Raw genomic sequence first — 56661 nt, forward strand, 5'->3', positions numbered from 1 at the left:
AACCTGGCTCGACCACTACAACCTGGACAGAGCCCACCTCGGCATCGGAGGCCAAACCCCCATCGACCGAATCAACAACGGTCGAGGTCAGTACAACTAGCCCCCCCCGTTCCTTCCCTTCCACTTCCGAGTCGTCCCCGTCAGCGCACCCTATGGCGTGCGCTGACAGGGACGACTCGGAAGTGGAGTGCTCCGCCGTGGGAGCGAGGCGGACGCATGGATCCTGAAACACGCTTGCAGCCGAATACTTTAGCGTGGCAGGTTTTTACCTGCGGACCCCGATCTCCTCACAGAGCCGTGAGGAGCATCCCGCAGATGGAGAGAAGCAATCATGAGAAGAAGCGTCATCCGCATCGCCGCGGTCACCGCGGCCGTCATCGCGGCGACCACCCTCACCGCGATGTCAGCCACCGCAGCCTCGACGAGTGTCGTCGCCAGCGCGAGGACCGACAAGTCCGACAAGAAGGCGGTCGTCATCTATCTGACCCGTCACGGACGCACCATCCTGAATCAGACCGACACCGTGCAGGGCTGGGCGGACTCCCCTCTGCTCGTCGGCACCCGGCCGGTGGCGACCGCTCCCGTCGCGAAGGTCGACGAGGGCCGCCCGCTGGCGGCCGCGGTCGGCGCGCGCCTCACTGCCGCGATCGGGCCGTTCGACGTCGCGTACTCCGCGGACGGCAAGCGTCATTTCGAGACCGCGACCTACCTCCTGCAGGGCGCCGGCCAGACACGACTCGCGGTCACCCAGGACTGGCGCCTTCGCGAGATGAACTTCGGCCGCTACGAGGGCAAGGAGAACAAGGAGATGTGGTCGGCGGCGGTCGAACACCTCGGCTACACGATCGATCACGACGCGGCACCGACGGCCCCGGCGGATGCGTCGGGGCAGAACGGCGGCTGGCAGACGATGCAGGGCATCGCGATCGCCCAGCAGGGCCTGTACGGCATGATGGCTGCGATCAAGGCCGTGGCCGATGCCCCGCAGCTGGGCCTGCCCGCCGAGGACTGCACGGACGTGAACTCGCGGATGACCGCGGCGCTCACCGAGATCGCCGCGAAGGCCAAGAAGAAGGACAGCGCGATCCTCGTCGTCTCCAGCGGCATCTCGATCATGTGCTTCGCCAACGGACCCGACATGCGCACGGTCGATGGAGGAGCCCCCGGGATGCCTCCGGCGGGCGTCCCGAACCTCGGTGTGACCAAAGTCGTCTACAAGGACGGCGTCTTCAGGATCGACGGCCCCGTCGGAAGCAAGGACTACTACCCGCAGCCCTGACCTTGCGCGTCGGACGCCGATACCCGAGCCGTCGGTCCTCCGGACACGATGAAAGGCCTGGATCTGCAGGAGCAGATCCAGGCCTTTCATCCGCCCTGACGGGCTTCGAGTGTGATCAGCGACTCAGAAGTCCCAGTCCTCGTCCTCGGTGGCCTCGGCCTTGCCGATGACGTAGGAGGATCCGGATCCCGAGAAGAAGTCGTGGTTCTCGTCGGCGTTCGGCGAGAGCGCCGACAGGATCGCCGGGTTCACGTTCGTCACCGTCGCGGGGAACATCGCCTCGTAGCCGAGGTTCATGAGCGCCTTGTTCGCGTTGTAGTGCAGGAAGCGCTTGACGTCCTCGGTGAGGCCGACGCCGTCGTACAGATCCTGGGTGTACTGCACCTCGTTGTCGTAGAGCTCGTACAGCAGCGAGAAGGTGTAGTCCTTCAGCTCGTCGCGCTTGGCCTGGTCGAGGGTCTCGAGACCGCGCTGGAACTTGTAGCCGATGTAGTACCCGTGCACGGCCTCATCGCGGATGATGAGGCGGATGAGGTCTGCCGTGTTGGTGAGCTTCGCCCGCGACGACCAGTGCATCGGCAGGTAGAAGCCCGAGTAGAACAGGAAGCTCTCGAGCAGGGTCGAGGCGACCTTGCGCTTGAGCGGCTCGTCCCCGCGGTAGTAGTCCATGACGATCTGAGCCTTCTTCTGAAGGTTCGGGTTCTCCACGGACCAGCGGAACGCCTCGTCGATCTCCTTCGTCGAGCACAGCGTCGAGAAGATCGAGGAGTAGCTCTTCGCGTGCACCGACTCCATGAACGCGATGTTCGTGTAGACGGCCTCCTCATGCGGGGTGATCGCATCGGGGATGAGCGACACCGCGCCGACCGTGCCCTGGATCGTGTCCAGGAGCGTCAGGCCGGTGAAGACGCGCATGGTGAGCGTCTGCTCCTCGGGGGTGAGCGTGTTCCACGACTGGATGTCGTTCGACAGCGGCACCTTCTCGGGCAGCCAGAAGTTGTTCACCAGACGGTTCCAGACCTCGAGGTCCTTGTCATCCTGGATGCGGTTCCAGTTGATCGCCTGCACACGGTCGACCAGCTTGAGCGGTTCGGGGGTCATTTCTTTCCTACTTCGGTCGTTGAGCGAGACGAAACGCGGGTTCTCACAGCATGCAGCTGACGCACTCGGTCATGTCGGTCCCCTCGAGGGCCATCTGACGCAGACGGATGTAGTAGATCGTCTTGATGCCCTTGCGCCAGGCGTAGATCTGCGCCTTGTTGATGTCGCGCGTGGTAGCGGTGTCCTTGAAGAACAGCGTGAGGGACAGGCCCTGGTCCACGTGCTGCGTCGCCGCGGCGTACGTGTCGATGACCTTCTCGTAGCCGATCTCGTACGCGTCCTGGTAGTACTCCAGGTTGTCGTTCGTCATGAACGCCGCCGGGTAGTAGACGCGACCGAGCTTGCCTTCCTTGCGGATCTCGATCTTCGACGCGATCGGGTGGATCGAGCTCGTCGAGTTGTTGATGTACGAGATGGATCCGGTCGGCGGGACGGCCTGCAGGTTCTGGTTGTAGATGCCGTGCTCCTGGATGGAGGCCTTCAGCTCGCGCCAGTCGTCCTGCGTCGGGATGTGCTGGCCGGCGAACAGCTCGACGACCTTCTCCGTCGCGGGCACCCACTCCTGGTCGATGTACTTGTCGAAGAACGTGCCGGACGCGTAGGTCGAGTCGGCGAAGCCGTCGAAGGCGACGCCGCGCTCGATCGCGAGCTTGTTCGACGCGCGCAGCGCGTGGAACAGCACCGTGTAGAAGTAGATGTTCGTGAAGTCGATGCCCTCTTCGGAGCCGTAGAAGACGCGCTCACGAGCGAGGTAGCCGTGCAGGTTCATCTGCCCCAGGCCGATCGCGTGCGAGCGGTCGTTGCCGTCCTCGATCGAGCGCACCGAACCGATGTGGCTCTGGTTGCTCACCGCGGTGAGCGCGCGGATCGCCGTCTCCACCGTCTGCCCGAGGTCGTCGGCGTCCATCGACAGCGCGATGTTCATCGAGCCCAGGTTGCAGGAGATGTCCTTGCCGATCTGGCCGTACGAGAGGTCCTCGTTGTAGGTCGTCGGGGTGTTCACCTGCAGGATCTCGCTGCACAGGTTGGACATGTTGATCCGGCCCTTGATCGGGTTGGCCTTGTTCACCGTGTCCTCGAACATGATGTACGGGTAGCCCGACTCGAACTGGATCTCGGCGAGGGTCTGGAAGAACTCGCGCGCGTTGATCTTGGTCTTCTTGATGCGCGGGTCGTCGACCATCTCGCGGTACTTCTCGGTGACCGAGACGTCGCCGAACGGCACGCCGTAGACGCGCTCGACGTCGTACGGGGAGAACAGGTACATGTCCTCGCCGTTCCGTGCGAGCTCGAACGTGATGTCCGGCACGACGACGCCCAGCGACAGCGTCTTGATGCGGATCTTCTCGTCGGCGTTCTCCCGCTTGGTGTCGAGGAACCGCATGATGTCGGGGTGGTGCGCGTTCAGATACACCGCACCGGCGCCCTGGCGCGCACCGAGCTGGTTCGCGTAGGAGAAGGAGTCCTCCAGGAGCTTCATCACGGGGATGATGCCCGAGGACTGGTTCTCGATCTGCTTGATCGGAGCACCCGACTCGCGGATGTTCGAGAGCAGCAGCGCCACGCCGCCACCGCGCTTGGACAGCTGCAGGGCGGAGTTGATGCCGCGGGCGATCGACTCCATGTTGTCCTCGATGCGCAGCAGGAAGCAGCTGACGAGCTCGCCGCGCTGCGCCTTGCCGGCGTTGAGGAAGGTCGGGGTGGCGGGCTGGAAGCGGCCCGAGATGATCTCCTCGACGAGGTTCACGGCGAGATCCTCATCGCCGTCGGCCAGGGCGAGGGCGGTCATCACGACGCGGTCCTCGAAGCGCTCCAGGTAGCGCTTGCCGTCGAAGGTCTTCAGCGTGTAGCTCGTGTAGTACTTGAACGCGCCGAGGAAGGTCTCGAAGCGGAACTTCTTCGAGTAGGCGAGGTCGTTGAGCTTCTGGATGAACTCGAAGGAGTACGCCTCGAGCACCGCGCCCTCGTAGTACTCCTTCTCCACGAGGTAGTCCAGGCGCTCCTTGAGCGAGTGGAAGAACACCGTGTTCTGGTTCACGTGCTGCAGGAAGTACTCCCGCGCCGCGCGCTTGTCCGCGTCGAACTGGATCTTGCCGTCCGCGTCGTACAGGTTCAGCATCGCGTTGAGGGCGTGATAGTCGAGCCCCTCGTACGCCGCGTTGACCTTGAACGCGATCTCGCTCTTCACCGGCGCTGTGTCCTTCAGTGCTGCTTCCACCATCGTTCCAATCCGTCGGTCACCCGATCGACGTCGTCCTGTGTGCCGTAGATCTCGAGCCGGTACAAGTGGGGCACGTGGCACTTGCGGCTGATGATGTCACCGGCGGCGCAGAACGCGTCGCCGAAGTTGGTGTTGCCTGCGGAGATCACTCCGCGGATGTGACGCCGGTTGCGCTCGTCGTTGAGGAACCGGATGACCTGCTTGGGCACGGCGCCCTTCTCGACGCCTCGGCCCTGCCCGCCGCCGTAGGTCGGCGTGACCAGCACGAACGGCTCGTCGATGACGAGCGGCTCCTCCGTGCTGTGCAGCGGGATCCGCCGCGCCGGAAGGCCCAGCTTCTCGATGAATCGAGCGGTGTTGCCCGAGATGCTCGAGAAGTAGACCAGCAGCGGCGCGGCGGTCGCGGTGGCGGCGTTCATGAGATCGCCCCCTCGGGAGTCAGGCCAGGCGAGCGGCGAGCTCGTCGATCTTGTCGGGACGGAAGCCCGACCAGTGGTCCTCGTCGGTGACGACGACAGGAGCCTGCAGGTAGCCGAGCGACTTCACGTGCTCGAGCGCCGCAGCGTCTTCGGAGACGTCGTGGACCTCGTACTCGATGCCCTTCGCGTCGAGTGCGCGGTAGGTCGCGTTGCACTGCACGCAGGAGGGCTTGGTGTAGACCGTGATGGACATGTATTGCGCCTCTTCTTCCCCTCAGAACCCGGCTTCGGGCAGGTAGGCCCCGCCGGGAGTTCAATACTACATATAGGTGCGGACATTCGGGTCGACCACAAGGGCTAGTAGTTACAACTGTGTAGTTTTCCACCGTATTCCACCGATTCACCACAGGTTCTCCACGCCTTTGTCCACAGCCGGCGGCGACCGCGGAGCACCCCCGAACCGCGATTTCCCGCGGCTCCGGGAGACCCCGCCCGGATCCCTCCACAGATCCGACGCTAGGAGGGGTCGCCGACATTCCTCAGCCTGTGGAATTCGCCCTCCGGCGTGTCGTCGGCGTGTCGCGGGCGCACCCCCGCACCGCCCGGCCGGAGACCGCGCGAGACCCTGCTCCGGACCCCGTGCGACCTGTAGCGTTGATCCGTGGCCGGATCGGGATACAGGGAGCTTCTGCGCGTACCGGGCGTCGGACGGATCATCACCGCGCAACTGACGGCGCGGTTCCCGAACGGCATGGCGAGCCTCGCGATCCTGCTGCACGTGCAGCACGCGACCGGCTCCTATGGCGCGGCGGGTCTCGTGCTGGCCGCGTCCTCGATCGGGCAGGCCGTCTCCGGTCCCGTCACCAGCCGCTGGATGGGCCGCTGGGGCATGCGCCCGGTACTGACGCTGACGCTCTCGGTCTGCGTGCTGTCGTTCCTGGGGCTCGCCTTCTTCTCCTTCCTGCCCCTCGCCGGCTACGTGGTGCTCGGCCTGATCGCAGGCCTCTCCACGCCGCCGATCCAGTCGGCCGCGCGCACGATCTATCCCAAGCTCGTGAACTCCTCGCAGCTCACGCCGCTGTTCTCACTGGACGCCTCGCTGCAGGAGATCATCTGGATCGTCGCGCCGGTCGTCATCACGATCGTCTCGACGCAGGTCGGCACCGTCCAGGGCCTGCTGCTCGTGGCCGCGCTGCTCGTGGGCGGCGGCGCGTGGTTCATCCTCTCCCCCGAGGTGGGCCGGGTGCGGATCCCGCGCAGCCGGCGCGGGTTCGGCGCGGTCGTGCTGAAGCCTCCGGTGATGCTCGCCACGGTCATCGGCTTCCTGCTCATCGGCGCCTGCGCGGCCGTCGAGGTGGGCGTGGTGAAGACCTTCGACCACGGAGGGCTGGAGGCCGGGCTGGTGCTCGCCGTGTTCTCCGTGGGAAGCCTCGTCGGAGGCCTGGCATCGGGCCGAGTGCCGATGGGCCCGTGGGCGATGGCCCGCCGGCTCGCCATCGTGACCGTCGGTCTCGCTCTCACGATGGTGTCGCTCAACGTGTTCTGGCTCGGCGGCACGCTGCTCGCCGCCGGCATCGGGATCGCCCCCGCCCTCGCGGTGCTGTTCGCGATCACGTCCGCGAGCGTGAAGTTCTCCGAGACGGCCGAGGCCTTCGGCTGGGCGGGCACGGGGCAGCTGATCGGCGCCGCCGCCGGATCCGCGATCGCCGGCTTCCTGATCGACAGCATGCACAGCCCGACCGGCGCCTACCTCGCCGCCACGTGCTTCGCCGCCGTCGCGCTGATCGTCTCGGTCCTGTTCGTACGGTTCTTCCCCGATCTGCGCGGCCGCGACGCCGCGCCGATGCCGGACACCGAGGTCGTCCCGCTGCCCTGAGCGTTCACCGCCCCAGGTCGACGACCTCGACCGGACACCGGGCGACACCGGCGCTGGCGATCCGTCGGTCACCGGTGAGCAGAACGGCACCGAGACGTTCGCCGAGCGCGACATAGCTCGCGTCGTAGATCGTCAGGTTGGTGCGCAGCTCCCACGCACGCTCCGCGATCGCCTCGCCCGGCCAGAACTCGATCGGCAGCCGGCGGGCGTGCCATCGCGACGCCGCCGCCTGCGGAGTCGAGAGCGTGCGGCCGAGCTCGAGCCCCCGCAGCGCACTGTCGACCTCGGTGAGCAGGAGGGACGGCGCGAAGAGCATCGCGTCACCGATCCGCTCCGACAGCCACCGCGTCTCCCCCGCGTTGGCCGCGACGAGCGCCACGACGGCTGAGGCATCGATGACGAGCAGTTCTCGCTCAGCGCCGGCCATCGCCGACGGCCTCCACGATGTCGCGCATGCTCAACGACGGATAGGTCTGCGTGTTCAATCGTGCCTGTGCGACGGCCTCGAGAGCGCTCGGCGTCGAGGCGAGACGCAGGAGCTCGGCGCTCAGGTACTCCTGAAGCGACCGACCCGATTTCGCAGCCCTGGCTGCGAGCTCGTCCCGCACCTCATCGGGAACGTTGCGGACCGTGATCGTGACGCTCATGCATGCATTCTAGCTGCATCGCCGTCAGATCGCCTGCGCTTCGATTCACGCCCTCGAAGCATCCACGCCGTTCCTTCGATGAGATCCCGCGAGCGTCCAACCTCGGAATCCGCAGGATTCGAGGATCTCAACCTTCGATATCTGTTGTCATTTTGGATTTCGAGTGCCAAGATCGGAGCATGAGCGCCGATCTGCAACAGAAAGCACACGATCACCTCTGGATGCACTTCACCCGCCAGTCCACGATGGACCGCGGCGGAGTGCCGATCATCGTCCGAGGTGAGGGACACCACATCTGGGACGACACCGGCAAGCAGTACATCGACGGGCTCGCCGGCCTCTTCGTCGTCAACGCCGGCCACGGCCGCACCCGCCTCGCCGAGGCCGCCGCGAAGCAGGCCGAGCAGCTGGCGTTCTTCCCGCTGTGGTCGTACGCGCACCCCGCGGCGATCGAGCTCGCGGACCGCCTCGCCGGCTACGCGCCGGGCGACCTGAACCGCGTCTTCTTCACGAGCGGCGGCGGCGAGGCCGTCGAGACCGCCTTCAAGCTCGCCAAGCACTACTGGAAGCTGCGCGGCAAGCCCACCAAGCACAAGGTCATCTCGCGCTCGATCGCGTATCACGGCACGACCCAGGGCGCGCTCGCGATCACCGGCATCCCCGCGATGAAGGCGATGTTCGAGCCGGTCACCCCCGGCGGCTTCCGCGTTCCGAACACGAACATCTACCGCGCCGCCGAGATGGGCGCGCCGACGGATCCCGAGGCGTTCGGCGTCTGGGCGGCCGACCGGATCGAGGAGATGATCCAGTTCGAGGGCCCCGACACAGTCGCCGCGGTCTTCCTCGAGCCGGTGCAGAACTCGGGCGGGTGCTTCCCGCCGCCTCCCGGCTACTTCCAGCGCGTGCGCGAGATCTGCGACCGCTACGACGTGCTGCTCGTCTCCGACGAGGTGATCTGCGCGTTCGGCCGGATCGGGCACATGTTCGCCTGCGACGCCTACGGGTACGTGCCCGACATCATCACCTGCGCCAAGGGCATCACGAGCGGCTATTCCCCTCTGGGCGCCGCGATCGTCAGCGACCGCATCTACGAGCCCTTCGCGCACGGCGACCTGTCTTTCCCGCACGGCTACACGTTCGGCGGGCACCCGGTCTCCGCCGCCGTCGCCCTTGAGAACCTGAACATCTTCGAGGAGGAGAGGCTCAACGAGCGGGTGCGCGAGAACTCGCCGCTGTTCCGCGCCGAGCTGGAGACTCTGCTCGATCTGCCTCTCGTCGGAGATGTGCGCGGCGACGGCTACTTCTTCGGGATCGAGCTGGTCAAGGACAAGGCCACGCGCGAGACGTTCGACGACGACGAGTCGGAGCGCCTGCTGCGCGGCTTCCTCTCCGGCGCGCTCTACGACGCCGGCCTGTACTGCCGCGCGGACGACCGCGGCGATCCCGTGATCCAGCTCGCCCCGCCGCTCACCATCGGTCCGGCGGAGTTCCGCGAGATCACCGGCATCCTCCGCGGCGTGCTCACGGAGGCGGAGTCGGTTCTGTAGTCGCTGGGGACGCGACTCGGGGAGGGCGGATGGGGATCCGCCCTCCCCTTTCTCATGCCGCCTTCCTCCGCACGGCGTCTCGTCTCGCGCCCTTCAGGTGCGGCTCCTGAGCGAGCCGAAGGCGGGACGAAGGGCGCTCACCGGTCTCGGGCCGACGGCGTCGCGATCATCAGGCTCGTCGGGCCCATCTGCTCGACGCTCACGAGATCGAGCGCCGCGCCGTCGGGGAACAGGCGGCGCCCGGCGCCCGTGGCCGTCGGGAACACGCGCAGCCGGTACTCGTCGACCGCGCCCTCCTCGACGAAGCGCTCGACGAGCGAGCCGCTGCCGATGACGATCACGTCGCGCTCTGCGGCCGTCTCCCGCGCCCAGCCCACCGGATCGGCGTCGACCCGCCGGGAGTTCCGCCATCGGGAGAGGTCGACATCCCCCCGGGTGACGACGGCCTTGTCCGCGGCGTTCAGCGCGTGTGCGAAGGGATCCGTCTCGTCACGCGGCGGCCACAGCGCCGAGAAGGCCTCCCAGGTGCGCCGCCCGAACAGGAAGATCCCGGTCTGCAGGATCGATCCGTAGCGGAACTTGTCCCCCGAGATCGCCTCGGGGCCGTGCCGGAAGCACCAGCCTCCGAACGGCGTGCCGCCGGATCCGTCCGGGTCCTCGACGACGCCGTCGAGGGTGATGAACTGCGCCACGATGATGCGTGCCATGTCGTGCTCCTTGCGTCGTGCCCGGATGCGGATCCTCCGCGGAGGGCTTCCTCAGGGTGTACGGACGAGCGGCACCGGATTCATCGGTGCAGGGGGAATCCGCTCTGATCCGTCACGGCGCGACGACGCCGTCCCTCTCGAAGAGCGCGAAGAGCGCCTCGTCCCGGTACACCAGCACGTGGCCGATCCTCTCGCCGGTCGAGTCGGCCTCGAAGAGCTGCACGGTGTGCGGGTGCGCCCCCTCGTCGTCGATGCGCAGGAGAAGGAAGCCGTGCTGCCCGTTGGCCGAGATCGGGGTGGTGCGCCAGCGGGTGCCCTGCCGCTCGAACAGGTGCGCCATGAAAGCGGCGTAGGTCTCGCGCCCGATCGACCAGTACGGCACCGGCGGCATCTCGAACAGCACATCGTCGGCGACGAGTTCGGCCAGAGCGGCCGCGTCGGCCCGCTCGATCGCTCTCGCATAGCGCTCCACGGTCTCCCGCCTCAATGGAGCGGGGCGCGAGGAGCGCTCGGCGACCGCCGCCTTCGCGCGCTGCAGCGCGGAGTTCACCGACGGCACGCTCGTCTCCAGGATCTCGGCCGTCTCGGCCGCGGAGTGACCGAGGACCTCGCGCAGGATGAAGACCCCGCGCTGCCTGGGCGGCAGCGCCTGCAGCACCAGCGTCACCGCGAGCCGCACGCCGGAGGCTTCGGCAGCCGCGCGCTCCGGCTCCGAATCCGCCCACCAGCGGGTCGGCGCCGGTACGAGCCAGGGCACGTCCAGGGCCGGGACGAGGGGCGCGCCGACGTCGATGCCGGGATCCGTCAGGTCTCGCGGCAGCGGACGCCGCGGCGTCTCGCGGAGCCGATCCACGCAAATGTTGCGCGCGATGCGGTACACCCAGGTCGACAGCGCCGCCTTGGCCGGGTCGTACGACGCCCGGCCCCGCCAGGCGCGCTCGAGCGCGTCCTGCACGGCGTCCTCCGCATCGAACGGCGAGCCCAGCATCTGGTAGCAGAAGGAGAGCAGGCCGCCGCGGAGCGCGGCGAGATCGGAGGCGTCCACGAGGCCGAGGCTAGCCGCCCGGATCAGCCTCCCGCCATCGTCCGCGCGATGTCGGCGGCCGAGTCTCCCGCCTTCTTCAGGACGAGCGCCACGAGGGCGAGCGCCCCGAGCGTCAGCACGAGCATGATCGTGGACACCGCGGCGATCTCCGGACGCAGGCCGCTGCGGAGGGCGCTCAGCACGTAGACCGGCCACGGCGTGGTGCCGGAGACCTGCACGAACGCGGAGACGATGGTGTTGTCCAGGCCCAGGGTGAACGAGAGCAGGAAGCCCGCGAGCACGGCCGGCATCGCGAGCGGCAGCGTGACCTTGAAGAACGTCGTGAGCGGCTTCGCGTAGAGGTCGGCGGAGGCCTCCTCGAGCTTCGCGTCGAGCCCGACCAGGCGCGCCCTCACGATGTACGACACGATCGCGATCGAGAACAGCGATTGCCCGATCACGAGGCGCACGGTGCCGTCGTTGAAGATCGACAGCCCCAGATCCTGGCCGAGGAAGACCACCCACGGCAGCAGCGCGACGGCGTCCACGATCTCGGGCGTGACCGAGATCAGCAGCAGCAGGCCGAGGAACCACGGCACCCACTTGCCGGGCGTGCGCGCCATCGCGATGCCGGCGAGCGTTCCGAGCGCCGTCGCGAGCACCGCGGCGATGAGGCCGGTGCGCAGCGAGACCAGCACCGCGTCGCGCACGGCGGGCTTGGTGACGATCGCGGCGAACGAGTCGAAGCCGAAGTGGTCCCAGGAGATCAGCAGCCGGCCGACGTTGAACGAGTACACGATCACGACCGCGATCGGCAGGAACAGGAAGACGAACACGAGCGTCGCCCACAGCGGCAGGAGCCAGCGGCTGACGTTGCGCGGCGCCTTCGCACGGCGACCGGATCCCGCCCGGGTCGTGGACGGTGACGGATCCGCCTGCTCGGCGGGTCGTTCTGCGACGACGGTCATCGTGCCTCCTCGAGCGTGAGCCGGTAGCTGCGGCGGATCGGGATCGTGACGAGCCAGCCGATCGCGGCCGCGATGGCGATCGACAGCCCGATGGTGAGGATCAGCAGCACCGCCATCGCGGATCCCAGCGCCCAGTTCTGCGCGGTCTGGAACTGGCTGGCCACGATCTGCCCGACCATGTTGCCCTTGGCGCCGCCGAGCACGGTGGCCGTGATGTAGTCGCCCATGAGCGGGATGTAGACGAGCAGCACGCCCGCGATGATTCCGGGCTGCGCGAGCGGGATCGTCACCCGGAAGAAGGTCCTCCAGCTGCCCGCGCCCAGGTCCTTGCTCGCCTCCCGCAGCGGGCCGCTCACGCGGTCGAACGCCACGAAGAGGGGCAGGATCATGAGCGGAAGGTAGTTGTAGACGACACCGAGCAGCACCGCGCCGCGGGTGTTCAGGATCCCGAGCGGACCGGGGATGACGCCGAGGAACTGCAGCGCGTGCGACAGCCAGCCCTCGGGGGCGAGGATGATCTGCCAGCCGATCGTGCGCACCAGGAAGTTGGTCCAGAACGGCACCATGACGAGCGCGAGGAACATCCCGCGCCGGCTCGGCGCGCACTTCACGGCGATCCAGTAGGCCACCGGCGCCCCGATCACGAGGCACAGCACGGTGCCGGCGATCCCCACCCACAGCGTGTTCTGGAACGTGGCGAAGAACGTCGGAGAGAGCGCCTCGACGTAGCGGTCGAAGGACAGCTTGTCGTTCGCATTGGTCGCGAAGATGCTCGGCTTGTACCCGAAGCTGTACCAGACGACGACCCCGATCGGGACGACGAAGAAGATGAGCAGCCAGACCCAGGCGGGCAGCGCGAGGCCGAAGCGGATCCTGAGCCTACGCACCGGCGGCCGCCTTCGTCGCGTTCCAGATCGACACGATCCGCTCCTGCGCGCTCGTGAACTTCTGCTCGTGCATGGTCTTCACCTGCGCGTCGTCGAAGTACACCATGTCCAGACGCTCCAATCCGGCCTCGTCGGCCTTCTGCTGGGTGCCCTGCACGCCCGTGTCGTAGCCGATGTAGTCGACCTGGGCGAGCTGCACGTCCGGCGAGATGATGTAGTCGATGAAGGCGTGCGCGGCCTCGGGGTGCGGCGCCCCCTTCGCGATCGCCCAGTTGTCCATCCACAGCTCTGTGGCGGGGGCGCCGAGCACCCACTGCCAGCGCTCCGGATCCTTCGACGCCGCCATGCCGGTGCGGGCGTCGCCGCTGTAGGACTGCACGAGCGCGGCGGACGCCTGCGGGATGATCTGGCCGCCGGGCGCCGAATCGAAGGTGGTGATGTGCGGGGCGAGCTGCTTCGTGAGGAAGCTCTCGCAGGCGTCGAGGTGCTTCTTCTCGGTGGTGTTCCAGTCGATGCCGTGCGACCAGAAGTAGATGCCGCACAGCGGCGCCGGGTCGTCCAGGACCGCCGTCTTCCCGGACGCCTCCTTCTGCGCGGCGTCGATGAAGTCGGCCCAGTTGGTCAGCTCCCGCGAGATGACCTTCTTGTCGTAGACGAAGCCGGTCGTCCCCCAGGCCTTGCAGATCGAGTACTCGTTCTTCGGGTCGAAGGACCGGTGGATGAAGTTCGGGTTCATCGTCGCGAAGTTCGGGATGAGATCGAGGTTGATCTTCTCCAGCAGGCCGTTCTCGGCCATCGGCAGGATGAACAGGCCGCTCGGCACGACGATGTCATAGCCCGAGGTCCCCCGTGCCGCCACGAGCTTGGCGATGAGCTCCTCGTTCGAGTTGAACGCGTCGACGACGACCTTCGGCCCCGACTTCTTGGTGAAGGCGCTGAGGATCTTGGGATCGTCGTAGTCGCTCCAGGTGTAGATCGAGAGCCTGTCCTCGAGCGGTCCGCCATGCGCGTCGGACGCCGCCGAGGCCTGCTGCGGTGCGCACGCGGTGAACAGCACAGCGCCGGATGCGGCGAGCGCCGTGGCGAGGAAGCCGCGCCGGGTGAGCTCCGAGCGGATCTTGCGCGCGGATGCGCCGTTCGCGAGCACGCGGACCGGAGGCGCCTCGAGGGGGCCCCGAGGCGCCATCAGGCCGCTTCCTTGGGAAGCGCGATCACGTGCGTGGCCGTCTCGGGGATGCCGTCGCCGGCGAAGATGCGCACGTCGGAGGGGCTCCACGTGCAGCGCACGGCGTCGCCGACCGCGACAGCCGGTGCGCCCGGCGCGGGGATCCGCACGAGGAACGCCTGTTCGCGCCCCACCTCGACCGCGACCTGCAGCGTCTCGCCGAGATGCGAGACGCCGAGCACGGTGCCGTCGATCCCCGGTCCGTCCGCGGTGCCGGCCGGGGCGAGCCGGACGAACTCGGGTCTGATGGCCGCGACGACCGCGGATCCGGGAGCGGTCTGCTCGCCGCCCCAGCGCCCGTGCACGGTCCCCGCGTAGGTGTCGACCGCGTCGCCGCCGAGCGCCGTGCCGTGCAGGAAGTTCTGCTGGCCGATGAACGACGCGACATAGGCCGAGGCGGGCTCGGCGTAGATGTCGGCCGGCGCGGCGAGCTGCTCGATCCGGCCCGCGCGCATGACCGCGATCCGGTCGCTCATCGACAGCGCCTCGGCCTGATCGTGCGTCACGAACACGAAGGTCGTCCCGAGCCGCGCCTGCAGCAGCTTCAGCTCGAGCTGCATCTCCTCGCGCAGCTGCCGGTCCAGGGCCGCCAGGGGCTCGTCCAGCAGCAGCACCGAGGGGCGGTTGATCAGGGCGCGGGACAGCGCGATGCGCTGCTGCTGGCCGCCGCTCAGCTGGGTGGGCTTGCGATCCGCGAAGCGGCGCAGCTGCACCATGTCGAGAGCCTCCGCCACGCGCTCGCGCTGCTCGGCCTTGGGCACCTTGCGCTGCTGCAGGCCGTAGGCGACGTTCTCGGCGACCGTCATGTGCGGGAACAGCGCGTACGCCTGGAAGACCGTGTTGACCTCGCGCTTGTGCGGCGGGAGTCCCAGCACGCTCCGGCCGCTCAGCCGGATGTCTCCCTCGTCGGGGTGCTCGAAGCCCGCGATCATGCGCAGCGTCGTGGTCTTGCCGCATCCGGAGGGGCCGAGGAGGGAGAGGAACTCCCCCGGCCGGATCGACAACGACAGGCGGTCGACGGCGGTCGCCTCACCGTAGAACTTGGTGACGCCAGAGATCTCGACACCGCCGGTCGGCGCGTCGATCGTGCTCTGAGCAGGTACGGACATTGGACCGCTCATGAAACCTCCACAGTGAGTTCTTCGCTGCGGAGATTCTGACACAGGATCCGACCTCAGTACAGAGGAAAGCGTAGTTTCATCGGATTCCTACGACGATATTCGTTGTTGAGCGCTTGATTCTCAACGGATCTGAACGCTCCCAGATCCGCGTCGACGGCTACTTCCCCTGGAAGTCGAACGCCTTCAGCAGCTCCTCGATGGCCTGCTCGCGGGGCTCTCCGCCCTCGTCGAACATGTGCGCCACGTGGGTGCGCAGGTGGTTCTCCAAAAGCAGCTTGTTGAGGGATTCGAGGGAGCGCTGGATGGCGCGGGACTGCGTGATGATGTCCATGCAGTAGTCCTCGTTCTCGATCATCTTCGCGACCCCGCGGAGCTGTCCCTCGAGGATGCTGGTGCGGTGCAGGGCGCGCTTCTTGATGTCTTCGATCACGAGGTAGAGAGTACCGCCCGCCCCACGGGATGGGGCTCTGCAAGGATGGGCGCATGGCTCGCGCCCGTGAAGCACTGCTGTCCCCCGCGGATCTGGAACGCCTGCGCGCGCTCCGGCGGATGAAGGCCGTCGCCCTCGCGGCTCTCGGGGTCATGGCCGTCGCGTTCGTGGTCGCGTTCTGGCTGCAGGCCCGCTACCCGTGGCTCGAGTACGTCCGCGCTGCCGCGGAAGGCGGCATGGTCGGCGCCCTCGCCGACTGGTTCGCCGTGACGGCCCTGTTCCGCCGTCCGCTCGGCCTGCCCATCCCGCACACCGCGATCATCCCCAACCGCAAGGACGAGATCGGACGCACGCTCGGCGAGTTCGTCGAGACGAACTTCCTCTCCGCCGAGGTCGTGCGCACCAAGCTGTCCGAGACCTCGATCGCCGCACGGCTCGGATCCTGGCTGCGCGCACCGGCACACGCGGAGCGGGTCGCGAGCGAGGGATCCACGATCGCCGCCGCCGTGCTGCGCGCCCTGAGCGACGAGGACGTGCAGGGCGTCATCGCGGAGCTCGCGCGCGAGCACCTCGTCGAACCGGAGTGGGGCACCCCGGCCGGCACGTGGCTGCAGCGCATCGTGGAGGCCGACGCGCATCGCGGCGCGGTGGACCTCGCCGTCGACAGCATCGCGACCTGGCTCGACGGCAATGCCGCCGCCTTCCAGGGACTGCTGTCGCGCCGACTGCCGGGCTGGGTGCCCCGGCTCGCACACCGTTTCGTGGATGAGGCCGCCTACAACGAGGCGGTGCGGTTCGTGCGGGCCGTGCAGGCGGATCCCCGGCACCCGGCGCGTCTCGCGCTGGACGGCTACCTGGCACGGCTCGCGGCCAACCTCCAGCACGACCCCGGCACACGGGCGCGCCTGGAGAACGCGAAGGCGGCCCTGTTCGACAGCCCCCGCGTCGGCGCGCTGGCCGCCGAGGCGTGGAACGCGGCCAAGACCGGCCTGCTGGCGTCGCTCGCGGATCCGGAGAGCGGCCTGCGGCGCCGCGCCGCGGTCGCGATCGGCGAGCTCGGGGACCGCCTGGCGACGGAGGATCCGCTGCAGCAGCGGGTGGACGGATGGGTCACCGACGCCGCCGTGTTCCTCGTCGACCGCTACCGGCACGACATCGCCTCGATCATCACCGACACCGTCGAGCGCTGGGATCCTGCCGAGACCACCGAGAAGATCGAGCTCATGGTCGGCCGCGACCTGCAGTACATCCGCCTGAACGGCACGGTCGTCGGAGCGCTCGCGGGCCTCGCGATCTTCGCCCTCGCTCATGCCGTGATCCCTGTGTAGGCCCCTGGGGCTCGGGGCTCGTGGGGCTGCGAGGCTCGTGTTCGCGACGATCTGCACACGATGACACGATCAGCACGCGGATCCCGCGGATCCGTGTGCTGATCGTCGCAGGGTGTGCTGATCGTCGCAGCCGCGGATCGTCCTGCACAGGACGGAGCGGACGCCTGTTCGACACGGATCCCGGGATCACCGCCCCACGACGCCTCGGGGCCCGTCACGCTGTCGGCATGCTCTCCCTGATCGACACCATCCGACGGCGCGGTGGGATCGCGCGCGGCGCGGACCTGCAGCGGCTCGGCTTCACGCGCTCGGCGATCGCCCGCGCCGTGCATCGCGGTGCCGTCGATCGCCTGCGCGACGGCGTGTTCGCGGTAGGCCCGGTCGATGCCGAGGTGCGCGCGGCCGTCGCGCACGGCGGCGCGCTCACCTGCGCCAGCGTGTTGAAGGCGCGAGGGGTCTGGGTGCTGCCCGAGGTCAGGGGTCCGCATGTCTGGCTCGGTGCGGGGCGGCATGGTCTGACGCATCCGCACTGCGCCTGCATCCCGCACTACCACCGGGGCACGCCGCCGCTCGGGCAGACCGACGTCGGGACGGCCCTGCTGCATCTGCGGCTCTGCGCGGGGGACGAGGCCTTCTTCGCCGCGTACGAGTCGGCCTGGCGGAAGGGGCTCCTGCCGTCTGCGGCGCGCCGCCGGATCCGCGAAGCCCTGCCGGCCTCCGCGCGCCGGCTCGTCGACTTCGCCCGGGGCGACGCGGACAGCGGACTGGAATCACTGCTGCGGCTGAGGTTGCGCGCGATCGGGCTGCAGCTCGAGTGCCAGGTGCACATCGACGGAGTGGGCACGGTCGACTTCGCCATCGGTCGGCTCATCATCGAGGTCGACGGCAAGGAGAACCATGCGGGTCCGACCAAGCGGCACAAGGACCTGGTGCGGGATGCCGCCGCCGCGCGCCTCGGCTACCGCACCCTTCGATTCGACTATGCGCAGGTGGTGCACGACTGGCCGTCTGTGCAGGCGGCCATCCTCGCTGCGATCGGCGGGCTGTGACGATGCGCACACGACAGGACGAAGGGCACGCGGATCCTGCCATTCCCTGTGCAGATCGTCACCGGATGTGCAGATCGTCGCGGCCGCGAGCCGGCCCAGCCGCGCCGGACCAGGCGCACTGTCTCGCGTACCAGACAATGCCCGCGTTGTGATCCCGACGCGAGGGCGGCGCCGTGGCACGCTGTTCAACGGATGCCGACCGCGCCTCCGGGAAGGGACTCCTCATGGCACTCTCGCACGATCCCCTCTGGCCCCGTGGCGGCGACTGGCCCGCCTTCGGCACGCCCGCCGACGCGGTCCTGCTCGGCGTGCCGACCTGGCGCACCTCGCTGTCCCCCACCGGTGCGCACGCGACCCCGGCGGCGATCCGCGACGCCCTGCGCCGCTACAGCCCCACCCTGATGGGTCCGCCCGCGGTCGACCTGAACCAGGCGCTCCGCATCGCCGATGCGGGCGACGTGCACGAGCCCGACGGCGAGGAGGGCGTCGCCCGCGCGATCGCCCGCGTGTCGGAGATCGCGGCGGCGTCCCGGCTCGTGATCGCGCTCGGCGGCGACAACTCGCTCACCTACCCCGTCGCGCTCGGAGCGGGCGCGGACGGGCTCATCACGATCGACGCGCACTTCGACCTGCGCGACGGGGTCTCGAACGGCTCTCCGGTGCGCCGGCTCGTCGAGGACGCCCCTGCGGGATCCGCGATCGATCCCCGCCGGATCGTGCAGATCGGCATCGCGGACTTCGCGAACTCCGCCGCCTACGCGCAGCGCGCAGCGGACTGGGGCATCCGCGTCATCACCCTCGACGAGGTGCGCCGTCGCGGCATCGACGACGTGGTCGCCGAGGCGGTCGAGATCGCCGGCTCCGGGGATGCGTCCCGGGTGCACCTCGACATCGACGTGGACGCGTGCGACCGCGCCGCGACCCCCGGATGCCCGGCGAGCGTGCCCGGCGGATTCGCGGCGTGGGAGCTGCGCGCGCTCGTGCGTGGCATCGCCGGAGACCGCCGCGTGGTCAGCGCCGACATCGCCGAGGTGGATGCCACCGCCGACGACGAGGACGCCCGCACCGTGCGCCTCGCCGCGCTCTGCGTGCTGGAGCTGCTCGCCGCTCTCGCAGGCCGGGGCTGATCCGCCGATGAGCGACCGTCGCGCACGCGATCCGTTCCTCGACGGCGGCCCCGCTCTGCGCATCGCCCTCGGGCTGCGGTTCCTGATCGAGCTCGCGCTGCTGGCCGGTGCCGGGACCGCCGCGGTGCGGCTCCTCCCCGGCGGGGCGGGCTGGGCGGTGACCGTCGTGGCGGTCGCCGTGCTCGCGGCCGTCTGGGGTCTGCTGCTTTCGCCGAAGGCGCGCGTCGACATCCGGCCTGCGGGACGGCTGTGCCTCGAGGCGCTCCTCTTCGGCGCCGTCGGCGCGGCGCTCTGGGTGAGCGGGCTCGGCGTCGCCGGCATCGCGCTTCTCGCCCTGTGGGCGCTCGACAGGATCGCCCTGGCCGTGCTCGACCGCGGCTGAGCGCCGCACGCTCTCAGAGCTCGCGCAGCGCCTGGTCGATCGGCAGATTCCCCTCGTTGAACCGGATCGTGCGGCGGATGGTCGCCGGCTCGACCAGGGTCTGCGCGATCACCCGCGCGACGTCGGCGCGGGAGACGCTGCCCGAGGTCTCCGAGGTCGCGTCGATCAGGCCCCTCGGCTCCTCGAGCGTCAGCCGGCTCGGTCCGAGCACCGTCCAGTCGAGCGCGGTCGCGCGCAGGTGCTCATCGGCCGCGGCCTTCGCCTCCGCGTAGGCGTGGAACGAGTCCGACGCCGGGATCCCGTGCGCGGGCGAGGAACCGAAGTACGAGACCATCACGTACCGGCCGACGCCGGCATCGGCCGCGGCCTCCATGGAACGGACCGCGGCGTCGAGGTCCACCGCCCTGGTGCGCTCCGCGGATCCGCCTCCCGCCCCGGCAGACCACACGACGGCATCGTGCCCGGCGATCAGCGTCGCCATCGCCTCCTGGGACGCGGATTCGGCGTCGAAGACGACGGGATCCGCGCCCGTCGCCCGCACGTCGTCGATCTGCCCGGCGTCGCGGATCACCGCGGTCACCTGGTCGCCGCGTGCGGTGAGGAGGGGTTCGAGGAGGAGCGCCACCTTGCCGTGGCCGCCGAAGATCAGGATCCGTGCCATGTCTCCACGCTATGCCCGATCCGGCGAGCGCGGGGCGACGGATCCGGATCCGCTCCCGCGCGCGATGCGGCGCGGTGCGCCTACCGGACGACGAGGCGCGGCTCGATCAGTGCGTGGGCGGTGCCGGCCCGCACGTCGCGCGGGGTCACCGCCTCGCCCGTCGGTCCCATGAGCAGTTCGAGCGTCGCCGCCGCGACGTCCTCAGGGCGCTGCTCCACGCTGGAGAAGCCGAGCGCTTCCGCGGTCGGCGTGTTGTCGAAGCCGATCACCGGCACCCGCGCGGAGCTCCCGGTCTGCGCCAGGAGCGCGCCGATCGCGAGGGAGTCGCTCGCGCAGACCACCGCGTCCACCTGCGCATCCGCGCCCGCCACCACGGCGCGAGCCCTCGCGACGTCCTCCTCCGTGGTCCACCGAGGGCCCGTCGCGCCGGCCGCAGCCATCGCCTCGCGCCAACCGCGCTCGCGGTCGTCCCCGGTGCCCGAGCCCGTCGGCCAGCCGAGGAATGCGACCCGCGGGCCGAAGCCCAGCGCATGCTCCGTGGCCGCGCGCGTTCCGGCGGCGCCGTCGACGTCGACCCAGAGGTGCTCGGGTGCCGCGAGGTCGTCCTCGCCCCAGGGTCGGCCGAACGCGACGAAGGGCAGCCGGGACTCCCCCAGCCAGCGCGTGCGCGGGTCGCCGTGGAACGTGCCGGTGATGATCGCGGCATCGATCTCTGAGCCCTCCCAGAGCTCGGCGAGCCGGGCGATCTCGTCCCCGGCCGTGCGCGCGGCGTACACGAGCATGCGCATGCCGCGCTCGCTCGCGCGCTCGGTGAGGGCGTGCACGAAGCGGTCCAGCACGACGCCGGAGACGCCTCCGACATAGGGATCCAGATGGATCCCTATCGTGGAACTACGGCGGGTGCGCAGCTGACGGGCCGCCGCATGGCGCCGGTAGCCGAGCTCGACGATCGCCTGCTGCACGCGCTCCCGGGTGGCGGGCTTCACGATGGTCGGCGTGTTCAACACGTTCGACACGGTCTGCCGCGACACACCGGCGCGCAGCGCCACGTCTTCGACGGTCGGCGTCCTGACCATGTCTCTCCCTCCGCGGATCCGGCCCGGGATCCGGGACCACCTTCCCACCTTGACACCCCGGGCTCCTGCCGCCTAGCGTATTCGATACAGAGTTTGATCGTTCAAATTCCTGCGACGACGTCCTGTCGTCACCGAGAAGCACACATCATCACGGATGCTCATCAAGGGAGAAGAGACATGACACGGCACAGCACACGCGCCGCGATCGGGGCCGGGGCGCTCGTCCTCGCGGGCGCGATCGCCCTCACCGGCTGCGGTTCGGGGTTCTCCGGCGGGAACGCCGGCAGCAGCACCGGATCCACGGCACTCACCTCGTCCGACAAGCCGCTGAACATCCTCATCGGATCGTCCGGCGACGCCGAGACCAAGGCCGTCAACGACGCCGTCTCGGCATGGTCGAAGACCTCGGGCGTCAAGGCGACCGTGACGGCGGCGAGCGACCTCAACCAGCAGCTCTCGCAGGGCTTCGCCTCGGGCTCCCCCGCCGACGTGTTCTACCAGTCCACCGACGCCCTCGCCGGTTACGCGTCGAACGGATCGCTGCTCGCGTACGGCGACCTGCTCAAGAACAAGGACGACTTCTACCCGAGTCTGCTCAAGTCCTTCACCTACGACGGCAAGCTGTACTGCGCGCCGAAGGACTTCTCCACGCTGCAGCTCGTGATCAACACCGACATGTGGACCCAGGCCGGACTGACCGACGCCGACATCCCCAAGACCTGGGACGAGCTCGCGTCCGTCTCGAAGAAGCTCACCGCGGACGGCCACGTGGGCCTCTCGATGAGCGGCGAGTACGCCCGCGTCGGCGCCTTCATGGTCGCCGCCGGCGGCGGCCTCATGAACGCCGACTCGACCAAGGCCACGGCTGACGCCGAGGGCAACGTGAAGGCGCTCGACTACCTCAAGGGCCTCCTGACCGGCGGCTCGATGAAGTTCGCGGCCGATCTCGGATCCGGCTGGGGCGGCGAGGCGTTCGGCACCCAGAAGGCCGCGATGGTCGTCGAGGGCAACTGGATCACCGGCGCCATGACCAACGACTACCCGACCGTGAAGTACAAGGCGGTCGAGCTGCCCGCCGGCCCCGACGGCAAGAAGGGCACGCTGCAGTTCACGAACTGCTGGGGCATCTCCGCCGACAGCAAGAACCAGAAGGCCGCTCTCGACCTCGTCGAGCACCTGACCAGCGCCGACAGCCAGCTCGCCTTCTCGAAGGCGTTCGGCCCGATGCCGTCGATCAAGTCGGCCGCGGACCAGTGGAAGAAGGACAACGCCCCGCTCGTCCCGTTCCTGAACGGCGCGGACTACGCCCAGGGCGTGCCCACGGCCAAGGGCGCGAGCGACGTCGTGACCGACTTCAACGGCAAGCTCGGCTCGCTCGCGACCGGCGACCCGAAGGCGATCCTCGACGCCGCGCAGAAGAACCTGGAAGCCCTGACCAAGTAATCATGGCCTCTTCCACCGTGCGGTCCCGCCGTCCCGCAGGCCACCAGGGCCTGCGGGACGGCGAGACCGCGTCGGGGTGGCTCTTCACCGCCCCGATGCTGATCCTCCTCGGCCTGTTCCTGGTCGTTCCGGTCCTCATGGCGCTCTGGGTGAGCGTGAGCGACTGGGGCGGTCGGGGCTCGCCGTTCTCCGGCGGCGTCTCGTTCGTCGGCCTGAAGAACTACGCCGCGCTCCTGCTCGGCGGCGGGCTCGCCGAAGCCGACTTCGGCATGAGCCTGAAGAACAACGCCTGGTACGTGATCCTCGTGGTGCCCTGCCAGACCGCGCTGAGCCTGTTCCTCGCCGTGCTCGTGAACCGCCAGATCCTCAAGGGCCGCAGCTTCTTCCGCACGGCCTTCTACTTCCCCTCGGTGACCAGCTCCGTGGCGATCACGGTCCTGTTCCTGTTCCTGTTCTCGACGACCGGCGCCGTCAACGCGGCGCTCGGCTGGCTCGGGATCAACGGTCCGAACTGGCTCAACGACCCGTCCGGGATCCTGCACTTCGGCGTCACGGGCGGCCCCGCGGCGCTCACGCAGAACAGCTTCCTCGGCGTCTCGTTCTGGGACTGGATCGGCGGCCCCAGCGTCGCGATGTGCGTCTACATCATCATGGCGATCTTCACCACGAGCGGCACGTTCATGCTGCTCTTCCTCGCCGCGCTGCAGAACATCTCGGGCGAGGTGCAGGAGGCGGCGATGATGGACGGCGCGAACGGCTGGCAGCGGTTCTGGCGGATCACCCTTCCGCAGCTGCGTCCCACCCTGTTCACGGTGCTCACGCTCGGCCTCATCGGCTGCTGGCAGATCTTCGATCAGATCTACACCGGCACGAGGGGCCAGCCGGCCAAGACCACCATCACGCCCGCGTACCAGTCGTACCAGTCCTCGTTCCTCAACCAGGAGTGGGGCCAGGGCGCCGCGATCGCGTTCATCCTCTTCGTGATCATCATCGCCTTCACGCTCGTGCAGCGCTGGGTGCTGCGCGAACGCCCCGTCTCGCGCCGGCGCAACCGGCCCTACGTGGAGGCGGCCGAGCGCGCCGCCGCGCGCGCGGCGTCCGCCGACCGAGCGCCCGCCACGACCGAAGGAGCCCCGCGATGACCGCCACCGCTCCCGCCCCGTTCGTCGCGCGCCGCAAGCGCTGGGGCACCGTGCGGATCGCGTCCACCTCGGTCTTGTACGCGCTGCTCATCGCCCTCGCGCTGGTGTACATCTACCCGTTCCTGATCCAGGTGGCCACGAGCTTCAAGACGGATCCGGACGCCGCCGCGAACCCGCTCGCGATCGTGCCGCACACGTTCACGACCGAGGCGTACACGCAGCTCTTCCTGCGCAGCGACTTCCCGACCTGGTTCAAGAACTCCGTGATCGTGACGATCGTGGTCACCGCGGGACGGGTGTTCTTCAACTCCCTCGCGGGCTACGCCCTCGCGCGCCTCCGCTTCCGCGGACGCAACCTCGTGTTCGCGGGCCTCGTCGCCGTGATGAGCGTGCCGACCGTCGTGCTGCTGATCCCGAAGTTCCTCGTGATCAACACCCTCGGCATGTACGACTCCTATGCGGGCATGATCCTGCCGCTCCTCGTCGACGCCGCCGGGGTCTTCATCATGAAGAACTTCTTCGAGTCGATCCCCGCATCCGTCGAGGAGCAGGCGCGGATCGACGGCGCCGGCACCTTCCGGGTGTTCTGGTCCGTCGTGCTGCCGATGGCGCGACCGGCGCTGATCACGATCGTGATCCTGTCGTTCCAGGGATCCTGGAACGAGCTGGCGCACTTCATCGTGTCCACCCAGTCGCCCGAGCTCACGACCCTCACGAAGGGCGTCGCGCAGCTCGCGAACGGGCAGCTCAGCCAGGGCCGCCAGTACCCGCTCAAGCTCGCCGCGGCGATCATCATGACGATCCCGGTGGCCGTGATGTTCTTCCTCTTCCAGAAGCGGATCATGAACTCGAGCGACGGGGCGGTCAAGGAGTGACGGCCTCGCAGCCCACGATCCTCGCGACCTGCGGAGGCATGGTCGACGGAGGGTGGCAGGACACCGCCTACGGGCCCCTGCTGCACTTCGCGATCGAGCTCGCCGGCGTCACGGGGCGCGCGCCGCGGGTCGCGCACGTGAACACCGCCGGCGGCGATCCCCGGTTCGTCGAGGGCGCGGAGCTCGAGGCGGCCCGCGCGGCCGGCGTCGAGGGCAGCCACATCCGGCTGTTCCCGCACCCGAACCACGAGCGCCTCGCCGAGCATGTGCTCAGCCGCGACGTGATCTGGGTGAGCGGCGGCAGCGTCGTGAACCTCCTCGCCCTGTGGCGTGCGCACGGCCTCGACGATCTGCTGCGTCAGGCGTGGGAGGCCGGCGTCGTGCTCGCGGGCGGATCCGCCGGCGGGCTGTGCTGGCACAGCGGTGGCACGACCACATCGTTCGGCCCCGACGCGCAGGTGGTCGCCGACGGCCTCGGCCTCCTGCCCGGATCGTTCAGCCCTCATCACGACTCGCAGCCGACCCGGCGGCCGGCCTTCCGCGACGCCATCACGGCCGGACGGATCCCGCCCGGGTACGGCGTCGAGGAGGGCGCCGGCCTGCTCTACCGCGGCACCGAGCTCGTCGAGGTCGTGGCAGAGCGCCCCGGCGCATCCGCCTGGTCCGTCTCGGGCCACGGCGTCGAGGAGCGCCTGCCCGCCCGCGTCCTTCCCTCCCCCTCCCTGTCCTGAACCCCGCCCGTCGGGCCGACTGCCCGCACGCCGCCCCTCACGAAGGAGCCCCATGACCGACACCCCGCTGCAGCCCCTCCTGAACGACGCCGTCATCGCGCTCCAAGCGCCGACCCAGGTGTGGTCGGACGAATCCGGAGACATGGGATGCGCGCCGATCCACGGGGTCTACCACGGCGACGTGCGGCACGTGCGCGCGCTGACGGTCACCGTCGAGGGCACGGCGGTCGAGACGATCGCCTGCTCCTCCCCCGCCCCTCAGCAGGCGGTCTTCGCCGCCGTGCTGCGCGGTATCGACGACGACCAGCCCGACCCGAAGGTGCGCCTCGACCGCACGCGCACCGTGCGCGCCGGCCAGGTCGAGGAGCGGATCCTGGTCTCCTCGCACCGCGAGGTGCCCGTTCCTGTCACGCTGACCGTGACGCTCGTGCCCGACTTCGAACCGCTGCAGCGCGTCAAGGCGGGGCTCCCCGACCACGGTGCCTGGGGATGGGACGGCGAACGCGCCTCCTCGGGCGCGGCGTCGTTCGCACTGACGGCGCCCGGCGCCGCCATCGCGGTGGAGGGAGCGGCGATCGCGATCCGCTGGACGACCGTGCTCGCTCCGCGTGCGGGGACCGAGTTCTCGCTCGCACTGGCGCTCGAGGACGCCACGCTCGTGGTGACCGCGCCCGCCGTCGAGGCCAGGGCCGCGGTTCCGGAGACGGGCGATCCGCGCCTGCGCCGGTGGCTGGACCGCGCGGCGGGCGACCTCGCCGCGCTGCGCCTCGCGCTGCCCGCGCACCCGGACGACGCGTTCTACGCCGCCGGCGCGCCCTGGTTCTTCACGCTCTTCGGCCGCGACTCGATCTGGGCCGCGCGCCTCGCCCTGAGCCAGGATCCGGCGATCGCCGCCTCCACGCTCCGGGTCCTCGCGCGCCTGCAGGGCACGAAGAAGGATCCGGCCACCGCCGAGGCCCCCGGCAAGATCCCGCACGAGCTGCGCAGCGGCGCACTGTCGCTGCCGAACGAGGGCGTGCATCTCCCCCCGCTCTACTACGGCACCGTCGACGCGACCCCGCTCTGGGTGTGCCTGCTCGCCGATGCGCGAGAGGCGGGGATGCCCGAGGCCGAGGTGCGCGAGCTGCTGCCGGCCCTGCGCGCGGCGCTGGGCTGGATGACCGAGCACGGCGACGCCAGCGGATCCGGTTTCATCGACTACGTCGACGAGACCGGGCACGGCCTCGCGAACCAGGGCTGGAAGGACTCCGGCGACTCGATCCAGTGGCGCAGCGGCCGGCTCGCCGACGGCCCGATCGCGCTCAGCGAGGTGCAGGCCTACGCCTACGAGGCCGCGGTGCGGGGTGCAGAGCTGCTCGACGCCCTCGGTGAGGACGGCGGCGACGCGCTGCGCAGCTGGGCCGCGGATCTGCGCGCCCGGTTCCGCGCCGCCTACTGGGTGACGACGCCGGAGGGGCACTACCCCGCCATCGCGCTCGACGCGCACGGAGCGGCGGTGGACACTCTCACGAGCAACATCGGGCACCTGATCGGCACCGGGCTGCTGGATCCCCAGGAGGAGCGCGCCTGCGCCGAACTACTGCTCGGAGACTCGATGTCGAGCGGCTTCGGGATCCGCACGATGTCCTCGGGAGCGACCGGCTTCTGGCCGCTCAGCTACCACGGCGGCAGCGTCTGGGCGCATGACACCGCGGTCGCCGTGCACGGCATGCTCCGCGCCGGTCTCCGCGATGAGGCCGCCGCGGTCGCGCGTCAGCTCGTGGACGCGGCCGAGGGCTTCGACTACCGGATGCCCGAGCTGCACGCCGGTGACGGGCGCACGCCCGGCGTCGCCCCGGTGCCGTATCCGGCGTCGTGCCGCCCGCAGGCGTGGTCGGCCGCGGCCGCCGTGGTCTGCGCCGACGCTCTGGGCTGAGCCCCCGCCTGAGTGCAACTCGCGTCGGAGGCGTTTGCCAGCCGCGGGGCGTCACGATCAGCACACGGTGCGACGATCGGCACAGGATCTGGTCTGAATCCTGTGCCGATCGTCACAACCTGTGCTGATCGTGACGTCGCCCGCCGGCGCGGCAGGCGAGGCGCCCCTCCTCAGACGGCGCGCACGCCGTCCTTCCACACGGCGTCCACGAGCGGCACGCCGGGACGGTAGGCCAGGTGCACGCGGCTCGAGCTCTTCATCAGCACCAGGTCGGCGCGCATGCCGGGGGCGATGCCGCCGATGTCCGTGCGGCGCAGGGCGGCCGCTCCCCCGGCCGTCGCCGCGTGGATCGCCTCGGCGACCGTCATCCGCATGTCGCGCACGGCGACCGCGATGCAGAACGGCATCGACGAGGTGAAGCTCGAACCGGGGTTCGTGTCGCACGCGATCGCCACCCTCACGCCGGCGTCGATGAGGCGGCGGGCGTCGGGATAGGGCTGCCGGGTGGAGAACTCCACGCCGGGCAGCAGCGTCAGCACGGTCTCGGATCCGGCGAGCGCGGTCACATCGTCATCGGTGAGGTAGGTGCCGTGGTCGATCGACGCGGCCCCGAGCTCGACGGCCAGCTGCACGCCCTCGCCGGGGCCGAGCTGGCTCGCGTGCACGCGCGGCTGCAGCCCGCGCGCGATGCCGGCCTCCAGCACACGGCGCGACTGGGGAACGGTGAACGCGCCGGTCTCGCAGAAGACGTCGATCCACTTCGCGTGCGGAGCGCAGGCGTCGAGCATCTCCCCGGTGACGAGATCGACGTATTCGTCACCGCGATCGGCGTACTCGGCCGGCACGACGTGCGCCCCGAGGAAGGTGACCTCCGGGGTGACCTCGGCGGCGAGACGCACCAGGCGCTCCTCGGTCGCGACGTCGAGGCCGTAGCCGCTCTTGATCTCCACCGTCGTGGTGCCCTGCGCGAGCATCTCGTAGAGGAAGCCGCGCAGCCGGATCCGCAGCTCGTCGTCGCTCGCGGCCCTGGTCGCGGCGACCGTCGACCGTATGCCCCCGGCGGCATACTTCTGGCCCTGCATGCGCGCCTCGAACTCCGCGGCGCGATCGCCGCCGAAGACGAGGTGGCTGTGGCTGTCCACGAAGCCGGGGATCACCGCGCGGCCCTCGGCGTCGATCGCCTCGTCGGCGTCCGGTGCCTCCGCCGCCGGGCCGACCCACGCGATCCGGTCCCCGTCGATGAGGACCGCCGCGTCGTACAGGGTGCCGCAGCGGTCGTCGCCGGCTTCGACATGCTCAGGGACCGGGGCGTTCGTCGTGAGCTCGCCGATGTTCGTGATCAGGGTCTTCATGCGTCCTCCACGCCGATCATGTCCCACTTCTGGTCGCAGCATGTCCCATATCTGGTCCTGGATCCGGCTCTGAAGCGCCAGAAGTGGGACAAGGTACCCGGCAACGAGACGCCGCGGACCAGAAGTGGGACATGGTGGTGTGGTCGCGTCCCGCCCTGCGATCCCCCATCCCCCGACGGGGTGCGCAGAGCGGGACGCCGTCTGTGTCCGAGCCCGGTTCAGAGGCCCATCGGGACCTTGAGGCCGCGCTCGCGCGCGATGTCCTTCGCGTGGTCGTAGCCCGCGTCGACGTGACGCATGACGCCCGTGCCGGGGTCGTTCGTGAGCACGCGCTCGAGCTTCTCGGCGGCCAGCGCGGATCCGTCCGCCACGGTCACCTGACCGGCGTGGATCGAGCGGCCGATGCCGACGCCGCCGCCGTGGTGCAGCGACACCCAGCTCGCGCCGGAGGCCGTGTTGAGCAGCGCGTTGAGCAGCGGCCAGTCGGCGATCGCGTCGGATCCGTCCTTCATGGCCTCGGTCTCCCGGTACGGGCTGGCGACCGAGCCGGAGTCGAGGTGGTCGCGGCCGATCACGATGGGGGCGGAGAGCTCGCCCGAGGCGACCATCTCGTTGAACTTCAGGCCCGCGAGGTGGCGCTCCTTGTAGCCGAGCCAGCAGATGCGGGCGGGCAGACCCTCGAAGTGGACCTTCTCGCCGGCCTTCTCCAGCCAGCGGTGCAGGGCCGCATCCTCCGGGAAGAGCTCCGCGATCGCGCGGTCGGTCTTGTAGATGTCCTCCGGGTCGCCCGAGAGGGCTGCCCAGCGGAACGGACCACGGCCCTCTTCGAACTGCGGGCGGATGTAGGCGGGGACGAAGCCGGGGAACTCGAAGGCGCGGTCGAAGCCGCCCAGGACCGCCTCGGCGCGGATCGAGTTGCCGTAGTCGAACACCGCGGCGCCCGCGTCCTGGAACGCGACCATGGCGGCGACGTGCGCGGCCATGGACTCGCGGGAGCGGCGCGTGAACTCCTCGGGATCGCGCTCGGCCTCGGCCTTCCAGTCCGCCACCGAGATGCCGAGCGGCAGGTAGGCGAGCGGGTCGTGCGCGCTGGTCTGGTCCGTCACGATGTCGATCGGGACGCCACGGCGGAACAGCTCGGGGAAGACCTCCGCCGCGTTGCCGACAATGCCGACCGACAGGGCCTCGCCCGCCTCCTTCGCGGCGACGGCACGTGCGATCGCCTCGTCGAGGTCGGTGTAGTAGACGTCCAGGTAGCCGTGGTCGACCCGGCGTGCGAGGCGCGACTCGTCGACGTCCACGATGAGGCAGGCCCCGTCGTTGAGGGTCACCGCGAGCGGCTGCGCGCCGCCCATGCCCCCGGCGCCGCCGGTGAGGGACAGCGTGCCCTTGAGCGAGTCCTTGCCGAGCGAACGGGCGACCGCGGCGAAGGTCTCGTAGGTGCCCTGCAGGATGCCCTGGGATCCGATGTAGATCCAGGATCCGGCCGTCATCTGGCCGTACATCATCAGGCCCTCGGCCTCGAGCCTGCGGAACTCGGGCCAGGTCGCCCAATCGCCGACCAGGTTGGAGTTGGCGATGAGCACGCGCGGCGCCCACTCGTGGGTGCGGAACACGCCGACCGGCTTGCCGGACTGCACGAGCAGCGTCTCGTCGGGCTCGAGCTCATCGAGAGTGCGCACGATCGCGTCATACGCCTCCCAGCTGCGCGCCGCACGGCCGGTGCCTCCGTAGACGACGAGGTCCTCCGGGTGCTCGGCGACCTCGGGGTCGAGGTTGTTCATGAGCATGCGCTTGGCGGCCTCGGCGCCCCAGCTCTTCGCGGTGCGCTCGTTGCCGCGGGTGGCGCGGATCGAGCGGGACGGATCCGACAGCGTCGGGCCCGCCGGGGTGGTCGTGGTGTCAGTCATTCGCGTGCTCCTTCGCAATCGCAGCGATGCGGCCGGACTGCACGAGCGCAGCGACGGCCTCCATGTCAGGGCTGAGGAATCGGTCGGGGCCGGGGCCTCCGGCCACGGTGCGGACGAGGTCGCGGACGGCACCGGTGGCGGGGCCGGCCTCGAGCGGCGCGCGCAGGTCGAGCGCGCGGGCGCCGGTGAGGATCTCGATCGCGAGGACGCGGCCGAGCCCGTCGATCGCGCGGCGGAGCTTGCGGGCCGCAGCCCAGCCCATCGAGACGTGGTCCTCCTGCATGGCGGAGGACGGGATCGAGTCGACCGAGGCCGGCACCGCGAGGCGCTTGAGCTCGGAGACGATGCCGGCCGCCGCGTACTGCGCGATCATGAGGCCGGAGTCCACGCCCACCTCGTCCGCGAGGAACGGCGGCAGGCCGTGGCTGCGCGCGGGGTCGAGGGCGCGGTCGGTGCGCCGCTCGGCGACCGAGGCGACGTCGGCGACGGAGATCGCGAGGAAGTCCAGCACGGCGGCCACGGGCGCGCCGTGGAAGTTGCCGTTCGACTCGATCCGGCCGTCGCTCGTCACGACGGGGTTGTCCACGACGCTCGACAGCTCGCGCTCGGCGATCGTCGTCGCGTAGGAGGCGGTGTCGCGCGCGGCGCCGTGCACCTGCGGCGAGCAGCGCAGCGAGTAGGCATCCTGCACCCGGCCGTCGTCCGGGCCCTTGTGGCTCGCGACCATCGGGGAGGATCCGAGGAAGGCGCGCAGGTGCGAGGCGGAGACGGCCTGGCCGATCTGCGGGCGGAGCGCCATGAGGTCGGCCGCGAAGACGGCGTCGGTGCCGAGCTGGGACTCGATCGACATGGCCGCGGAGAGGTCGGCCGTGATGAGGAGGTCCTCGAGGTCGTGCAGGGCGAGCACGAGCATGCCGAGCATGCCGTCGGTGCCGTTGATGAGGGCGAGACCCTCCTTCTCCACGAGCTCGAGCGGGGCGATGCCCGCCATGGCGAGCGCGTCGGCGGCGGGCACGAGATCGCCCGCGGCGTTGCGGACGTCGCCTTCGCCCATGCTGGCGAGGGCGATGTGCGCGAGCGGGGCGAGGTCGCCGGAGCAGCCCAGCGAGCCGTACTCGCGGACGACCGGGGTGATGCCGGCGTTGAGCATCGCGGCGTAGGTCTCGACGACCTGCGGGCGCACGCCGGTGTGGCCGGACGCGAGGGTCTGCAGGCGCAGCAGCTGCAGCGCGCGGATGACCTCGGTCTCGACCTCGGCGCCGGTGCCGGCGGCGTGCGAGCGGATGAGGCTCTGCTGCAGCTGGCGGCGGCGCTCGGGAGCGATGAACGTGGTGGCGAGGGCGCCGAAGCCGGTCGAGACGCCGTAGTGCGGGTTCGGGTCGGCGGCCATGCCGTCGATCACGCCGCGGGCGGCCGCGACGCGGTCGAGCGCGCCGGCGTCGATCGCGACGGCGGCGTGGTGGCGGGCGACGGCGACGACATCCTCGGGGCGCAGCGGCGCCGCACCGATGGTGACGGGGGAAGTGTGGGGCATGAGACGATTCCACACCCTCGCCTGCCGCGCGGACAGGGCGCAGGACGACGTCTTGTCTGGTATTCCAGACAAGGCGCCACAGCCCGCCAGCACAGCTCGAACACACCGGATCCTGCCGAGCGGACGGGATCCCGGCGTCAACGACCCGTGCACCCGGCAGCAGCTCGTGCACCCGGCCAGGGCGGGCGCAAGACGGCCGCGACCACACACGACGCCATCGCGCAGAGGAAGTGAATGTGCGGACTGTTGAACAGATGGTGAGATCAGTGCAGATCGCACATGGTGGGTAGGGCGACGCGTCACTAGCGTGAGCGGAACCATCCTCTTCCGCCCGAAGGAAACCACCATGGCCCGTATCGCGCCGCACGACGATTTCGCCCTCTCCCGCGTGACTCCCGAAGCGCGAAAGCCTTGGTTCGGCATCGCCGTGCAGCGCTTCGGCCAGGTCTCCGCGCTGTCGCAGTTCCTCCTCGGCGCCACGCTGGGGTACGGGATGAGCTTCGGCGAGGCCGCACTCGCGTTCCTGCTCGGATCCGTCATCCTCGAGGTCATCATGTGCATCGTCGGGTTCATCGGTCAGCGCGAGGGCCTGAACACGGCCCTCCTGGCCCGCTGGACCGGCTTCGGCGAGATCGGCGCGGCGCTCGTGGGCCTCGCGATCGGCATCAGCCTGATCGGCTGGTTCGGGATCCAGTCCGCGATCTCCGCGCAGTCGCTCGACGCGCTCATGCCCGGCGTGCTGCCGACCTGGCTGTGGAGCCTGCTGTTCGGCCTGGCCGTCACCGCGATCGTCGCGTTCGGCTTCCTCGGCATGCAGTGGCTCGCGAACATCACCGTGCCGCTGTTCCTCATCCTCGTGGGCTGGTCGGTGATCTCGGAGCTCAGCCGCCACGACCTCGGCACGCTGCTCACGAGCCCCGCGCCCGGTCCGCACATCAGCGTCTGGGCCGGCACCGGCATCGTCGCCGGCGGCCTCATCGTGGGCGCCATCATCACGGGCGACATGACGCGCTTCAACCGCTCCCGCGCCGACGTGGTCAAGCAGACCGTCGTGGGCGTCACGCTCGGCGAGTTCGTCATCGGCCTCGCCGGCGTGCTCCTCGCCCACGCCGCGAAGTCGGGCGACATCGTCGCGATCGTGACGAGCTCGGTCGGGCTCGTCGGCCTCATCATCGTGATCACGGGAACGCTCAAGATCAACGACTGGAACCTGTACTCCTCGGCCCTGGGCCTGGTGAACTTCGTCTCCACGACGTTCGGCAAGAACCTGCACCGCGTGACGACGACGATCGTGCTCGGCGTGGTCGGATCCGTCCTCGCCGCCGCCGGGATCCTCGGACAGTTCACCCAGTTCCTCATCGTGCTGAGCGTCGCGTTCCCGCCGATCGCCGGGATCATGGTGGCCGAGTACTTCGTGGTCCGCGGCTGGCGCGGAGAGCTCGACGCCAGCCGCGTGGAGGGCGTCCTGCCGGCCTCCGCGCCGCGCATCGTGCCGGCCACGATCGTGGTCTGGCTGGTCTCCTCCCTCGTCGGCTACTTCGTGACCTGGGGGATCCCCTCCCTCATCAGCCTGTTCCTCTCGATGGTCCTGTACATCGCGGCGGGCAAGCTGGGTCTCGTCCGCGGCGTCGGCGCCGTCCCCACCCGTCAGGCCGATCCCGCCGAGGCCGCGGCCGCCTGACCCCGAACTCCGTCGCGGGGTGCGGCGCCTTCCGACGCCCCGCGACGGGACCATTCGTCCCAGACCCTCCGAGAAAGCGAGAACCATGCACATCGGCATCGACGTCGGCGGCACCAACACGGATGCCGTCCTCATGGACGGCGCCCAGACCCTCGCCGGGGTGAAGCACTCGACCACCCCCGACGTGACCGACGGGATCGTGCAGGCGATCGAGGACCTGCGCGCGCACCACCCGTTCGAGGGCTCCGACATCGAGGCCGTCATGATCGGCACGACGCACTTCATCAACGCGCTCGTGCAGGCGAGCCGCCTCGCGCCCACCGCGGCGCTCCGGCTCGGCCTGCCCGCGACCCGCGCCCTGCCGCCGCTCGTGGACTGGCCGGGTGAGCTGCTCGAGGCCGCGCAGGCGCGCAGCTACCTCGCGCACGGCGGCTACGAGTTCGACGGCCGCCCGATCTCGCCGCTCGACCCGGAGGAGCTGCGCGGGATCGCCGAGGACATGAAGGCGCACGGGATCCGCTCGGTCGCGATCTCGGCCGTGTTCAGCCCGGTCAACCACGACCTCGAGGTGCGCGCCGCGGAGATCCTCGGCGAGGTCCTCGGCGACGACGTCGCGATCTCGCTCTCGCACGAGATCGGCCGGATCGGCATCCTCGAGCGCGAGAACGCCACGATCATCAACGCCGCGCTGCGCGAGCTCGCCTCGGAGATCGTCGACGGCCTCACCGCCGCCGTCCGCGCCCACGGCATCGAGGCGCCGATCTTCCTCAGCCAGAACGACGGCACGCTCATGGACGACGAGTACGTGCGCCGATACCCGGTGGCGACCTTCGCCTCCGGTCCGACGAACTCGATGCGCGGAGCCGCAGCCACGAGCGGCCTGCAGGACTGCGCCGTGATCGACGTGGGCGGCACGACCGCGGACATCGGCCTGCTCGTGAACGGCTTCCCCCGCGAGACTGCGAACGAGGTCAAGGTCGCCGGCATCCGCACCAACTTCCGGATGCCCGACGTGCTCTCGCTCGGGATCGGCGGCGGCAGCATCGTCGACACCGAGACGGCCGAGGTCGGCCCCGCCTCGGTCGGCTACCGCCTGGGCACCGAGGCACTCGTCTTCGGGGGCTCGACGCTCACCGCGACCGACATCGCGGTCGCGGCGGGACGCGCCGCGGTCGGCGACCCGGAGAAGGTCACGCACCTCGACCCCGCCTTCGTCGCCCGTGTGCTCGCGCGCATCGCCGAGCGCGTCGCCGAGGCGGTCGACCGCATGCGGACCTCCCCCGACCCCATCGCAGTCGTGGCGGTCGGCGGCGGATCCATCCTGCTGCCGGATGTGCTGGAGCCGTTCGGTCCCGTGCACCGCCCGGAGAACTACGCGGTCGCGAACGCGATCGGCGCCTCGATCGCCCAGGTCGGCGGCGAGATCGACAAGGTCTACGCGATCGCCCCGGGCGCGCGCGACGAGACCATCGCGGCCGTCCGCGCCGAGGCCGTCGACAAGGCCATCGCGGCCGGCGCGAAGCCGTCCACGGTCGCGATCATCGACTTCGACGAGGTCCCGATCCCGTACCTGCCCGGCAACGCCACGCGCATCCGCGCGAAGGCCGTCGGCGACCTCGACATGGGGGCCTGAGATGGGCTGGCAGATCGACACCGCGCAGATCGAGGATCTCGCCCGGGGCGCGGCCGTGTTCGGCACCGGAGGCGGCGGGGACCCCTACATCGGATCCCTCCTCGCCCGGCAGGCGCTGTCCGGCGGGCCCGTCCCTGTTCTCGACCTCGCCGAGGTCCCGGACGACGCGCACGTGCTCTTCGTCGCGATGATGGGCGCACCGACCGTCATGGTCGAGAAGCTCCCGAGCCTGGACGAGGTCGTCGAACCCGTGCGCGCGCTCGGCTCGCACCTGGGCCGTCCCGTGACGCATATCGCGTGCGCCGAGGTCGGCGGCGTGAACTCGACGATCCCGGTCGCGGCCGCCGCCGCGCTCGGGCTGCCGCTCGTGGACGCCGACGGCATGGGCCGCGCCTTCCCGGAGCTGCAGATGGTGCTGCCCACGCTGATCGGCGTGACGGCCTCGCCCCTCGCGCTCAGCGACGAGAAGGGCAACGTGGCCGTGCTGCAGACCGTCGACAACACCTGGACGGAGCGGATCGCGCGCGTCGCGACGGTCGAGATGGGCTGCTCCACGATGATCGCGGGGTTCTCGATGACCGGCGCGCAGGCCCGTGCGGGTCTCGTCGGCGGCTCGCTCTCGCGCTGCATCACGGTGGGGCGCGCGATCGCCGACGCCCGTGCGGCGAAGACGGATCCGGTCGAGGCCGCGGTCCGCGAGCTCTCCGGACGCGAGCTCTTCGACGGCAAGGTCGTCGACGTGCAGCGCGCCACGACCACCGGCTTCGCCCGCGGCCGCGCCCGCATCGAGGGCGAGGGCGGCGCCGCGCTGACCCTGCAGTTCCAGAACGAGCATCTCGTCGCGGAAGCCGACGGACGGATCCTCGCGACCACGCCGGACCTCATCATGGTCGTCGAGGGCGAGTCCGGGGAGCCGATCACGACCGAGGCGCTCCGCTACGGCCAGCGCGTACGCGTGCTCGCGGCGCCCGCCGACGAGCGCTGGCACACCGCCGAGGCGCTCGCGATGGTCGGTCCCGGCTACTTCGGCTACGAGATGCCCGCGCACCGCTTCGACGGGACGGTCTCGCACGGCGCGGGGTCGGAGACGGCGGAGCCGGTGCCCGAGGCGTCGCGCGAGCGGATCGAGGCGCGATGAGCTGGCTGCTCACCGCGGCGGACCTCCCCGATCTCGCCCGCGGCGCGACGCTGCTCGGCACGGGCGGCGGAGGCGATCCCTACATCGGCAGCAAGCTCGTCGAACGGGTGCTCGCCGGCGGCGCGATCACGATCCTGGATCCGGACGAGCTTCCGGACGATCTGTTCGTGATCCCGACGGCGCAGATGGGCGCACCGACCGTGATGATCGAGAAGATCCCGGCGGGCACCGAGCCCACGCTCGCGCTCCGGGCGCTCGAGGCGCACCTGGGGCGCACCGCCGACGCCACGATGCCGATCGAGTGCGGCGGGATCAACTCGATGATCCCGCTCGTCGTCGCCGCCGAGACCGGGCTTCCGGTGGTCGATGCGGACGGCATGGGGCGCGCCTTCCCCGAGCTCTCCATGGAGACGTTCGCGGTCTACGGCGTGCACGGCTCGCCCCTCGCCCTCGCCGGCGAGCGCGGGGAGACGGTCATCATCGACACCGGCGACGACGACCGCCAGATGGAGTGGCTCGCCCGCGCGATCACCATCCGGCTCGGCGGCGTGGGCCACATCGCCGAGTACGCGATGACCGGCGCGGACGTGCGCCGCACCGCTGTCCCCCGCACGATCTCGATGGCGCTCGCCCTCGGGCGTGCGATCCGCGAGGCCCGAGAGCAGCACCGCTCCCCCTTCGAGGCCATCGCCGACACGCTCTCCCGCACCCTGTACTCCCACCTGCGGGAGCTCGCCGTGGGGAAGGTCGTCGACGTCGAGCGGCGCACCACCGAGGGGTTCGCGAAGGGACGCGCCGTGATCGCGCCGCTCGAGGGCGAAGGCACGTTCGAGATCCTGTTCCAGAACGAGAACCTCATCGCGCGGCGCGACGGCGAGGTCGTCGCGATCGTGCCGGATCTCATCTGCGTCGTGGACCATGAGACCGCAGAGCCGATCACGACCGAGGGGCTGCGCTACGGCCAGCGCGTGCGCGTGCTCGGCATCTCGACGCCCGACATGATGCGCACCGACGGCGCCCTCGCGGCGTTCGGCCCGTCAGCCTTCGGCCTCGCCGAGCCGTTCCTCCCGGTCGAGCGGCGAGGCGCCTGAGATCGGCGCTCTCCGCACTCGATCCGTCGAGGCCCCCTCTGCGCATCCACGCCCCTCCGCAGCGACGCAATTGTCGGGGGGTCTGGACAGTGTGAGGGGGCCTCGGCGAACCAGCCCCGAAAGCTAGTCTGGGACGATGGCGTGGCGACTGCGACCCGAGGATGTGACCGCGCTCGCGCTGGGCTGCGCGCTGCTCGGCTCGGGCGGCGGCGGCACGACCACCATGCTCGAGCTCATGCTCGCGGGTGACGATGCCGGCCCGCGTCCGCTCGCGGACGTGGACGAGCTGGATCCCGCGACGCCCTGCTTCGGCGCCGCGTTCGTGGGCTCCACGATCCTGCTCGGCGAGCGGATGCCGGGACTCGCACCGTTCGGGCGCCTCGTGGCCGCCGCGGAGCGCTGGCTGGGCACGCGGATCCCCGCCGTGTGCTCGATCGAGGGCGGCGGCCTGAACAGCCTCGTCCCGTTCCTCTTCTCCGGCGAGCGCACGATCGTGGACGCCGACTGCACCGGACGCGCCGTGCCGGAGCTCGACCAGATGTCGCTCTTCGTCGACCAGGTGCCTGGGCTCGTGTTCACGTGCGAGAGCGGCGCCGGCGGCGTCGCGCTCGTCGAGACGGATCGTGCCGTGGATGCGGAGCGCATCGTCCGCTCGGCCATCATCCAGGCGGGAGGCAGCGGCGCGGCCGTGCTCGCCGGCTTCACCGTGGGCGATCTCCGCGAGCACGCGATGCCCGGACACCAGCGCCGCGCGCTCGCGCTGGGACGCGCCTTCCTCGCGGCCCGGTTCGCGGGCGCGGCCGAACTCGCCGCGGCGCTCGGGGCGCGCCTGCTGACCGAGGGACGGATCGACCGGATCTCTCCGCACCACGCGGATCCGCACGTGCAGTCCGTCGAGGTCGCCGGCCCCGGCGGCGCGATCGATCGCGTGGTGACCCGCTCGGAGTCCCTCGCCGTGCTCAGCGACGGCGCACTGCTCGCCTCCGCGCCGGCGATCATCGTCGTACTCGACGCCGCCTCGCGCGAGATACTGCAGGTCACCGATCTCACCCCAGGGCGGCGCGTGGTCGTGCTCTCGCTGCCGGCGCCGGACTGGTGGCTCGAGCGTCCCGAGCGCCTGCGCCGCGTGCTGCCGTCGACGTACGGTCTCGCCGAACTGGACGCCGCATGAGCGCCGGACTCTCCCTCGCGGGGCTCCGCGCGCACCCCGAGAACGGGGGCCTTCACCGGATCGCGGGGCCCGAGGACGCCGCGTGGGACGCGGTCGCCGTCGAGTCGGCCGAGGCGGATCTGCCGACGCTGCCCGACGGCGGTCTCGCCGTGCTGCTCGACCCCGCGCCCGAAACGCCCTGGCAGCAGGACGCGATGCTGCGCCGGATCCGCGAGCGCGGCTTCCGCGGCGTCGCGCTGCCGGGGGCCGCCGGGTTCGACCCGGGTGCGCAGCGGCTCGCGGGGCGCCTGGGGATCTGCCTGCTCGACGTGGAGCGGCCCATCGTGCTCGCCCAGGCGTGCTGGATGCTCGTGCAGGCGCAGGATGCGCTCACTCTCTCGCACGTGCGCAAGGTGGCGCGCTCCTTCGAGTATCCGGCGCGGGATCTGCCGGATCTGCTCCGCCAGGTCTCGGCCACGCTCGGCCATCCGCTCGCCCTCGTGGATGGCACCGACGTGCTGCACTCCTCGGGCGGAGAGCTCGATCCCGCCCTGCATGCGGCGATCGATTTCCGCCCCTGGATCGACATCGCGCGCGCGGGGAGCCATACCGCGGCCTCCGTCCGCGTGGACAGCCCGAGCCGGCCGGGCCTGCGCCTGGTCGTCTTCGGCGAGGGGCTGAGCGAGAGCCAGCTCGCCGCGCTCTCGGTCGCCGCCGAGGTCGCGATGCCGGCCGTCGCGGCACGGATCCTCATCGACGAGGTCGCCGAGGTGAACGACGTCTCGGCCTCGTCCGCGCTGCTCCGCGACTTCGTCGACGCGCGGGGCCTCGCCGACGACGACATCGAGCGCCGGATGGGCGAGCGCGGCTGGCGCACGAGCGGACATCATCTCGGCTTCCGGATGGTCGGGCGGGGCCGGCTGGATCCGCTGCCGCTGCTCCGGGCGGTGCGCGCCGCCCTCGGCGGGATCGCGGCGGAGGCGCACGTCACCACCGCCGGGCGCGGGCTGAGCGGGTGGCTCGCGTTCTCGGAGGCGCCGGATCCCGCGACCGTCGAACGGCTCGCGCGCGGGCTGCGGGCCCTGCACCGCGAAGTGGGCCGCTCCTTCGCGATCGCGACGGGCGTCGGCTCGCTGCAGCGCGGCGCGGCAGGACTCGCCGTGACGCTCGACGAGGCCGCGGACGCCGCCCGGATCGCGGCGTCGCGCTCGGCGACGGGCTGGTTCGTCCGTGTCGACAGCCTGGGGCTCGAACAGCTGCTGCTGGCCTGGACCGGAAACGACACCTTCGTGCCCGCGGCGGAATCGCTCCTCGCGCCGCTGCAGGGCGCGACCGGTGATCTGCTGCGCACGCTCTCCGCCTATCTCGACCAGGAATCGAGCCTGGTCGCGACCGCCGAGGCGCTGAACCTGCATCGCAACACGGTCGCGGTGCGGATCCGGCGGGTGCAGGAGCTCCTCGGCGTCGATCTGACGGATCCCGAGACCCGTCTCGCGATCCACCTCGCCTGTCGTGCCGTGCTGGCACCTGCGGCGGGCGACGGCGTCACGGCGCGACGCGAGCATGGGATCCTGGGAGCGTGAACGCCGATCGCACGGACCACGGCGCCGGGACGGGCTCGCCGACGAGCGCCCGTGACGACCGGCCTCAGGTGCCCGCGGCCGAGCACACGCTGCGGATCCTGCGCTTCCTGGCCCGGCGCGCGGGCCCCGTCGCGGCGTCGGCCCTGGCACGCGAGCTCGACATCCCCCGTTCCACCGTCTATCACCTGCTCGCGACGCTCGAAGCGCACGGATTCGTGGTGCATCTTCCGCAGGAGCGCCGCTGGGGGCTCGGCACGAGCGCCTTCGAGCTCGCCGGCGGCTACGCCAGGCAGGAGCCGCTGGCCCGGCTCGGCCGCCCGTTGCTGGCCGGGCTGGCCGACCGGCTCGGCGAAAGCGCCCACCTCGCCGTCATGACAGGCCGCGATGTGCTCTACATCGTCGAGGAGCGCGCTCTGCGGCGCCCCGCGCTCATCACCGACGTCGGCGTGCGCTTGCCCGCGCACCTCACCGCGACCGGGCGCGCCATGCTCGCGGCGCTCCCCCGCGAGCAGGTGCGCGCCCTCTATCCCGACGCCGCCGCGTTCGCGCAGCGCACCGGCGGAGGCCCCTCCCGGCCCCGTGAGCTCAACGAGCTGCTGCGCGAAGTGCGGCGCGACGGCATCGCCCGAGAGGACGGCGAGGTCACCGCGGGGTTCCGTTCGGTGGGCATCGCGGTGCGCGACCACGTCGGCTGGCCGGTCGCCGCCGTGGCCGTGACCTGGGGCGAGGAGGCGTCGGTCGACGAGTCGGCGATCGCGGACGCCGTGTCGGAGACGGCCCGGCAGCTGCAACGCCGTCTGGGCTACGGCACAGGTCATTGAGCCGCCGCTGACCATGAGCCTTCACCGGCAGCCGCTGCGCCGACGGAGCCGGGCACGAGCACGTGCCAGGGCGGGGATCCGCTGAGCGTCTGTGGCTACGCCCAGCGTGACACCACCGACCACGGTCGCAACCCACCAGCGCGTGTCGCAGGATCGAGACACGACCGCGACGGGGCGGCGACACCGGGTCGATAGCCTCGAGTCATGAGCACCACGCAGCACCGCGCGCCTCACTTCATCCGGCGCCCCGCCCTCATCATCGCGACCGCCGCGACCATCGCCGTCCTCGCCCTCACCGGCTGCTCGCCCGCCGCACCGGCGTCGGGCACCGGGGCCTCGAAGCCCTCGCACGGCCCGTCCGCGAGCACGGCGGCGAAGCCTGCGGCCGCGACCGTCCCCGGCTACGACGTCGGCCAGTTCCCGCCCGTGCCGTTGTTCCGGCTGCCCGACCTCGGCCTGCTGTCCGGATCCGCCGACGCCTTCGCGATCGAGGTGAACGCCGCCTTCGACGGCGTTCCGGGGGTCGCCGTCTCCCCCGCCCGGTGCGACGCCGGCGGGAAGGTCGTCTCCGGCGCCGGATCCGCGATGCTCTACGGCGACGGGTCCGGCAACTACACGGGCCCCGATGGTTCGGTGCAGAACTTCGGCGACGGATCCGGAGTCTCCACGATCAACGGCGTGACGATCGAGAACTTCGGCGACGGGTCGGGGAACTACACATCCGGATCCGTGCGCATCCAGAACTTCGGCGACGGGTCCGGCAACTACAGCGACGGCCGGATCTCGGTCCAGGTGTTCGGCGACGGATCCGGGAACTACACGGCGCCGGGTATCACGATCCAGAACTTCGGCGACGGATCGGGGAACTACACGGCCGGCTCCGTGAAGATCCAGAACTTCGGAGACGGCTCCGGCGACTACGTGGCGCCGGGGCTCTCGATCCAGAACTACGGCGACGGCACGGCGAAGGTCAACGGGAAGACGGTCAAGGCGGACCGGGTTCCCGCCGTGGCGAAGCTCGGCAGTTTCCCGCCGATCGCCGCACTGGCCCCGATCACGTCCTGCGGGACCACGATCACGTTCCAGGACGGGGTGCTCTTCGACTTCGACCGCAGCGACATCCGCGCCGACGCGGCGAAGACCATCGCCTCCGTCGCCGACGTCCTGGTCGCCAAGAACGTCCGGAACGCGGAGATCTCGGGCCACACGGACGCGATCGGCGACGACGCGTACAACCAGGACCTCAGTGAGCGCCGCGCGCAGTCGGTCGTCACGGCACTGCAGAAGGCGGGTGCCAAGACGACGATGGAGGCCGTCGGATACGGCGAGACGCGCCCCGTCGCGGCGAACGAGATCGACGGCCAGGACGACCCCGCCGGCCGGCAGCTGAACCGCCGGGTCGAGATCTTCATCCCGGCCGGTCACTGAACCGCCTCCTCTCACACCACCACGGAACACCGGAGAAGACCATGCATCGCCGCCGCACCCCTGCGCTCCTCCTCGCCGCCCTCGCCCTCGGCGCCGGTCTCACCGGCTGCTCGGTCAGCGTCGTCGACGCCGCACAGTCGTCGGGCAGTCCGTCCCCCGGGGTCTCCGTCGATGTGAAGACCGAGCGCCCGTCCGGCCCGCCGCAGCCGCTGCCGCAGACCGGTCCTCCGGTCGCCGTCCGGGACGCGACCTCCCGCTCCGCCCTGATCGCCGCCGCGACCACGACGCAGCGCTGCGACGGCGAACTGACCCTCATGCAGGACGCGGTCGCGGTTCACGTGGAGGGCCCGTGCGACCGGCTCATCGTGAACGCACAAGGCGCACAGGTGGTCGCGGACGACGTCGTCTCCCTGTCCGTGATCGGATCCGCCAACGTCGTGCTCGCGGAGTCGGTGCGGGAGCTCGTCGTGAACGGCGACGCGAACCTCGTGAACTGGACGGGCTCCACCCCCACTATCAGCGACATCGGCACCTCGAACACCCTGAAGGCGGGCTGACATGGGCGACACCGCACGTCCCCGGATCCTTCTGGTCGACGACGACGAAGCCATCACGGGCGCGCTCGGACCGTTCCTGGAGCGCAGCGGATTCGACGTGGAGGTCGCCGGAGACGGCGCACGGGGACTCGCCGCCGTGGAGCGCCGCGCGCCCGATCTCGTGGTGTGCGACGTGCTCATGCCGCACCTCGACGGTCGGGAGTTCGTGCGGCGCATGCGTGCCCGCAGCCTGTGGCTGCCGATCATCCTGCTCACCCAGGTCGGCGAGTCGTGGGAGCGCAGCGCGGCTCTCGACGAGGGTGCGGACGACTACCTCAACAAGCCCTTCGACCCGCACGAGCTCATCTCGCGGATCCGTGCCGTGCTGCGCCGCACCGCGGCCGGACGGCCCTCTCTCGCCACCTCCGCGCGCCTGCGCGCCGAGGACCTCGTGCTCGACCGCACCGCGCGCCGGGCGTGGCTCTCCGACGCGGAGATCCTTCTCACCCCGAAGGCCATGACGCTGCTGGAGTACCTCATGCTGCATCCCGACGAAGTGCACAGCAGAGAGCGCCTGCTGTCGACGCTCTGGGGACTGGACTTCGCCACGTCGAGCCGGGCCGTCGACCACCGCGTCTCCGAACTGCGCCGCGTGCTCGGCGACGACGCCGCCGCTCCGCGGTTCGTCGAGACGGTGCAGAGCTTCGGGTACCGGTTCGCGGCGCCCGTGGGAGCCGCGTGAACGCGGCACCGGATTCGGCGCCGGCGCGCGACGGGCACCGTCCCCCACGGGGCCGGCGGGCGCTGTGGTGGGTGCTCTGCGGCGCCCCCGCCATGCTCGGGGCGGCGGTCGGGGCGGTGCTGTTCGCCGCCGGGAACACGCATCAGGTGCTGGTCCGGATCGCCCTTCCCGCCGTCGTCCTGTGCGCAGGGATCCTGCTCAGCATCATCGCGCTGGGGATCCTGGCCGTCTCGGCCGGGCGGAGCCGAGGTCGGGCCCGGACTCGGACCGCCCTCGACGAGGCCGCAGCACAAGGCGCGGCCGAGGAGCGGCAGAACCACGCGCGCTTCCTCGCGCGGCTCGACCATGAGCTGAAGAACCCGCTCACGGCGATCCTGGCGACCTCGGCGGCCGCGCAGAATGGCGCCGGGGGCGCCGAGGCATGGCCGATCGTGGACGCCCAGGCGGCCAGGCTCGGCGTCCTGGTGCGCGACCTGCGCAAGCTCGCCGATCTCGAGTCGCGCCCGCTGGAGCGGGAAAGCGTGGATCTCGAGCAGCTCCTGGCCGAGGCGATCGCCGCGCTCGCACCGCAGGATCCGGCCGCGGGTGCGCGCATGGCTCTGAGCGTCACCCGGGTGCCCTGGCCCGTGCCGCCGATCTCCGCCGACCTGGATCTGCTGTCGCTCGCCGTGGACAACGTGCTCGGCAATGCCGCGAAGTACTCCGCGAGCGGCCCGATCGAGGTGCGGCTGCGCGAGGAGGCGGGCCAGGCCGTGATCGAGGTGGCGGACACGGGCCGCGGCATCCCCGAAACCGACCTGCCGCGCGTGTTCGACGAGCTCGCCCGGGCGCAGAACGCGCGCGACGTCGCCGGATCCGGGATCGGGCTGAGCCTGGTCGCCGCGATCCTGCGCCGCCACGGCGGCACCGTCGCGCTGCGGTCCGCGGAGGGTTCCGGCACGGAGGTGACGCTGCGGCTGCCTCTGCGCTGACACCTTCCGCGATCCCGGCGCGCGTCCGCGGCGGGTGCACGGCTTCCGCACAGGCCCGGGCGGGAGGATCGATCCGTGCGGACGGCGACCGAGCGGGTGCGGCTGCGACGGATCGCCCTCCTCGCGGGCGTCGTCGGCCTGCTCGCAGGCGTGATCGGATCCTGGATCCCGTCGTTCTGGGGCGACGAGGCGGCGAGCATCATGTCCGCCTCCCGCACGTGGCCGGAGCTCTGGCGCATGCTGCAGACCGTCGACGGCGTGCACGGCGCGTACTACGCGTTCCTGCACGTCTGGATCGGGCTGTTCGGCGCGAGCGAGTTCGCGGTGCGCCTGCCGAGTGCGATCGCCGCGGGATTCCTGGCTGCCGGCACGGCGGTCCTCGCCGGACGCCTCGGCTGGCGCCGGCTCGCCCTGGCCGCGGGGCTCGTCGCGGCGCTGCTGCCGCGCACCGCGGTGATGGCGGCGGAGGCCCGCTCGTACGCGATCGGATCCGCGATCGCCGTCTGGCTCACCGTTCTCCTGCTCGCGCTGCTCGGGCGTCGGCGCCCCTGGTGGCTCTGGGCCGCCTACGCCGCAGGGACGGCGGTCTCCATCTACGTCTTCCTGTACCTCGCACTGCTGCTCGTGGTGCACGGGGCCTTCGTGCTGCTGTTCCACCGCCGGATCCTGTGGCGCTGGCTGACGGCGGCGGCCGGCGGCGTCGTCCTGGCCCTGCCGATGGTGCTGGTCGCGTCCGCGGAGCGGAACCAGATCGGCTTCCTCGCCGACCGCGACTACATCACCCCGCTGAACGTGCTCGCGCTGCAGTGGTTCGACCCGGTGACCGCCTGGCCGTGCCTCGCGCTCATCGCCATCGGGGCGATCGCCGCGGTCCGCGGTCGCCGGCGGGATCCCGGCGGATTCCGGCTGAGCACGCTGGCCCTGCTCTGGCTCGTGCTGCCCACCGCCGCCGTGCTCATCGGGAGCACGCTCATCGCCCCCATGTACACCGTGCGCTATCTGTCGTTCTGCACGCCGGCCGCCGCGGTTCTCGTGTCGATGGGGGTGCTGACCGCGGCCGGCTGGATCGCCCGCCGCACGCCGCTGGCCGCCGCGACGGCGACCGGGATCCTGCTCGCCGTCGTCCTTGCCGCCTTCGTGCCGAACCTGCTCGTGCTGCGCGGCCCGTACGCGAAGGACGGCAGCGACTGGCGCGAGGCCGCCGCCTACCTGCACGCGCACGCCGCGCCGGGCGACGCCGTCGTGTACGACGACCGCCCGAAGAACTCGGAGAAGCCCCGCCTCATCACCGCGATCCATCCGGCCGATCTCGCAGGGCTGCGCGACCCGGCACTGCTCGCCTCGTTCCGCACGCAGTCGGGCCTCTGGGACCGCACCCGCCCGAACGACGCGCTCACGGCCGCCGATCTCACGCCCGGCGTCTGGGCGCTCGAGCGCAGCCCCGATCCGGAGCACTCCCCCGACGTCCTGCATCTGGAGTCGCTCGGCTACCGGATCCTCTCCTCGCACCGGATCAACGTCACGACGGTGCTGCACCTGGAACGGTGATCGGCCCCGCGGAGGCCGAACCCGTGGGTTCCCAGGGCTCTCAGACCGGGACGTACATCACGACGGACAGACCCGGCGCATCGGAGGGCACGAGACTGTGGTGCTCGAACACGCGCCGGCCGTCTCTCGGATGCGCGAACACCCGCTGCCGGGAGGCGAACCGCTCGACCGCGTGCTCGGCCCACTGGATCCGGAAGTCGTCGCTGGCCTCGAGCAGCCGTCCGATCAGGGTGCGGTGCCGATCCGAGCCCAGCCGGACGCCCGACTCCGCACGGAACTCGGCGAGGAAGCGCCGGCTCTCCTGATCCCAGTCGGGCAGCATGCGGCGCAGCCGCGGATCCGTGTAGATCAGCCAGAGCAGGTTGCGATCCCCGGGGTCCACGGCGGCGATCGGCTCATAGAGGCGCGCGTAGGGCGCATTCCAGCCCACGATCGCCCAGTCGCTCGCCACGACGAAGGCCGGGAAAGCGAGCGCGTCGACGAGCCGCTGCAGGTGATCGGGGATCCGCTCCGCCTCCTCCGCCGGTCCGTCCTCGGCGGGCCCCGCGAGCCGCACCACGTAGTCGAACTCGGCAGGGCTCAGCTGCAGCACCCGTGCGACCGCGCCCAGCACCTGACGGGAGACGCCGATGTCGCGCCCCTGCTCGAGCCAGGTGAACCAGCTCGCGCTGACGCCGGCGAGCGCGGCGACCTCCTCGCGGCTGAGCCCGGTGTCGCCGCGTCGCGACGCCCGGGGAAGACCCAGCGCGGAGCGGCTCGCGGCCCGGCGGCGCGAGGCCAGGAACTCCCCCAGCTGCTCGCGCCGGGGCGTGCGCGGACGGATCATGACCGCCACCCCGTGCGCCCCGCCCTGGACGGCCGGGCGGATGCGGTTCCGCGGCGAATGCAGCTCATGCCGAAACAGTACTCCGAGTACTAGTACAAACCCTCCTCGCGCCCGGGCTCGGCAGAAGGACGCGGCAGGTCCACAATGGTCACCATGGTCGCTTATCGCTCTCGCACGGTCACCCACGGACGCAACATGGCCGGCGCCCGCGCCCTCTTCCGCGCCGCCGGCGTCGACGGCAAGGATCTCGGTCGCAAGCCCATCATCGCCGTCGCGAACTCCTTCACCGAGTTCGTCCCCGGCCACACCCACCTCGCCCCGGTCGGACGCATCGTGTCGGAGGCGATCTCGGAGGCCGGCGGGATCCCGCGCGAGTTCAACACGATCGCGGTCGACGACGGCATCGCGATGGGCCACGGCGGCATGCTCTACTCGCTGCCGTCGCGCGATCTCATCGCCGACTCCGTCGAGTACATGGTCAACGCGCACTGCGCGGACGCCCTCGTCTGCATCTCGAACTGCGACAAGATCACCCCGGGCATGCTGCTCGCAGCCCTGCGTCTGAACATCCCGACCGTGTTCGTGTCGGGCGGACCGATGGAGGCCGGACGTGCGACGCTCGTCGACGGCACCGTGCGCTCCCTCGACCTCGTCGACGCGATCAGCGACGCGGTGAACGAGAAGATCTCGGACGCCGACATCCTGCGCATCGAGGAGTCGGCCTGCCCGACCTGCGGATCCTGCTCCGGCATGTTCACCGCGAACTCGATGAACTGCCTCACCGAGGCGATCGGCCTCTCCCTGCCGGGCAACGGCTCGGTGCTCGCGACGCACACGGCCCGCCGCGCGCTCTACGAGAAGGCCGGATCCCTCGTGGTCGACATCGCGAAGCGCTACTACGACGGCGACGACGAGAGCGTCCTGCCGAAGAGCATCGCCACGCACGCCGCGTTCGGCAACGCGATGGCGCTCGACATCGCGATGGGCGGATCCACCAACACGATCCTGCATCTGCTCGCCGCCGCGCACGAGGCCGGGGTCGACTTCGGCCTCGCCGAGATCGACGCGATCTCGCGCCGCGTGCCCTGCCTCGCGAAGGTCGCCCCGAACTCCGCCGGCGGCCGCACGTACTACATGGAGGACGTGCACCGCGCCGGCGGCATCCCGGCACTCCTCGGCGAGCTGCGCCGCGGAGGCCTGCTCGACGACCAGGTGCACACCGTGCACGCGGCGACCCTCGGCGAGTGGCTGGACGAGTGGGACATCCGCGGCGGTTCGGCCTCGGCCCGGTCCCAGGACCTGTGGCACGCCGCGCCGGGCGGGCGCCGCTCGTCGACCGCGTTCTCGCAGTCCGAGCGCTGGGCCTCGCTCGACACCGACGCCGAGGACGGTTGCATCCGCGATGTCGCGCACGCCTACTCGAAGGACGGCGGCCTCGGCGTGCTGCACGGCAACATCGCCGAGAACGGCGCCGTGGTGAAGACCGCGGGCGTGGACGAGTCGATCTGGACGTTCTCCGGACCCGCCGTGGTCTGCGAGTCGCAGGACGAGGCGGTCGAGAAGATCCTGAACAAGCAGGTCAAGGAGGGCGACGTGGTCGTCATCCGCTACGAGGGCCCCAAGGGCGGCCCCGGCATGCAGGAGATGCTGTACCCGACGTCGTTCCTGAAGGGACGCGGCCTCGGCAAGGCCTGCGCGCTCATCACCGACGGACGCTTCTCCGGCGGCACCTCCGGTCTGTCCATCGGGCACGTCTCGCCCGAGGCGGCCGCGGGCGGCATGATCGCGCTCGTCGAGGACGGCGACATCATCTCGATCGACATCCCGACCCGCAAGCTCGAGCTCGACGTGCCCTGGGAGATCCTGGAGCGCCGCCGCGAGAACCTCGAGGCCAACGGCGGCTACCGTCCGAAGAACCGCGTCCGCGAGGTCAGCCCGGCACTGCGCGCCTACGCGCACTTCGCCCAGTCGGCCGACAAGGGCGCGATCCGCATCGTCCCCGAGCTCTGAGCCGGGCCCGATCTCTCCGAGTCGTCCCCGTCAGCGGCGCCCATAGGGTGCGCTGACGGGGACGACTCGGTTCTGCGCCGCAGGGCGGGTCAGGCGGGGACCGCCGCCCTCCGGGAGCGGTGGGTCCTCGCGGACCAGCGGGCGCCCGTCCGGGTGACCTCGATCGGGTGCGCGAACGCCCGGGAGATCGTCTCGGTCGTGACCGCGCTCGCGACGGCCCCCTGCGCGGCGATCTCGCCCTGCGAGATCACGAGCGCATGCGTGGTCGTCTCCGGCAGATCCTCCAGGTGATGCGTGACCAGGATCGATGCGAGCCGCGGATCCCGGTGCGCGAGCGCGTCGATCGTCTCCAGCAGCTGCTCCCGCGCGGCGACGTCCAGGCCGGTCATCGGCTCGTCGAGCAGGAGCAGCCGCGGCCGGCACGCGAGCGCCCGTGCGATGAGCGCCCTGCCGCGCTCCCCCTGCGAGAGCGTCGGCCACAGCGCCTCCCGCCGGTGCGAGAGCCCGACATCGGCGATCAGCTCGTGCGCGAGAGCGACCTGCTCCGGCTCCAGCGTCCACCGCATCGGCGTCTCGATCGTGCCGGTGAGGCCGGTCAGGACGACCTCGGTCACGGTCAGCGGCGAGCGCAGCGGGTGCCGCGGATCCACGTGCCCGATCAGCCGGCGGAGCTCCTGCAGGTCGACACGGCCGATGCGGTGGCCCAGGACCTCCGCGGTGCCGCTCGACGGATGCGTGCGGGCGCCGCAGATCCCGAGGATCGTGCTCTTGCCCGCGCCGTTCGGCCCCAGCAGCGCCCAGTGCTCCCCCGCGTGCACGACGAGACCGACCTCGTGCAGGATGTCCCTGCCCTCGCGGCGGAGCGTCACCGCATCCAGCCGCACGACCTCGGCGCTCACCGCAGGCCGTCCTTGAGCGAGGCCAGGTGCTCCCGGCTGAGCCCCGACGCGAGCGCGGCGTCTCCGGCGCGGATCGCGTCGGCGAGGCGCTCGTGCGCGGCATGGTCCTCGGCGCCGCCGAAGGCGGTGCGGATCCGCAGCATCGCGATCATCGTCTCCCGCAGCCGCGGGGTGAACCCGTCGAACAGCTCGGTGAGGATCGGGTTCGCGGCCGCCACCACGATCGCCCGGTGGAACGCGAGGTCGGCATCGACGTGCTCTTCGAGATCCGTGCGGCGCTGCTCGCGGAGCGTCAGGACGCGCCGGATCGCCCGCAGGTCGTTCGCGGTGCGCCGCTCGGCCGCGAGCGCGGCGGCCTCGCTCTCGATCGCGGTCCGCGCCTCGATCACGCTCACGATGTCGGCGCGCTGCAGCACCGCATCCCAGTCCTCGCGCACGTCGAGCGCCGCGACGAAGACCCCGGCGCCCTGGCGTGCGGCGAGCACTCCCCGCCCGGACAGCTGACGGATCGCCTCGCGCACGGTCGAGCGGCCCACGCCGAGCTGAGCCGCGAGCGTCGTCTCCCCCGGGAGCCGCGCACCCAGCACCCACTCCTCGGCGCGAATGCGGCCGAGGAGCACGTCCGCCGCCTGATCCGCCATCGACCTGCGCTGCACGGCACCGCTTGCTGACATCTCGAACTCCTCAACTTGTCTGAGGAGTTAACGCTACACTGCCTGCATGCTCCTGCGCGCACTGCTTCTCCTTCGCCGCCACGGCGGGGTCTGAACGGACCGGCTCCCCCGTCGTGGCTGATGCGCCGCGCCGGTCGCCGAAACCACAGTCGAAGGAACCGAGAACCATGAGCAGCACCGCCTTCCCCGGCATCTCCACGCCGGCCGGCCCCATCCCCGCCCACGCTCCCGCGTGGAATCGTCAACGGCACTCGCAGATGCCCTCCCACCGCTACGCCGATCCCTACGACCGGGTCTCTATCCCGCTCTCCGACACCGCGCGCACCTGGCCGGCGCGCCGCCTCACCGCCGCCCCGCTCTGGGTCCCCGTGGATCTCCGCGACGGCAACCAGGCGCTCGCGGAGCCGATGGATCCGGCCCGCAAGAGACGCTTCTTCGACCTCATGGTCGCGATGGGCTACAAGGAGATCGAGGTCGGCTATCCCTCGGCCTCGCAGACCGACTTCGACTTCGTCCGGCTGATCGCCGAGCGGGACATCGCTCCCGAGGACGTCACGATCGTCGTGTTCACCGCCGCGCGGCGCGATCTCATCGCCCGGACGGTCGAGGCGATCCGGGGCATCCGCAACCCCGTCGTGATCCATCTGTACACGGCGACCGCGCCGACCTGGCGGGAGACCGTGCTCGGCCGCGACCGCGATGAGCTGCGCGCGCTGATCCTGGACGCCGGGCGCGATGCGCTCGCCCTCGCCGAAGGCCTTCCGCGCGTGCGCTTCGAGTTCTCGCCCGAGGTCTTCATGCTCACCGAGCCGGACTACGCGCTCGAGGTCTGCAACGCGATGACCGCTCTCTGGGAGGCGACGCCGGAACGACCGGTGATCCTGAACCTGCCCGCCACGGTCGAGATCGCGACGCCCAACGTCTACGCCGATCAGATCGAGTACATGCACCGCAACCTGGAGCGCCGCGGGGGTGTGATCCTCTCCGTGCATCCGCACAACGACCGCGGCACGGGCATCGCCTGCGCCGAGCTGGCTCTGCTCGCCGGCGCCGAGCGCATCGAGGGGTGCCTCTTCGGCAACGGCGAGCGCACCGGCAACGTCGACCTCGTGACGCTCGCCCTGAACCTGCACGCGCAGGGCATCGACCCGATGATCGACTTCTCCGACATCGACGAGGTCCGGCGCACGGTCGAGCACAGCAACAGGATCGAGGTGCATCCGCGCCATCCCTACGTCGGCGACCTCGTGCACACGGCCTTCAGCGGCACGCATCAGGACGCGATCCGCAAGGGATTCGCCGAGCACAGGGCGCGCGCGGCGCGCGAGGGCAGGGCCGAGAGCGAGATCGCCTGGCGGGTCCCCTACCTCCCGGTGGATCCGGCGGACCTGGGCCGCTCGTACGACGCGGTGATCCGGGTGAACTCGCAGTCCGGCAAGGGCGGGATCGCCTACCTGCTCGAGACCGGGTCCGGGGTGCAGCTGCCGCGCCGGCTCCAGATCGACCTCGCCGGACACGTGCAGCGTCGCGCCGACGAGAGCGGAGCGGAGCTCGACGCGCACGCGCTCTGGCGCATCTTCGACGAGACCTACCTCGGAGATCGGGAGAACGCCCGCGTCGGGCTCTCCGACGTCCGCATCGAGGAGACCGCAGCCGAGTCGCGCGTCGCGTTCCGGCTCCGCATCGACGACGTCGAGACCCGCACGGAGCGGCTCGAGCTCGGCCCGGTCGAGGCGGTCGCGGCCGAGCTCGCGCGGCGCGGCGTGGCGATCGAGGTCCTCGACCTGCACCAGACGAGCGTCGGGTCCGGCAACGCCGTCGAGGCGCTGACCCTCCTGGAATACAGGAGCGCGCACGGCACGGGGTGGGCCGCCGGGCGGGACCGCTCGGTGCTCACCGCCACCCTGAACGCGGTGCTCGTCGCCGCCGACGCCGCCGTGCGGGTGTCGGATCCGGCCCTCGGATCCGGGGAGCCCGGGTCGCGGTGAGCGGCCGGAGCGGGTTCAGCCCCCGGTCGAGGTCCGCACGATCAGTGCGCCGTGCTCGGGCGCAGGCACGTCGAGGGCGAGGTCCGGCTCGAGCTGGGCCAGCAGGGCGGCCGCGGCCTGGCGGCCCAGCGCCTGCGGCTGCAGGTCGACCGCGGTGATCGCCGGGACGGCGCTGCGCAGGCTGTCCGCGTCGGATCCGCACACCACGCGCACGTCCTCCGGCACCCGCACCCCGCGCTCGACGAACCGGTCCACGAGCGCCCTGGCGTGATCGCTGGTCAGGCAGTACACCCCGTCCGGCGGCGCGGGGAGGGCGAGCAGCTCGTCGGCCGCGGCCGCGCCCGACTCGTGCTCCGAGCGCTCCGGCACGTGCTGCACCAGTTGGGCGGCGGTCGGCGTCCGCTCCCGGTAGCGCCGCTCGGTCGCCTCGTTCCACTCGATCGCATCCGTGCCGACGACCAGCGCGATGCGCGTCGCGCCCGATGCGACGAGGTGATCGAGCACCCGGTCCGTGATGAGCGCGGTGGCGATGTCGATGACGTGCGGGTCTTCGGGATCCGCCGGATCCGCGCCGACGAGCGTGTACGGCATGCCGCCGGCGCGCAGCGCGGCGATGAGCGGGTCGCGCTCGACCGGATCCGTCACGATGATGCCGTCGCACGCCCAGGCCGTGGTCGGCGCGTGCGGCACGGTCGGATCCGCGACGAGCATGAGGGCGTACCCCTGTCCGAGCGACGTGAGCGCCGCCGCTCCGGCGAAGCGCGGGAAGTAGTCGACGTCCTGGATGTGCTGCGGCTCCACTCCGACGGCGGGCCGCAGCACCAGCCCGATCACCCCGAGCCTGCTGCGGCGCAGCCCGCTCGCCACGACGTCGGGGTGGTACCCCAGCGCGGTCGCCGCCGCGCGCACGCGCGCCTGGGTCGCGGGGTTCACGACGCCGTTGCCGGAGAAGGTGTGCGACACGGTGGTCACCGACACACCCGCCCGGCGGGCCACGTCGCGGATCGTGGATCGCTGTCTGCGCATGCCGCGATGATAATTCGCGGAATCCGCTTGTCCAAATCGTTTTGGATCCTTAGCGTTGCGTGTCGAGCGCGAACAAGGACGTCGCGCACCCGACCTTTCGCCCTGGAGGATCCATGTCGCAGACGACACCCCCCGTGACCGATTCCGCTCCTGCGCTGACCCACCCCGTGCCCACCGACAGCGCCGTGCGCGTCGAGACCCACGGCATCGACTACATCCCCGACGCCGAGCGCCACGGCCGCGCCCGCGACCTGTTCGCGGTGTGGGCGGCGCCCAACGTGAACTTCCTCGCCGTCGTCATCGGCGCGACCCTCATGCTGCTGGGACTCACCCTGTGGCAGGCGCTGCTCGTGATCGTGATCGGCAACCTGTTCTCGATCATCACCGGCATCGTGGCCGCGTCCGGCCCCGCCGCCGGCACACCCAGCGAGGTGATCACGCGGGCGATGTACGGCATCACCGGCAACCGGTTCAACGTCGCGATCGCCGGGTGGCTCATCAGCGTCTGCTACCTCGCGATCAACTGGGCCGCGGCAACGACCGTCGCGGTCGGGCTGCTCGGCCGGCTCGGCGTCCCCTCGAACGGCTGGACCATCGCGATCAGCGCGATCGTGATCGCCGCCGCCACCATGGTCATCAGCGTCTACGGGCACGGCCTGATCATGCGCCTGTACCAGCCGCTCGCGATCCTGCTCGCGGTGATCTTCGCCATGATGGCGGTGTTCGTCGTCGGCGGCGCGCGCTGGAGCTACGCACCCGCCGAGCCGCTGCACGGCCTGGGGCTCGTCGCGATGATGGCCGCGGGCGTCGCGCTGGTCGCGTCCGGCCCGCTGTCCTACACGAACAGCGCCGACTTCGCCCGCTACCTCCCGGCGCGCACCCGCGTGCGCGACGTCGCCCTGTGGACCACGCTCGGCATGGTCATCCCCGGCGTGCTCGCCACCTTCGTCGGCGCGCTGGCCGCGAGCGCGGTCGACATGTCGGATCCGGAGGCGGGCCTGGAGAAGTTCCTGCCCGGCTGGTTCGCGCCGATCTTCCTCATCTCGGTGATCATCGGCACGATCGCCAACAACGCCATGACCGCCTACAGCTCCGGGCTCGCCCTGCAGGCCGTCGGGATCCGGCTGCCACGCTCGCGCACCGTGCTGCTGGACGGCACCGTGGGCGTGCTGATGACCCTGTTCGCGCTCCTGGTGTGGAACTTCCTCGACAGCGTCTCGAGCGCCCTGCAGCTCGCGGTCACGATCCTCGCGCCGGTCATGGGCGTCTACCTCGCCGACATGCTGTGGCGCCGCAACCGCTACGACGGATCCGCGCTCGCCGACGACAGCCGCGGCAGCCGCTTCTGGTTTACGGGAGGCGTGCACATCGCCGGCGCCGTCGCCGTGCTGGCCGGCATCGGCGCCGCCCTCCTCTGCAGCGCGACGCTCGTCTACGTCGGCCCGGTCGCCGCGCTCCTCGGCGGGATCGACCTGTCGGTCCCCGTCGGGCTGATCGTGCCCTTCGTCGTCTACCTCGCCCTGGTGCGGCGCTCCGCCCGCTCCCAGGCCTCGCTGTGACCCCCGGATCCGGAAAGAAGGACCAGAACGCATGACCTCCCACGGCACGCACACGACCCACTACCGCGGCGGCGCGATCTTCACCTCCGACACGGCGCCGTGGGCGCAATCGCTCCTCGTCGAGGGAGGACGCCTCCTCTTCGTCGGGGACACGGCGACGGCGGACGCCTACGCGGCGGACGCGGTGGTAGACCTCGACGGCGCCCTCGTGATCCCCGGCGTCGTGGACGCGCACACGCACCTGATCGGCCTCGGCGAGTCGCTCGAACAGGTGGATCTCCAGGACGCGCCCGATCTCGCCGAGATCCAGCGTCGGGTCGCCGCCGCGGCGGCCGCCGATCCTTCCGCGGCGAGGATCCAGGGGCGCAGCTGGCTGTTCTCGAGCCTCGGCGGGAAGGCGCCGCACCGCGACATGATCGACGCCGCGGTCTCCGACCGGCCCGTGTACCTGCACGCGAACGACAACCACTCCGCGTGGGTGAATTCCGCCGCCCTCGCCGAGCTCGGCATCGACGACGAGACGCCGGATCCGCTCGGCGGCACGATCCAGCGCGATGCCGAAGGACACGCCACCGGCATGCTGCTCGAGAACGCGGTGTTCGCCTTCCTGCGGAAGCGACTGGACGCCCTCACGAGCGACGAGGACAGGGAGGCGCAGTTCGAGGCCGCGATGCGCACCTACCTCGACGCGGGCGTCACCGCGGCGGTCGACATGGCTCTCACCGAGCCCGACCTGCGCGCGATGCTGGCCGTGCAGGAGCGGAACGGCGGATCCCTCCCCCTGCACGTCGCCGCGCACTGGGCGGTGTACCGCACCGGGACCGCGGAGGGGGACGCCGCCGCCGTGGACCGTGCGATCGCGCTGCATCGCGCGCACACCGGGCCTGGCCTGCGGATCGCCGGTATCAAGCTCTTCGTCGACGGTGTGATCGACAGCTGCACCGCCGCCTTGCACGCGCCCTTCGCCGACGGCTCCCGGCCGGAGGCGCTCTGGGATCTGCCCTCGCTGACGGCCGTGGTCACCCGCGCCGACGCGGCGGGGCTGCAGATCGCGATGCACGCGATCGGCGACGCCGCCTCCGCGCTCGCCCTGGACGCGCTCGAGGCCGCGGTGGCCGCGAACGGCCCGCGCACCGAGCGCCGTCACCGTATCGAGCATCTGGAGACCGTGGACCACGCGACCCCGCTGCGCCTGGCACGGCTCGGGGTCATCGCGTCGATGCAGCCGGTGCACTGCGACCCCGCGATCCAGGACAACTGGCGGGCGATGCTCGGGGACGAGCGGGTCGAGCGCGGCTATCCCTGGGCCGAGTTCGCCGAGGCGGGCGCGACGCTCGCGCTCGGCACGGACGCCCCGACGGCCCCGTTCGATCCGCTGCC

50 protein-coding genes (1 of these 50 only partly in view) are annotated in these 56661 nt (G+C 70.9%); 28 read left to right on the forward strand and 22 right to left on the reverse strand.

Features of this window, described 5'->3' with window-relative positions; genetic code table 11:
* Nucleotides 1–331: 331 nt before the first annotated feature.
* The gene (locus ACIPY5_RS18310; RefSeq protein ID WP_400973291.1) at nt 332–1279 is read left to right on the forward strand and encodes a histidine phosphatase family protein; all 948 of its coding nucleotides are present in this window, start codon (nt 332–334) and stop codon (nt 1277–1279) included.
* A 123-nt stretch (nt 1280–1402) separates the two neighbouring features.
* Here the strand turns inward: ACIPY5_RS18310 and nrdF are convergent, their stop codons facing one another.
* The 4 genes from nrdF to nrdH are packed head-to-tail and all read right to left on the reverse strand — an operon-like array spanning nt 1403 to nt 5273.
* The gene (nrdF, locus tag ACIPY5_RS18315; RefSeq protein ID WP_292717164.1) at nt 1403–2380 is read right to left on the reverse strand and encodes a class 1b ribonucleoside-diphosphate reductase subunit beta; all 978 of its coding nucleotides are present in this window, start codon (nt 2378–2380) and stop codon (nt 1403–1405) included.
* A 43-nt stretch (nt 2381–2423) separates the two neighbouring features.
* The gene (nrdE, locus tag ACIPY5_RS18320) at nt 2424–4601 is read right to left on the reverse strand and encodes a class 1b ribonucleoside-diphosphate reductase subunit alpha (RefSeq protein WP_400973295.1); all 2178 of its coding nucleotides are present in this window, start codon (nt 4599–4601) and stop codon (nt 2424–2426) included.
* Nucleotides 4583–5020 carry a class Ib ribonucleoside-diphosphate reductase assembly flavoprotein NrdI gene (gene nrdI, locus ACIPY5_RS18325; RefSeq protein WP_309337249.1) on the reverse strand — a complete coding sequence of 146 codons (438 nt, stop codon included), beginning with the start codon at nt 5018–5020 and terminating at the stop codon, nt 4583–4585. The genes nrdE and nrdI overlap by 19 nt, the downstream gene beginning before the upstream one ends.
* Before the next feature lie 19 nt (nt 5021–5039).
* A complete protein-coding gene (gene nrdH / locus ACIPY5_RS18330; protein ID WP_045251249.1) occupies nt 5040–5273 on the reverse strand; it encodes a glutaredoxin-like protein NrdH in 234 nt (77 codons plus the stop codon).
* Nucleotides 5274–5681: 408 nt separating this feature from the next.
* Between nrdH and ACIPY5_RS18335 the strand changes: the two genes are divergently transcribed.
* A complete protein-coding gene (locus ACIPY5_RS18335) occupies nt 5682–6896 on the forward strand; it encodes an MFS transporter (protein ID WP_309337254.1) in 1215 nt (404 codons plus the stop codon).
* 4 nt (nt 6897–6900) lie between these two features.
* On the opposite strand, the gene ACIPY5_RS18340 is transcribed toward ACIPY5_RS18335, so the two are convergent.
* Nucleotides 6901–7323 (reverse strand): type II toxin-antitoxin system VapC family toxin, encoded by a 423-nt coding sequence (locus tag ACIPY5_RS18340; RefSeq protein ID WP_309337256.1) that lies wholly within the window; start codon nt 7321–7323, stop codon nt 6901–6903.
* Nucleotides 7310–7543, reverse strand: coding sequence for a FitA-like ribbon-helix-helix domain-containing protein (locus ACIPY5_RS18345; RefSeq protein ID WP_309337257.1), 234 nt, complete (start codon nt 7541–7543; stop codon nt 7310–7312). The genes ACIPY5_RS18340 and ACIPY5_RS18345 overlap by 14 nt, the downstream gene beginning before the upstream one ends.
* 179 nt (nt 7544–7722) lie before the next feature.
* On the opposite strand from ACIPY5_RS18345, the gene ACIPY5_RS18350 reads away from it, so the two are divergent.
* A complete protein-coding gene (locus tag ACIPY5_RS18350; protein ID WP_400973301.1) occupies nt 7723–9090 on the forward strand; it encodes an aspartate aminotransferase family protein in 1368 nt (455 codons plus the stop codon).
* A 137-nt stretch (nt 9091–9227) separates the two neighbouring features.
* On the opposite strand, the gene ACIPY5_RS18355 is transcribed toward ACIPY5_RS18350, so the two are convergent.
* The 7 genes from ACIPY5_RS18355 to ACIPY5_RS18385 all read right to left on the reverse strand — a co-directional run bounded on the left by ACIPY5_RS18355 (nt 9228) and on the right by ACIPY5_RS18385 (nt 15452).
* The gene (locus ACIPY5_RS18355; protein ID WP_400973304.1) at nt 9228–9797 is read right to left on the reverse strand and encodes a dihydrofolate reductase family protein; all 570 of its coding nucleotides are present in this window, start codon (nt 9795–9797) and stop codon (nt 9228–9230) included.
* Nucleotides 9798–9909: 112 nt separating this feature from the next.
* Nucleotides 9910–10842: an RNA polymerase subunit sigma-70 gene (locus ACIPY5_RS18360; protein WP_400973307.1), complete on the reverse strand. Its 933-nt coding sequence runs from the start codon at nt 10840–10842 to the stop codon at nt 9910–9912.
* Nucleotides 10843–10865: 23 nt separating this feature from the next.
* Complete coding sequence (locus ACIPY5_RS18365; RefSeq protein ID WP_309337267.1) at nt 10866–11789, reverse strand: ABC transporter permease; 924 nt, start codon at nt 11787–11789, stop codon at nt 10866–10868.
* The gene (locus ACIPY5_RS18370) at nt 11786–12676 is read right to left on the reverse strand and encodes an ABC transporter permease (RefSeq protein WP_309337269.1); all 891 of its coding nucleotides are present in this window, start codon (nt 12674–12676) and stop codon (nt 11786–11788) included. Before ACIPY5_RS18370 ends, ACIPY5_RS18365 begins: the two co-directional genes overlap by 4 nt.
* Entirely contained in the window at nt 12669–13862 is a 1194-nt protein-coding gene (locus tag ACIPY5_RS18375; protein ID WP_400973311.1) for an extracellular solute-binding protein, read from the reverse strand. Before ACIPY5_RS18375 ends, ACIPY5_RS18370 begins: the two co-directional genes overlap by 8 nt.
* Nucleotides 13862–15010, reverse strand: coding sequence for an ABC transporter ATP-binding protein (locus tag ACIPY5_RS18380; RefSeq protein WP_400973313.1), 1149 nt, complete (start codon nt 15008–15010; stop codon nt 13862–13864). Before ACIPY5_RS18380 ends, ACIPY5_RS18375 begins: the two co-directional genes overlap by 1 nt.
* Nucleotides 15011–15179: 169 nt before the next feature.
* On the reverse strand, nt 15180–15452 hold the full coding sequence (locus ACIPY5_RS18385; protein ID WP_309337277.1) for a metal-sensitive transcriptional regulator: 273 nt from the start codon (nt 15450–15452) through the stop codon (nt 15180–15182).
* Between the two features lie 53 nt (nt 15453–15505).
* Here ACIPY5_RS18385 and ACIPY5_RS18390 point away from each other — a divergent pair, with 53 nt between their 5' ends.
* The 4 genes from ACIPY5_RS18390 to ACIPY5_RS18405 all read left to right on the forward strand — a co-directional run bounded on the left by ACIPY5_RS18390 (nt 15506) and on the right by ACIPY5_RS18405 (nt 19338).
* Nucleotides 15506–16780: a DUF445 domain-containing protein gene (locus ACIPY5_RS18390; RefSeq protein ID WP_309337279.1), complete on the forward strand. Its 1275-nt coding sequence runs from the start codon at nt 15506–15508 to the stop codon at nt 16778–16780.
* 227 nt (nt 16781–17007) lie between these two features.
* Nucleotides 17008–17829, forward strand: a complete 822-nt coding sequence (locus ACIPY5_RS18395) for a DUF559 domain-containing protein (RefSeq protein WP_400973316.1) — start codon at nt 17008–17010, stop codon at nt 17827–17829.
* Nucleotides 17830–18053: 224 nt separating this feature from the next.
* Entirely contained in the window at nt 18054–18956 is a 903-nt protein-coding gene (locus tag ACIPY5_RS18400) for an arginase family protein (protein WP_309337283.1), read from the forward strand.
* Nucleotides 18957–18963: 7 nt separating this feature from the next.
* A complete protein-coding gene (locus ACIPY5_RS18405) occupies nt 18964–19338 on the forward strand; it encodes a YrdB family protein (RefSeq protein WP_400973319.1) in 375 nt (124 codons plus the stop codon).
* 13 nt (nt 19339–19351) lie between these two features.
* Here ACIPY5_RS18405 and ACIPY5_RS18410 read toward each other — a convergent pair whose 3' ends face one another.
* Both ACIPY5_RS18410 and ACIPY5_RS18415 read right to left on the reverse strand, forming a co-directional pair.
* Complete coding sequence (locus ACIPY5_RS18410) at nt 19352–19999, reverse strand: SDR family oxidoreductase (protein WP_400973322.1); 648 nt, start codon at nt 19997–19999, stop codon at nt 19352–19354.
* 80 nt (nt 20000–20079) lie between these two features.
* Nucleotides 20080–21075, reverse strand: coding sequence for a LacI family DNA-binding transcriptional regulator (locus ACIPY5_RS18415; protein WP_309337290.1), 996 nt, complete (start codon nt 21073–21075; stop codon nt 20080–20082).
* 177 nt (nt 21076–21252) lie between these two features.
* Here ACIPY5_RS18415 and ACIPY5_RS18420 point away from each other — a divergent pair, with 177 nt between their 5' ends.
* The 5 genes from ACIPY5_RS18420 to ACIPY5_RS18440 are packed head-to-tail and all read left to right on the forward strand — an operon-like array spanning nt 21253 to nt 27181.
* Nucleotides 21253–22518, forward strand: coding sequence for an extracellular solute-binding protein (locus ACIPY5_RS18420; protein WP_400973326.1), 1266 nt, complete (start codon nt 21253–21255; stop codon nt 22516–22518).
* Between the two features lie 2 nt (nt 22519–22520).
* Nucleotides 22521–23660 (forward strand): carbohydrate ABC transporter permease, encoded by a 1140-nt coding sequence (locus ACIPY5_RS18425; protein WP_400973329.1) that lies wholly within the window; start codon nt 22521–22523, stop codon nt 23658–23660.
* Complete coding sequence (locus ACIPY5_RS18430; RefSeq protein ID WP_309337296.1) at nt 23657–24535, forward strand: carbohydrate ABC transporter permease; 879 nt, start codon at nt 23657–23659, stop codon at nt 24533–24535. The genes ACIPY5_RS18425 and ACIPY5_RS18430 overlap by 4 nt, the downstream gene beginning before the upstream one ends.
* Nucleotides 24532–25266 (forward strand): Type 1 glutamine amidotransferase-like domain-containing protein, encoded by a 735-nt coding sequence (locus ACIPY5_RS18435; RefSeq protein WP_400973334.1) that lies wholly within the window; start codon nt 24532–24534, stop codon nt 25264–25266. The genes ACIPY5_RS18430 and ACIPY5_RS18435 overlap by 4 nt, the downstream gene beginning before the upstream one ends.
* A gap of 52 nt (nt 25267–25318) precedes the next feature.
* Nucleotides 25319–27181 (forward strand): glycogen debranching N-terminal domain-containing protein, encoded by a 1863-nt coding sequence (locus ACIPY5_RS18440; protein WP_400973337.1) that lies wholly within the window; start codon nt 25319–25321, stop codon nt 27179–27181.
* 170 nt (nt 27182–27351) lie between these two features.
* On the opposite strand, the gene hutI is transcribed toward ACIPY5_RS18440, so the two are convergent.
* From hutI to hutH, 3 genes are all read right to left on the reverse strand, one after another.
* The gene (hutI, locus tag ACIPY5_RS18445) at nt 27352–28533 is read right to left on the reverse strand and encodes an imidazolonepropionase (protein ID WP_400973340.1); all 1182 of its coding nucleotides are present in this window, start codon (nt 28531–28533) and stop codon (nt 27352–27354) included.
* Between the two features lie 218 nt (nt 28534–28751).
* Nucleotides 28752–30443, reverse strand: coding sequence for a urocanate hydratase (hutU, locus tag ACIPY5_RS18450; protein WP_309337304.1), 1692 nt, complete (start codon nt 30441–30443; stop codon nt 28752–28754).
* On the reverse strand, nt 30436–31977 hold the full coding sequence (gene hutH, locus ACIPY5_RS18455) for a histidine ammonia-lyase (protein ID WP_400973343.1): 1542 nt from the start codon (nt 31975–31977) through the stop codon (nt 30436–30438). The genes hutU and hutH overlap by 8 nt, the downstream gene beginning before the upstream one ends.
* Before the next feature lie 346 nt (nt 31978–32323).
* Here hutH and ACIPY5_RS18460 point away from each other — a divergent pair, with 346 nt between their 5' ends.
* From ACIPY5_RS18460 to ACIPY5_RS18515, 12 genes are all read left to right on the forward strand, one after another.
* The gene (locus ACIPY5_RS18460) at nt 32324–33658 is read left to right on the forward strand and encodes a purine-cytosine permease family protein (RefSeq protein WP_400973346.1); all 1335 of its coding nucleotides are present in this window, start codon (nt 32324–32326) and stop codon (nt 33656–33658) included.
* Nucleotides 33659–33743: 85 nt separating this feature from the next.
* Entirely contained in the window at nt 33744–35291 is a 1548-nt protein-coding gene (locus ACIPY5_RS18465) for a hydantoinase/oxoprolinase N-terminal domain-containing protein (protein ID WP_400973349.1), read from the forward strand.
* 1 nt (nt 35292) lies between these two features.
* Nucleotides 35293–36429 carry a DUF917 domain-containing protein gene (locus ACIPY5_RS18470; RefSeq protein ID WP_400973352.1) on the forward strand — a complete coding sequence of 379 codons (1137 nt, stop codon included), beginning with the start codon at nt 35293–35295 and terminating at the stop codon, nt 36427–36429.
* Nucleotides 36426–37520: a DUF917 domain-containing protein gene (locus tag ACIPY5_RS18475; protein ID WP_400973354.1), complete on the forward strand. Its 1095-nt coding sequence runs from the start codon at nt 36426–36428 to the stop codon at nt 37518–37520. Before ACIPY5_RS18470 ends, ACIPY5_RS18475 begins: the two co-directional genes overlap by 4 nt.
* Before the next feature lie 136 nt (nt 37521–37656).
* Nucleotides 37657–38691: a DUF917 family protein gene (locus ACIPY5_RS18480; RefSeq protein WP_400973357.1), complete on the forward strand. Its 1035-nt coding sequence runs from the start codon at nt 37657–37659 to the stop codon at nt 38689–38691.
* Entirely contained in the window at nt 38688–40253 is a 1566-nt protein-coding gene (locus ACIPY5_RS18485; protein ID WP_400973360.1) for a PucR family transcriptional regulator, read from the forward strand. The genes ACIPY5_RS18480 and ACIPY5_RS18485 overlap by 4 nt, the downstream gene beginning before the upstream one ends.
* A 68-nt stretch (nt 40254–40321) precedes the next feature.
* Nucleotides 40322–41074 carry an IclR family transcriptional regulator gene (locus ACIPY5_RS18490; protein WP_309337325.1) on the forward strand — a complete coding sequence of 251 codons (753 nt, stop codon included), beginning with the start codon at nt 40322–40324 and terminating at the stop codon, nt 41072–41074.
* Nucleotides 41075–41278: 204 nt separating this feature from the next.
* A complete protein-coding gene (locus ACIPY5_RS18495) occupies nt 41279–42502 on the forward strand; it encodes an OmpA family protein (protein WP_400973363.1) in 1224 nt (407 codons plus the stop codon).
* A 41-nt stretch (nt 42503–42543) separates the two neighbouring features.
* Nucleotides 42544–43059: a DUF3060 domain-containing protein gene (locus ACIPY5_RS18500; RefSeq protein WP_400973366.1), complete on the forward strand. Its 516-nt coding sequence runs from the start codon at nt 42544–42546 to the stop codon at nt 43057–43059.
* A 1-nt stretch (nt 43060) separates the two neighbouring features.
* Nucleotides 43061–43780 (forward strand): response regulator transcription factor, encoded by a 720-nt coding sequence (locus ACIPY5_RS18505; RefSeq protein WP_309340224.1) that lies wholly within the window; start codon nt 43061–43063, stop codon nt 43778–43780.
* The gene (locus ACIPY5_RS18510) at nt 43777–44751 is read left to right on the forward strand and encodes a sensor histidine kinase (protein ID WP_400973369.1); all 975 of its coding nucleotides are present in this window, start codon (nt 43777–43779) and stop codon (nt 44749–44751) included. The genes ACIPY5_RS18505 and ACIPY5_RS18510 overlap by 4 nt, the downstream gene beginning before the upstream one ends.
* Before the next feature lie 75 nt (nt 44752–44826).
* A complete protein-coding gene (locus ACIPY5_RS18515; RefSeq protein ID WP_400973372.1) occupies nt 44827–46299 on the forward strand; it encodes a hypothetical protein in 1473 nt (490 codons plus the stop codon).
* Nucleotides 46300–46339: 40 nt separating this feature from the next.
* Here the strand turns inward: ACIPY5_RS18515 and ACIPY5_RS18520 are convergent, their stop codons facing one another.
* Nucleotides 46340–47125 (reverse strand): helix-turn-helix transcriptional regulator, encoded by a 786-nt coding sequence (locus tag ACIPY5_RS18520; protein WP_400973375.1) that lies wholly within the window; start codon nt 47123–47125, stop codon nt 46340–46342.
* Nucleotides 47126–47278: 153 nt separating this feature from the next.
* On the opposite strand from ACIPY5_RS18520, the gene ilvD reads away from it, so the two are divergent.
* Nucleotides 47279–49135: a dihydroxy-acid dehydratase gene (gene ilvD / locus ACIPY5_RS18525; protein WP_400973378.1), complete on the forward strand. Its 1857-nt coding sequence runs from the start codon at nt 47279–47281 to the stop codon at nt 49133–49135.
* Nucleotides 49136–49224: 89 nt separating this feature from the next.
* Here ilvD and ACIPY5_RS18530 read toward each other — a convergent pair whose 3' ends face one another.
* Together ACIPY5_RS18530 and ACIPY5_RS18535 are read right to left on the reverse strand one after the other, a co-directional pair.
* Nucleotides 49225–50034: an ABC transporter ATP-binding protein gene (locus ACIPY5_RS18530; RefSeq protein ID WP_400973381.1), complete on the reverse strand. Its 810-nt coding sequence runs from the start codon at nt 50032–50034 to the stop codon at nt 49225–49227.
* Nucleotides 50031–50708: a FadR/GntR family transcriptional regulator gene (locus ACIPY5_RS18535; protein ID WP_400973384.1), complete on the reverse strand. Its 678-nt coding sequence runs from the start codon at nt 50706–50708 to the stop codon at nt 50031–50033. Before ACIPY5_RS18535 ends, ACIPY5_RS18530 begins: the two co-directional genes overlap by 4 nt.
* A gap of 167 nt (nt 50709–50875) precedes the next feature.
* Between ACIPY5_RS18535 and ACIPY5_RS18540 the strand changes: the two genes are divergently transcribed.
* Nucleotides 50876–52696 carry a 2-isopropylmalate synthase gene (locus ACIPY5_RS18540; RefSeq protein WP_400973387.1) on the forward strand — a complete coding sequence of 607 codons (1821 nt, stop codon included), beginning with the start codon at nt 50876–50878 and terminating at the stop codon, nt 52694–52696.
* Between the two features lie 15 nt (nt 52697–52711).
* On the opposite strand, the gene ACIPY5_RS18545 is transcribed toward ACIPY5_RS18540, so the two are convergent.
* Entirely contained in the window at nt 52712–53722 is a 1011-nt protein-coding gene (locus tag ACIPY5_RS18545) for a LacI family DNA-binding transcriptional regulator (protein ID WP_400973390.1), read from the reverse strand.
* A 113-nt stretch (nt 53723–53835) separates the two neighbouring features.
* Here ACIPY5_RS18545 and ACIPY5_RS18550 point away from each other — a divergent pair, with 113 nt between their 5' ends.
* Both ACIPY5_RS18550 and ACIPY5_RS18555 read left to right on the forward strand, forming a co-directional pair.
* The gene (locus tag ACIPY5_RS18550) at nt 53836–55281 is read left to right on the forward strand and encodes a purine-cytosine permease family protein (RefSeq protein WP_400973393.1); all 1446 of its coding nucleotides are present in this window, start codon (nt 53836–53838) and stop codon (nt 55279–55281) included.
* A gap of 31 nt (nt 55282–55312) precedes the next feature.
* Nucleotides 55313–56661: the 5' portion of an amidohydrolase gene (locus ACIPY5_RS18555; RefSeq protein ID WP_400973396.1), read on the forward strand. 304 nt of this gene lie beyond the right edge of the window; only the first 1349 of its 1653 coding nucleotides appear in the window; its start codon is at nt 55313–55315; its stop codon lies beyond the right edge, outside the window.

Source organism: Microbacterium sp. NPDC089698 (assembly GCF_044749045.1).
Classification (GTDB): Bacteria; Actinomycetota; Actinomycetes; order Actinomycetales; family Microbacteriaceae; genus Microbacterium.

Coding starts and splice junctions, on each gene's coding strand:
- ACIPY5_RS18310 (WP_400973291.1), top strand. CDS start 332: ATGAGAAGAAGCGTCATCCGCATCGCCGCGGTCACCGCGGCCGTCATC.
- nrdF (WP_292717164.1), bottom strand. CDS start 2,380: ATGACCCCCGAACCGCTCAAGCTGGTCGACCGTGTGCAGGCGATCAAC.
- nrdE (WP_400973295.1), bottom strand. CDS start 4,601: ATGGTGGAAGCAGCACTGAAGGACACAGCGCCGGTGAAGAGCGAGATC.
- nrdI (WP_309337249.1), bottom strand. CDS start 5,020: ATGAACGCCGCCACCGCGACCGCCGCGCCGCTGCTGGTCTACTTCTCG.
- nrdH (WP_045251249.1), bottom strand. CDS start 5,273: ATGTCCATCACGGTCTACACCAAGCCCTCCTGCGTGCAGTGCAACGCG.
- ACIPY5_RS18340 (WP_309337256.1), bottom strand. CDS start 7,323: ATGGCCGGCGCTGAGCGAGAACTGCTCGTCATCGATGCCTCAGCCGTC.
- ACIPY5_RS18345 (WP_309337257.1), bottom strand. CDS start 7,543: ATGAGCGTCACGATCACGGTCCGCAACGTTCCCGATGAGGTGCGGGAC.
- ACIPY5_RS18350 (WP_400973301.1), top strand. CDS start 7,723: ATGAGCGCCGATCTGCAACAGAAAGCACACGATCACCTCTGGATGCAC.
- ACIPY5_RS18355 (WP_400973304.1), bottom strand. CDS start 9,797: ATGGCACGCATCATCGTGGCGCAGTTCATCACCCTCGACGGCGTCGTC.
- ACIPY5_RS18365 (WP_309337267.1), bottom strand. CDS start 11,789: ATGACCGTCGTCGCAGAACGACCCGCCGAGCAGGCGGATCCGTCACCG.
- ACIPY5_RS18375 (WP_400973311.1), bottom strand. CDS start 13,862: ATGGCGCCTCGGGGCCCCCTCGAGGCGCCTCCGGTCCGCGTGCTCGCG.
- ACIPY5_RS18380 (WP_400973313.1), bottom strand. CDS start 15,010: ATGTCCGTACCTGCTCAGAGCACGATCGACGCGCCGACCGGCGGTGTC.
- ACIPY5_RS18390 (WP_309337279.1), top strand. CDS start 15,506: ATGGCTCGCGCCCGTGAAGCACTGCTGTCCCCCGCGGATCTGGAACGC.
- ACIPY5_RS18395 (WP_400973316.1), top strand. CDS start 17,008: ATGCTCTCCCTGATCGACACCATCCGACGGCGCGGTGGGATCGCGCGC.
- ACIPY5_RS18400 (WP_309337283.1), top strand. CDS start 18,054: ATGGCACTCTCGCACGATCCCCTCTGGCCCCGTGGCGGCGACTGGCCC.
- ACIPY5_RS18405 (WP_400973319.1), top strand. CDS start 18,964: ATGAGCGACCGTCGCGCACGCGATCCGTTCCTCGACGGCGGCCCCGCT.
- ACIPY5_RS18410 (WP_400973322.1), bottom strand. CDS start 19,999: ATGGCACGGATCCTGATCTTCGGCGGCCACGGCAAGGTGGCGCTCCTC.
- ACIPY5_RS18415 (WP_309337290.1), bottom strand. CDS start 21,075: ATGGTCAGGACGCCGACCGTCGAAGACGTGGCGCTGCGCGCCGGTGTG.
- ACIPY5_RS18420 (WP_400973326.1), top strand. CDS start 21,253: ATGACACGGCACAGCACACGCGCCGCGATCGGGGCCGGGGCGCTCGTC.
- ACIPY5_RS18425 (WP_400973329.1), top strand. CDS start 22,521: ATGGCCTCTTCCACCGTGCGGTCCCGCCGTCCCGCAGGCCACCAGGGC.
- ACIPY5_RS18430 (WP_309337296.1), top strand. CDS start 23,657: ATGACCGCCACCGCTCCCGCCCCGTTCGTCGCGCGCCGCAAGCGCTGG.
- ACIPY5_RS18440 (WP_400973337.1), top strand. CDS start 25,319: ATGACCGACACCCCGCTGCAGCCCCTCCTGAACGACGCCGTCATCGCG.
- hutI (WP_400973340.1), bottom strand. CDS start 28,533: ATGAAGACCCTGATCACGAACATCGGCGAGCTCACGACGAACGCCCCG.
- hutU (WP_309337304.1), bottom strand. CDS start 30,443: ATGACTGACACCACGACCACCCCGGCGGGCCCGACGCTGTCGGATCCG.
- hutH (WP_400973343.1), bottom strand. CDS start 31,977: ATGCCCCACACTTCCCCCGTCACCATCGGTGCGGCGCCGCTGCGCCCC.
- ACIPY5_RS18460 (WP_400973346.1), top strand. CDS start 32,324: ATGGCCCGTATCGCGCCGCACGACGATTTCGCCCTCTCCCGCGTGACT.
- ACIPY5_RS18465 (WP_400973349.1), top strand. CDS start 33,744: ATGCACATCGGCATCGACGTCGGCGGCACCAACACGGATGCCGTCCTC.
- ACIPY5_RS18470 (WP_400973352.1), top strand. CDS start 35,293: ATGGGCTGGCAGATCGACACCGCGCAGATCGAGGATCTCGCCCGGGGC.
- ACIPY5_RS18475 (WP_400973354.1), top strand. CDS start 36,426: ATGAGCTGGCTGCTCACCGCGGCGGACCTCCCCGATCTCGCCCGCGGC.
- ACIPY5_RS18480 (WP_400973357.1), top strand. CDS start 37,657: ATGGCGTGGCGACTGCGACCCGAGGATGTGACCGCGCTCGCGCTGGGC.
- ACIPY5_RS18485 (WP_400973360.1), top strand. CDS start 38,688: ATGAGCGCCGGACTCTCCCTCGCGGGGCTCCGCGCGCACCCCGAGAAC.
- ACIPY5_RS18495 (WP_400973363.1), top strand. CDS start 41,279: ATGAGCACCACGCAGCACCGCGCGCCTCACTTCATCCGGCGCCCCGCC.
- ACIPY5_RS18500 (WP_400973366.1), top strand. CDS start 42,544: ATGCATCGCCGCCGCACCCCTGCGCTCCTCCTCGCCGCCCTCGCCCTC.
- ACIPY5_RS18505 (WP_309340224.1), top strand. CDS start 43,061: ATGGGCGACACCGCACGTCCCCGGATCCTTCTGGTCGACGACGACGAA.
- ACIPY5_RS18520 (WP_400973375.1), bottom strand. CDS start 47,125: ATGATCCGTCCGCGCACGCCCCGGCGCGAGCAGCTGGGGGAGTTCCTG.
- ilvD (WP_400973378.1), top strand. CDS start 47,279: ATGGTCGCTTATCGCTCTCGCACGGTCACCCACGGACGCAACATGGCC.
- ACIPY5_RS18535 (WP_400973384.1), bottom strand. CDS start 50,708: ATGTCAGCAAGCGGTGCCGTGCAGCGCAGGTCGATGGCGGATCAGGCG.
- ACIPY5_RS18540 (WP_400973387.1), top strand. CDS start 50,876: ATGAGCAGCACCGCCTTCCCCGGCATCTCCACGCCGGCCGGCCCCATC.
- ACIPY5_RS18545 (WP_400973390.1), bottom strand. CDS start 53,722: ATGCGCAGACAGCGATCCACGATCCGCGACGTGGCCCGCCGGGCGGGT.
- ACIPY5_RS18550 (WP_400973393.1), top strand. CDS start 53,836: ATGTCGCAGACGACACCCCCCGTGACCGATTCCGCTCCTGCGCTGACC.